At 67.7% G+C, this 57,671-nt stretch carries 46 protein-coding genes, 3 pseudogenes and 1 riboswitch (1 of these 50 running past the window's edge); of the genes and pseudogenes, 21 read left to right on the top strand and 28 right to left on the bottom strand.

Going from position 1 to position 57,671, the window contains the following annotated elements; genetic code table 11:
* Nucleotides 1-725, bottom strand: the 5' portion of a protein-coding gene (locus EO170_RS04825) for a LysR substrate-binding domain-containing protein (RefSeq protein ID WP_126942906.1). It extends 586 nt beyond the left edge of the window; only the first 725 of its 1,311 coding nucleotides appear in the window; the start codon lies at nt 723-725; its stop codon lies beyond the left edge, outside the window.
* 101 nt (nt 726-826) lie between these two features.
* Between EO170_RS04825 and EO170_RS04820 the strand changes: the two genes are divergently transcribed.
* From EO170_RS04820 to EO170_RS04810, 3 genes are all read left to right on the top strand, one after another.
* Nucleotides 827-1,498, top strand: coding sequence for a 4-carboxy-4-hydroxy-2-oxoadipate aldolase/oxaloacetate decarboxylase (locus tag EO170_RS04820; protein ID WP_126942903.1), 672 nt, complete (start codon nt 827-829; stop codon nt 1,496-1,498).
* Nucleotides 1,491-2,546: a 4-oxalomesaconate tautomerase gene (locus EO170_RS04815; protein WP_126942900.1), complete on the top strand. Its 1,056-nt coding sequence runs from the start codon at nt 1,491-1,493 to the stop codon at nt 2,544-2,546. The genes EO170_RS04820 and EO170_RS04815 overlap by 8 nt, the downstream gene beginning before the upstream one ends.
* A gap of 234 nt (nt 2,547-2,780) precedes the next feature.
* Nucleotides 2,781-3,803, top strand: a complete 1,023-nt coding sequence (locus tag EO170_RS04810; RefSeq protein WP_126942897.1) for an amidohydrolase family protein — start codon at nt 2,781-2,783, stop codon at nt 3,801-3,803.
* Between the two features lie 453 nt (nt 3,804-4,256).
* On the opposite strand, the gene rpmG is transcribed toward EO170_RS04810, so the two are convergent.
* The 9 genes from rpmG to EO170_RS04765 all read right to left on the bottom strand — a co-directional run bounded on the left by rpmG (nt 4,257) and on the right by EO170_RS04765 (nt 14,973).
* Nucleotides 4,257-4,424, bottom strand: coding sequence for a 50S ribosomal protein L33 (gene rpmG, locus EO170_RS04805; protein ID WP_002809462.1), 168 nt, complete (start codon nt 4,422-4,424; stop codon nt 4,257-4,259).
* Between the two features lie 13 nt (nt 4,425-4,437).
* A complete protein-coding gene (gene rpmB / locus EO170_RS04800; RefSeq protein WP_002809459.1) occupies nt 4,438-4,674 on the bottom strand; it encodes a 50S ribosomal protein L28 in 237 nt (78 codons plus the stop codon).
* Between the two features lie 321 nt (nt 4,675-4,995).
* On the bottom strand, nt 4,996-8,190 hold the full coding sequence (locus tag EO170_RS04795; RefSeq protein ID WP_126942894.1) for a CusA/CzcA family heavy metal efflux RND transporter: 3,195 nt from the start codon (nt 8,188-8,190) through the stop codon (nt 4,996-4,998).
* Between the two features lie 323 nt (nt 8,191-8,513).
* On the bottom strand, nt 8,514-9,776 hold the full coding sequence (locus EO170_RS04790) for an efflux RND transporter periplasmic adaptor subunit (protein WP_126942890.1): 1,263 nt from the start codon (nt 9,774-9,776) through the stop codon (nt 8,514-8,516).
* A gap of 209 nt (nt 9,777-9,985) precedes the next feature.
* The gene (locus tag EO170_RS04785) at nt 9,986-11,257 is read right to left on the bottom strand and encodes a TolC family protein (protein ID WP_126942887.1); all 1,272 of its coding nucleotides are present in this window, start codon (nt 11,255-11,257) and stop codon (nt 9,986-9,988) included.
* A gap of 55 nt (nt 11,258-11,312) precedes the next feature.
* The gene (locus EO170_RS21445) at nt 11,313-11,696 is read right to left on the bottom strand and encodes a hypothetical protein (protein ID WP_164739202.1); all 384 of its coding nucleotides are present in this window, start codon (nt 11,694-11,696) and stop codon (nt 11,313-11,315) included.
* A gap of 288 nt (nt 11,697-11,984) precedes the next feature.
* Nucleotides 11,985-13,805 (bottom strand): DUF885 family protein, encoded by a 1,821-nt coding sequence (locus EO170_RS04775; protein ID WP_126942884.1) that lies wholly within the window; start codon nt 13,803-13,805, stop codon nt 11,985-11,987.
* Between the two features lie 132 nt (nt 13,806-13,937).
* Nucleotides 13,938-14,579, bottom strand: a complete 642-nt coding sequence (rsmG, locus tag EO170_RS04770; protein WP_104585644.1) for a 16S rRNA (guanine(527)-N(7))-methyltransferase RsmG — start codon at nt 14,577-14,579, stop codon at nt 13,938-13,940.
* A gap of 112 nt (nt 14,580-14,691) precedes the next feature.
* Nucleotides 14,692-14,973: a hypothetical protein gene (locus EO170_RS04765; RefSeq protein ID WP_126942881.1), complete on the bottom strand. Its 282-nt coding sequence runs from the start codon at nt 14,971-14,973 to the stop codon at nt 14,692-14,694.
* On the opposite strand from EO170_RS04765, the gene EO170_RS04760 reads away from it, so the two are divergent.
* The gene (locus EO170_RS04760) at nt 14,972-16,600 is read left to right on the top strand and encodes an alkaline phosphatase D family protein (RefSeq protein ID WP_126942878.1); all 1,629 of its coding nucleotides are present in this window, start codon (nt 14,972-14,974) and stop codon (nt 16,598-16,600) included. The two genes, EO170_RS04765 and EO170_RS04760, sit on opposite strands and share 2 nt — an antisense overlap.
* A 264-nt stretch (nt 16,601-16,864) precedes the next feature.
* Nucleotides 16,865-18,451, top strand: coding sequence for an alkaline phosphatase D family protein (locus EO170_RS04755; protein ID WP_126942875.1), 1,587 nt, complete (start codon nt 16,865-16,867; stop codon nt 18,449-18,451).
* A 111-nt stretch (nt 18,452-18,562) separates the two neighbouring features.
* Here EO170_RS04755 and EO170_RS04750 read toward each other — a convergent pair whose 3' ends face one another.
* A complete protein-coding gene (locus tag EO170_RS04750) occupies nt 18,563-19,159 on the bottom strand; it encodes a 4'-phosphopantetheinyl transferase superfamily protein (protein ID WP_115678099.1) in 597 nt (198 codons plus the stop codon).
* 126 nt (nt 19,160-19,285) lie between these two features.
* On the opposite strand from EO170_RS04750, the gene EO170_RS04745 reads away from it, so the two are divergent.
* The gene (locus tag EO170_RS04745) at nt 19,286-19,537 is read left to right on the top strand and encodes a GlsB/YeaQ/YmgE family stress response membrane protein (RefSeq protein ID WP_016901812.1); all 252 of its coding nucleotides are present in this window, start codon (nt 19,286-19,288) and stop codon (nt 19,535-19,537) included.
* A gap of 58 nt (nt 19,538-19,595) precedes the next feature.
* On the opposite strand, the gene EO170_RS04740 is transcribed toward EO170_RS04745, so the two are convergent.
* Genes EO170_RS04740 through EO170_RS04725 form a run of 4 tightly spaced genes read right to left on the bottom strand, consistent with a single transcriptional unit; the run spans nt 19,596 to nt 24,719 of the window.
* Nucleotides 19,596-20,033: a GFA family protein gene (locus EO170_RS04740; protein ID WP_115678100.1), complete on the bottom strand. Its 438-nt coding sequence runs from the start codon at nt 20,031-20,033 to the stop codon at nt 19,596-19,598.
* On the bottom strand, nt 20,030-20,809 hold the full coding sequence (gene xth, locus EO170_RS04735; RefSeq protein WP_104649893.1) for an exodeoxyribonuclease III: 780 nt from the start codon (nt 20,807-20,809) through the stop codon (nt 20,030-20,032). The genes EO170_RS04740 and xth overlap by 4 nt, the downstream gene beginning before the upstream one ends.
* A gap of 51 nt (nt 20,810-20,860) precedes the next feature.
* Complete coding sequence (locus EO170_RS04730) at nt 20,861-22,126, bottom strand: phosphodiester glycosidase family protein (RefSeq protein WP_126942872.1); 1,266 nt, start codon at nt 22,124-22,126, stop codon at nt 20,861-20,863.
* Nucleotides 22,116-24,719 carry a TonB-dependent receptor gene (locus EO170_RS04725; protein ID WP_241239388.1) on the bottom strand — a complete coding sequence of 868 codons (2,604 nt, stop codon included), beginning with the start codon at nt 24,717-24,719 and terminating at the stop codon, nt 22,116-22,118. Before EO170_RS04725 ends, EO170_RS04730 begins: the two co-directional genes overlap by 11 nt.
* Nucleotides 24,720-24,878: 159 nt before the next feature.
* Here EO170_RS04725 and EO170_RS04720 point away from each other — a divergent pair, with 159 nt between their 5' ends.
* Complete coding sequence (locus tag EO170_RS04720) at nt 24,879-26,027, top strand: ROK family transcriptional regulator (protein ID WP_126943217.1); 1,149 nt, start codon at nt 24,879-24,881, stop codon at nt 26,025-26,027.
* A gap of 93 nt (nt 26,028-26,120) precedes the next feature.
* Here EO170_RS04720 and EO170_RS04715 read toward each other — a convergent pair whose 3' ends face one another.
* From EO170_RS04715 to EO170_RS04690, 6 genes are all read right to left on the bottom strand, one after another.
* Nucleotides 26,121-26,873 carry a hypothetical protein gene (locus EO170_RS04715; RefSeq protein ID WP_126942866.1) on the bottom strand — a complete coding sequence of 251 codons (753 nt, stop codon included), beginning with the start codon at nt 26,871-26,873 and terminating at the stop codon, nt 26,121-26,123.
* Nucleotides 26,874-26,908: 35 nt separating this feature from the next.
* Entirely contained in the window at nt 26,909-27,706 is a 798-nt protein-coding gene (locus tag EO170_RS04710; protein WP_164740908.1) for a peptidylprolyl isomerase, read from the bottom strand.
* Nucleotides 27,707-27,866: 160 nt separating this feature from the next.
* Nucleotides 27,867-28,901 carry a glycerophosphodiester phosphodiesterase family protein gene (locus EO170_RS04705; RefSeq protein ID WP_241239389.1) on the bottom strand — a complete coding sequence of 345 codons (1,035 nt, stop codon included), beginning with the start codon at nt 28,899-28,901 and terminating at the stop codon, nt 27,867-27,869.
* A 614-nt stretch (nt 28,902-29,515) separates the two neighbouring features.
* Entirely contained in the window at nt 29,516-31,243 is a 1,728-nt protein-coding gene (locus EO170_RS04700; RefSeq protein ID WP_104585622.1) for a cation acetate symporter, read from the bottom strand.
* Entirely contained in the window at nt 31,240-31,557 is a 318-nt protein-coding gene (locus EO170_RS04695; RefSeq protein ID WP_104585619.1) for a DUF485 domain-containing protein, read from the bottom strand. Before EO170_RS04695 ends, EO170_RS04700 begins: the two co-directional genes overlap by 4 nt.
* An 84-nt stretch (nt 31,558-31,641) precedes the next feature.
* Nucleotides 31,642-33,024: a DcaP family trimeric outer membrane transporter gene (locus tag EO170_RS04690; RefSeq protein WP_164739200.1), complete on the bottom strand. Its 1,383-nt coding sequence runs from the start codon at nt 33,022-33,024 to the stop codon at nt 31,642-31,644.
* Nucleotides 33,025-33,318: 294 nt separating this feature from the next.
* On the opposite strand from EO170_RS04690, the gene acs reads away from it, so the two are divergent.
* Nucleotides 33,319-35,262 (top strand): acetate--CoA ligase, encoded by a 1,944-nt coding sequence (gene acs, locus EO170_RS04685; RefSeq protein WP_126942858.1) that lies wholly within the window; start codon nt 33,319-33,321, stop codon nt 35,260-35,262.
* A 259-nt stretch (nt 35,263-35,521) separates the two neighbouring features.
* Nucleotides 35,522-36,190: a response regulator transcription factor gene (locus EO170_RS04680; protein WP_010374372.1), complete on the top strand. Its 669-nt coding sequence runs from the start codon at nt 35,522-35,524 to the stop codon at nt 36,188-36,190.
* Between the two features lie 89 nt (nt 36,191-36,279).
* Here EO170_RS04680 and EO170_RS04675 read toward each other — a convergent pair whose 3' ends face one another.
* Nucleotides 36,280-36,843 (bottom strand): hypothetical protein, encoded by a 564-nt coding sequence (locus EO170_RS04675; RefSeq protein ID WP_241236665.1) that lies wholly within the window; start codon nt 36,841-36,843, stop codon nt 36,280-36,282.
* A gap of 329 nt (nt 36,844-37,172) precedes the next feature.
* On the opposite strand from EO170_RS04675, the gene EO170_RS04670 reads away from it, so the two are divergent.
* Nucleotides 37,173-37,736, top strand: a complete 564-nt coding sequence (locus tag EO170_RS04670) for a TlpA disulfide reductase family protein (protein ID WP_180708177.1) — start codon at nt 37,173-37,175, stop codon at nt 37,734-37,736.
* 3 nt (nt 37,737-37,739) lie between these two features.
* Nucleotides 37,740-37,943 carry a hypothetical protein gene (locus EO170_RS04665; RefSeq protein WP_104649885.1) on the top strand — a complete coding sequence of 68 codons (204 nt, stop codon included), beginning with the start codon at nt 37,740-37,742 and terminating at the stop codon, nt 37,941-37,943.
* Between the two features lie 114 nt (nt 37,944-38,057).
* Here EO170_RS04665 and EO170_RS04660 read toward each other — a convergent pair.
* Nucleotides 38,058-38,378: pseudogene (locus tag EO170_RS04660) on the bottom strand (xylan 1,4-beta-xylosidase); the annotation flags it as partial.
* A 290-nt stretch (nt 38,379-38,668) separates the two neighbouring features.
* Between EO170_RS04660 and EO170_RS04650 the strand changes: the two are divergent.
* The 5 genes from EO170_RS04650 to EO170_RS04630 all read left to right on the top strand — a co-directional run bounded on the left by EO170_RS04650 (nt 38,669) and on the right by EO170_RS04630 (nt 43,863).
* Nucleotides 38,669-39,712 (top strand): aldo/keto reductase, encoded by a 1,044-nt coding sequence (locus EO170_RS04650; protein WP_343134521.1) that lies wholly within the window; start codon nt 38,669-38,671, stop codon nt 39,710-39,712.
* On the top strand, nt 39,709-40,581 hold the full coding sequence (locus EO170_RS04645) for an amidohydrolase family protein (RefSeq protein WP_126942852.1): 873 nt from the start codon (nt 39,709-39,711) through the stop codon (nt 40,579-40,581). The genes EO170_RS04650 and EO170_RS04645 overlap by 4 nt, the downstream gene beginning before the upstream one ends.
* Nucleotides 40,578-41,348 carry an SDR family oxidoreductase gene (locus EO170_RS04640; protein ID WP_104649882.1) on the top strand — a complete coding sequence of 257 codons (771 nt, stop codon included), beginning with the start codon at nt 40,578-40,580 and terminating at the stop codon, nt 41,346-41,348. Before EO170_RS04645 ends, EO170_RS04640 begins: the two co-directional genes overlap by 4 nt.
* A 151-nt stretch (nt 41,349-41,499) precedes the next feature.
* Nucleotides 41,500-42,357, top strand: coding sequence for a fumarylacetoacetate hydrolase family protein (locus EO170_RS04635; protein ID WP_126942849.1), 858 nt, complete (start codon nt 41,500-41,502; stop codon nt 42,355-42,357).
* A gap of 183 nt (nt 42,358-42,540) precedes the next feature.
* Nucleotides 42,541-43,863: an L-fuconate dehydratase gene (locus EO170_RS04630; RefSeq protein ID WP_115678112.1), complete on the top strand. Its 1,323-nt coding sequence runs from the start codon at nt 42,541-42,543 to the stop codon at nt 43,861-43,863.
* Between the two features lie 583 nt (nt 43,864-44,446).
* Here EO170_RS04630 and EO170_RS04625 read toward each other — a convergent pair.
* Both EO170_RS04625 and fucP read right to left on the bottom strand, forming a co-directional pair.
* Nucleotides 44,447-44,812, bottom strand: coding sequence for an L-fucose mutarotase (locus EO170_RS04625; RefSeq protein WP_104585593.1), 366 nt, complete (start codon nt 44,810-44,812; stop codon nt 44,447-44,449).
* Nucleotides 44,809-46,113, bottom strand: coding sequence for an L-fucose:H+ symporter permease (gene fucP, locus EO170_RS04620; RefSeq protein WP_126942846.1), 1,305 nt, complete (start codon nt 46,111-46,113; stop codon nt 44,809-44,811). Before fucP ends, EO170_RS04625 begins: the two co-directional genes overlap by 4 nt.
* 180 nt (nt 46,114-46,293) lie before the next feature.
* Here fucP and EO170_RS04615 point away from each other — a divergent pair, with 180 nt between their 5' ends.
* The 4 genes and pseudogenes from EO170_RS04615 to EO170_RS21575 all read left to right on the top strand — a co-directional run.
* On the top strand, nt 46,294-47,043 hold the full coding sequence (locus EO170_RS04615; protein WP_126942843.1) for a helix-turn-helix domain-containing protein: 750 nt from the start codon (nt 46,294-46,296) through the stop codon (nt 47,041-47,043).
* Between the two features lie 628 nt (nt 47,044-47,671).
* Nucleotides 47,672-47,799: riboswitch (yybP-ykoY riboswitch) on the top strand.
* Between the two features lie 46 nt (nt 47,800-47,845).
* On the top strand, nt 47,846-48,430 hold the full coding sequence (locus tag EO170_RS04610; protein ID WP_126942840.1) for a manganese efflux pump MntP family protein: 585 nt from the start codon (nt 47,846-47,848) through the stop codon (nt 48,428-48,430).
* Nucleotides 48,431-48,579: 149 nt separating this feature from the next.
* Nucleotides 48,580-48,696, top strand: a pseudogene (locus EO170_RS21440) (manganese efflux pump); the annotation flags it as partial.
* 149 nt (nt 48,697-48,845) lie between these two features.
* Nucleotides 48,846-48,959 (top strand): annotated as a pseudogene (locus tag EO170_RS21575) (manganese efflux pump); the annotation flags it as partial.
* 185 nt (nt 48,960-49,144) lie between these two features.
* Here the strand turns inward: EO170_RS21575 and EO170_RS04600 are convergent.
* The 3 genes from EO170_RS04600 to EO170_RS04590 form a co-directional block, all read right to left on the bottom strand.
* Nucleotides 49,145-52,594: a PAS domain-containing hybrid sensor histidine kinase/response regulator gene (locus tag EO170_RS04600; protein WP_126942834.1), complete on the bottom strand. Its 3,450-nt coding sequence runs from the start codon at nt 52,592-52,594 to the stop codon at nt 49,145-49,147.
* A 403-nt stretch (nt 52,595-52,997) separates the two neighbouring features.
* Nucleotides 52,998-55,352, bottom strand: coding sequence for an NdvB protein (locus EO170_RS04595; protein WP_164740920.1), 2,355 nt, complete (start codon nt 55,350-55,352; stop codon nt 52,998-53,000).
* A gap of 62 nt (nt 55,353-55,414) precedes the next feature.
* Entirely contained in the window at nt 55,415-56,797 is a 1,383-nt protein-coding gene (locus EO170_RS04590) for an MFS transporter (RefSeq protein ID WP_119129889.1), read from the bottom strand.
* A gap of 158 nt (nt 56,798-56,955) precedes the next feature.
* Between EO170_RS04590 and EO170_RS04585 the strand changes: the two genes are divergently transcribed.
* Nucleotides 56,956-57,540 carry a gluconokinase gene (locus tag EO170_RS04585; RefSeq protein WP_126943208.1) on the top strand — a complete coding sequence of 195 codons (585 nt, stop codon included), beginning with the start codon at nt 56,956-56,958 and terminating at the stop codon, nt 57,538-57,540.
* Nucleotides 57,541-57,671: the final 131 nt, after the last annotated feature.

The raw sequence follows: 57,671 nt of genomic DNA, 5'->3' as shown, positions 1-57,671 counted from the left end.
CCCTCGCGCAGATGCGCCAGCAATTCGGCATACGGGCCTTCGACCACGTTGACGCTGGCACCGGGATGCGCGCGCGCAAACCGCGCCAGGACCTGCGGCAGCAGGATCGCCCGCGCCAACGGCATCACCCCCAGCGCGATCCGGCCGGCATGCTGCGAGCGCAACCCGGCAACGTCGTCCAGGCCGGCGCGCAATTCGGCCAGCGCCAGGCGCACCTGCCGCAACAGCCGCGTGGCCACCGGCGTGGCTTGCACGGTCTTGCCGCGACGCACCGTCAGCGGCACCTCGACCACATCGGCCAGCGACTGCACCGCGCGGTAGATCGCCGGCTGCGAGACCCCGGCGCGCGCCGCCGCCAGCGAATAGCTCCCCGCCAGGTCCACCGCGACCAACGCCTGCAGCTGCCCCAGCGAAACCCGTCGCTCCAGGCCGGGGCGCGCCGGCAGCCGCAGCGCCCGCCGTGCCACCCGGATGCCGCGCCCCAGTTGCGCCAACGCCCGCTCGATGCGCGGCACCAGCAGCTGCGTGGCCTCGGTGGCGACCATGCCGCCCGGATGCCGCTCGAACAGGCGCGCGCCGAGCTGCTGTTCCAGCCGCGCCACCGCCTGCGTCAATGCCGGCTGCGACAGGTTCACCTGCGGCGCGGCCGCGCTGATGCTGCCCAGCCGATGCACCACGGCCAGGGCGTACAGATGGCGAAGGTTCGGCTCGGGAGTCGGCGGCATGCTCTAACTATAAGCAAAACCAATATGCATACCTCAAATGAATCTTGAGCCAGCAGGCGATCGCCGCACAGACTCGGCGCACTCCTAACGAGGATGGATGGATGAGCCAGGTCGTCACCCGGATCGAGCGCACCCCGCTGGCCATCGCCGACGGGCTTGCGCAGGCCGGCGTGGCCACCGTGCACGAGGCGCAGGGGCGCAGCGGCCTGCTGCATCATCGGCTGCGCCCGATCTACACCGGCTGCCGCATCGCCGGCACCGCCGTCACCGTATCGATCCCGCCCGGCGACAACTGGATGATGCATGTGGCCATCGAGCAGCTGCAGCCTGGCGACGTGCTGGTGGTCGCGCCAACCAGCGCCTGTTGCGACGGCTACTTCGGCGATCTGCTGGCCACCTCGGCGCAGGCGCGTGGCTGCCGCGGGCTGGTCATCGATGCCGGGGTCCGCGATGTACGCGACCTCACGGGGATGCAGTTTCCCGCCTGGAGCCGCGCGATCTGCGCGCAGGGCACCATCAAGGAGACGCTGGGTTCGGTCAACGTGCCGCTGGTCTGCGCCGACGCGCTGGTGCAACCGGGCGATGTGGTGGTGGCCGACGACGATGGCGTCTGCGTGGTGCCACGCGCCACCGCTGCCGCCGTGCTGGCCGAAGCGCAGGCGCGCGAAGCGCGCGAGCTGCTCAAACGCGAGCGCCTGGCACGCGGCGAACTGGGCCTGGACATCTACGCCATGCGCGAACGCCTGGCGGCCAAGGGCCTGCGCTATGTCTGAGCAGGTACGCGCGATGTGGATGCGCGGCGGCACCTCCAAGGGCGGCTTTTTCCTGGCCGACGAGCTGCCGGGCGAGCGCGCCGCGCGCGATGCCTTCCTGCTGCGCGCCTACGGCTCGCCGGATGTCCGCCAGATCGACGGCATGGGCGGCGCCGACCCGCTGACCTCCAAGGTGGCGGTGGTGTCGCGCTCGGCGCGCGCCGATGCCGACGTGGACTATCTGTTCCTGCAGGTGTCGGTGGAACAGGCACAGGTCAGCGACGCGCAGAACTGCGGCAACATGCTGGCCGGGGTTGCGCCGTTCGCACTGGAACGCGGCCTGTTGCCGGCACGCGATGGCGAGACCGAGGTGCGCATCTTCATGCGCAACACCGGCACGCTGGCCACCGCCAGCGTGCAGACGCCCGGCGGCCAGGTGCGCTACGACGGCGACGCCCGCATCGACGGCGTGCCCGGCACCGCCGCGCCGATTGCGCTGACCTTTGCCGGGATCGCCGGCTCCTCATGTGGCGCCTTGCTGCCCACCGGCAACCGTGTCGATCTCCTGGATGGCGTGCAGGCCACGCTGATCGACAACGGCATGCCCTGCGTGGTGCTGCGCGCCAGCGATCTCGGCATCAGCGGTTACGAAGACCGCAACACGCTCGATGCCGACGATACGCTGAAAAGCCGCCTGCAATCGCTTCGTCTACAGGCCGGCCCATTGATGCGGCTGGGCGATGTCGCCGAGGCCACCGTGCCGAAGATGATGCTGGTCGCCGCCCCGCGCCACGGCGGCGCGATCAGCGTGCGCTCGTTCATTCCGCACCGCTGCCATGCCTCGATCGGCGTCCTCGGCGCCGTCACCGTGGCCACTGCCTGCCTGCTGCCAGGCTCGCCCGCACATGCGCTGGCGCAGCTGCCTGGCGGCAGCACGCAGCAGCTGGAGGTCGAACATCCCAGCGGTGCGAGCAGCTGCGTCATCACCGTAGACGCACGCGGCGAGGTGGTGCGTGCCGCGGTGCTGCGCACCGCACGCAAACTGTTCGATGGGCAGCTGTATGGCTGAGCGGATGGATGCGCCAGCGGGCTGGATCGATGGCCATCGCCAATGCCACGCCCGCTCCCTGCGCCTGCCTTGCAGCGTGGCCGGCACCACCTGCGGCAACGACCTGCGGCTGAGCATCCATGCGCGGGCCGCAACCTACGTAGGCACCTGCAGGTTCCGCGCGCCGTGTGGGTCAGCCTCCCGCGCACGTGGTCGTTTGCTCCCTGATCCCGCTGCCCCGAGAAGACCCCTGCCATGATCATCGACTGCCACGGCCACTACACCACCGCGCCCGCGGCGCATGACACCTTCCGCAAGGCGCAGATCGCGCACTACGACGACCCGACCCTGCCCGCGCCGGTGTATCCGTCCATCTCCGACGACGCATTGCGCGAAAGCATCGAGCAGCACCAGCTGCGCCTGCTGCGCGAGCGTGGTGCGGACATGACGATTTTCTCGCCACGCGCCAGCACCATGGCGCACCACATCGGCGACGCAGCGGTCAGCCAGGTGTGGACGCGCCACTGCAACGACCTGATCGCGCGGGTGGTGCAGCTGTATCCGCACACCTTCATCGGCGTGTGCCAGCTGCCGCAGTCGCCGGGCGTGCCGATCGCCCAATCGATCGCCGAGCTGGAACGTTGCGTCTCCGAACTCGGGTTTGTCGGCTGCAACCTCAATCCCGACCCGTCCGGCGGCCACTGGAACGGCATGCCATTGACCGATCGCGCCTGGTATCCGTTCTTCGAGAAAATGGTCGAGCTCGACGTGCCGGCGATGGTGCATGTGTCGGGCAGCTGCAATGCCAACTTCCACGCCACCGGTGCGCATTATCTCAACGCCGATACCACCGCGTTCATGCAGTTTCTCGAAGGCGACCTGTTCGCCGATTTCCCGGACCTGCGCTTCATCATCCCGCACGGCGGCGGCGCGGTGCCGTATCACTGGGGCCGCTTCCGCGGCCTGGCCGACATGCTCGGCAAGCCGCCGCTGTCCACGCATGTGATGCGCAATGTGTTCTTCGATACCTGCGTGTATCACCAGCCCGGCATCGACCTGCTGTTCGAGGTCATCGACATCGACAACATCCTGTTCGGCTCGGAGATGGTGGGCGCGGTGCGCGGCATCGACCCGCAGACCGGCCAGTATTTCGACGACACCAAGCGCTATATCGATGCCTTGGCGATGTCCGACGCCGACAGGCGCAAGGTGTTCGAAGGCAATGCGCGGCGGGTGTATCCGCGGCTGGATGCGCAGTTGCGCGCGCGCGGGCTGTAGCGGTGTTCCCTTCTCCCATCGGGAAAAAAAGGTGCCCGCAGGGCGGATGAGGGGCGCCTCGGAGAGCAGTCACCGCCTGCGACGTCAAACGCGTCGCCACGCGCCGTCAGAAGTAAAACACCGACTGCTTCGCCTCGAACTGCAAACTACTAACGGTGCGTGCAATCGGAAAAACGACGTCTCGCTCCCTTCTCCCACCGGGAGAAGGTGCCCCGCAGGGGCGGATGAGGGTAGTGCAAAGCCTCTGGTACTCAAACCACTGCGAGTGGCTTCGCCCCGTCGTACCCTCACCCCAACCCCTCTCCCGGAGGGAGAGGGGTATGCACGCTGGATAAGGGACGTGTAATCGGAAAAATCATCGATACCCGTCAAGAACACCGCGATCGATTTCCACAAACGCAAACACCCGCCTTGCGGCGGGTGTTTGCTGGATGCAGATCGGTAATCGGTGGATTACTTGATCTTGCCTTCCTTGTACATCACGTGCTTACGCACGACCGGGTCGTATTTCATCATTTCCATCTTCCCCGGAGTGTTCTTCTTGTTCTTGTCCGTGGTGTAGAAGTGGCCGGTAGCGGCCGAGGAAATCATACGAATCTTGTCACGCTTGCCTTTTGCCATGACTGCTTACTCCTCAGACCTTTTCGCCGCGCGCACGCAGCTCTTTCAGAACGGCATCAATCCCGTTCTTGTCGATGGTGCGCAATGCATGCGCGGAGACACGGAGCTTCACCCAACGGTTCTCGCTGGCGACCCAGAAGCGGCGCTCATGCAGGTTGGGCAGGAAGCGACGACGGGTTCTGTTGTTTGCGTGGGAGACGTTGTTACCCGTCTGCACACGCTTGCCGGACACTTGGCATACGCGGGACATTACGCACCTCGATAAATGAATTGCCACCCATAGCCTGGGGAGCGGCGGCCCCGACAGCATCAAGCTGCCACGCAACGTTGGGAATCAAGAACTTACGCTGGGAACAAGCCGGCAACCCCATCGCGCTGGGTGCCGCCATCCGGAGCGATCCGGGCACAGCGAGCCGCGCATTATGCACGGCAATTCCTTGTGCCGCAAGCACTTAGCCTGCACCACCGTTGTGTGCCGCCTGGCGCCCGGCACCCCTTGCCTATCCACCGCTGACTGAGGCTGCGGCCATTCGGATCCCGGCAGACGCGCCTGCCGGGATCCTGTCACGTCTCAACCAACCGCCTTCGGTGCAAGCCGCCCCTGCCGCTCGCGGTGCAGCCAGCGGTACAGCACCGGCAGCACCAGCAAGGTCAGCAGGGTGGACGAGACGATGCCGCCGATCACCACCGTGGCCAGCGGGCGCTGCACCTCGGCCCCGGCGCCGACGTTGAAGGCCATCGGCACGAAGCCCAGCGCGGCCACCAGCGCGGTCATCAGCACCGGGCGCAGACGGCTCAGCGCGCCTTCGCGCAGTGCCTGCTCCAGCGACAGGCCCTCGGCCCGCAGGCTGCGCACGAAGGCAATCATCACCAGGCCGTTGAGCACCGCCACCCCCGACAGCGCGATGAAGCCGACGCCGGCGGAGATCGACAAGGCCAGGCCGCGCAGCGCCAAGGCCACCACACCGCCGGTCAGCGCCAGCGGCACGCCGCTGAACACCACCAGCGCATCGCGCAGCGAGCCGAACGACCAGTACAGCAGCGCGAAGATCAACAGCAAGGTCCCCGGCACCACCCAGGCCAGGCGCTGGCCGGCGGAGATCAGTTGCTCGAAGGTACCGCCGTAGCCGATCCAGTAGCCGGTGGGCAGCACCACCTCGGCCCGCACGCGCTGCTGCACCTCGGCGACGAATCCGCCCAGGTCGCGGTCGCGCACGTTGGCGGTGATCACGATGCGGCGCTTGCCGTCCTCGCGGTTGATCTGGTTGGGCCCGAGCACGGTGTCGACCCTGGCGACTTCGCGCAGCGGCACCGTGGTCGGCTCGCCACTGCGCCAACCGGCCGCGCGACTGGACTCGTCGGCATCGGCGCGCTCGCCATCGCCGCTCAGCGGAATCGGCAGATCGGCCAACGCCGTCGGGTCCTGCCGCAGCCCTTCCGGCAGCCGCACCACGATGTCGAACCGGCGGTCGCCTTCGAACAGCTGCCCGGCCGCCTGCCCACCCACCGCCGCCGCCACCGTGTCCTGGACCACGCCGGGATTGAGCCCGTACCCGGCCAGCGCGGCGCGATCGGGCACCACTGCCAGCATCGGCAGGCCGGTGGCCTGCTCCAGGCTCACGTCGGCCGCACCCGGCACCGTGCTGGCGACTTCCTGCACGCGTTGCCCCAGGGTGACCAGCGTGTCCAGGTCATCGCCGTAGACCTTGATCGCCACGTCCGCCCGCACGCCGGAAATCAGCTCGTTCATGCGCATCTGGATCGGCTGGGTGAACTCGTAGTTGTTGCCGGGCAGCTGCTTCACTGCCTGCTCGATCTCGGCCACCAGTTTCGCCTTGGGCTTGCGCGGATCCGGCCATCGTTCGCGCGGATGCATGATCAGGAACGTATCGGCCACCGACGGCGGCATCGGATCGGTGGCCACTTCGGCGGTGCCGAGCTTGCCGAACACATGCGCCACTTCCGGAAACTGCTTGATGCGTTTTTCCAGCGTGGATTGCATGGTGATGGCCTGTTCCAGGCTGGTGCCGGGAATGCGCAAGGCGTGCAGCGCGATATCGCCCTCGTCCAGGTTCGGGATGAACTCGCTGCCCAGGCGCGTGGCCAGGACCGCGCACAGCGCCACCGCCGCCAACGCACCGAGACCGACCCAACGGCCGTGACGCAGCGCGCGATCCAGCAACGGCGCATACACGCCGCGCGCCCAGCGCATCGCGCGGTTTTCGTGCTCGGCCACCTTGCCGCCGAGCAACAAGGCGATCGCCGCCGGCACGAAGGTCAACGACAGCAGCATCGCGCCGGTCAGCGCCAGCACCACGGTGATCGCCATCGGGTGGAACATCTTGCCTTCGATACCGGTGAGCGCGAACACCGGCAGGTACACCGCGGTGATGATGCCCAGACCGAACAGGCTGGGACGGATCACCTCGGCAGTGGCCTCGGCGGTCAGTTCGAAACGCTCATCGCGCTCGAGCACCCGCCCCAGGCGCAGCTGCGCCTGGCCGAAGCGGCGCAGGCAGTTCTCCACGATGATCACCGCGCCATCGACGATCAAGCCGAAATCCAGCGCGCCCAGGCTCATCAGGTTGCCGGACACGCCACCGCGCACCATGCCGGTGAGGGTGAACAACATCGCCAACGGAATCACCGCCGCGGTGATCAGGGCCGCGCGCACGTTGCCCAGCAACAGGAACAGCACCACGATCACCAGCAACGCGCCTTCGACCAGGTTCTTGGCGACGGTGACGATGGTGCGGTCCACCAGTGCGGTGCGATCGTAGACCGGCACCGCCTGCACGCCGGCCGGCAGACTGGCATTGGCCACTTCCAGCCGCTGCGCTGCGGCCTGCGCCACGGTGCGGCTATTGGCACCGACCAGCATAAACACCGTGCCGAGCACCACTTCGCTGCCGTCCTGGGTGGCCGCACCGGTACGCAACTCGCGGCCCTCGCCAACCTGCGCCACATCGCGCACCCGGATCGGCACACCCTCGCGTCGATCCAGCACGATCGCGCCGATCTGGGCGATGTCATCCACCTGCCCCGGCACCCGCACCAGGAACTGCTGGCCGTTGCGTTCGATATAGCCGGCGCCGATGTTGCGATTGTTCGCGTCCACCGCGCGCGCCACATCGTCCAGCGTGAAGCCCAGTGCGACCAGGCGTGCCGGATCCGGGGTGATATGGATCTGCCGCGCATAGCCGCCGATGGTGTTGACCTCGGTCACGCCGGGCACGTTGCGCAACTGTGGGCGCACCACCCAATCCTGCAGGGTGCGTAGATCGGTGGCCGTCCACGCACTGCCATCGGGTTTGCGCGCATTCGGTTTGGCTTCCACCGTGTACATGAAGATCTCGCCCAGGCCGGTGGCGATCGGCCCCAGCTGCGGCTCCAGGTCGGCCGGCAGTTGCGACTTGACCTGCTGCAGCCGCTCGGCCACCTGCTGCCGCGCAAAGTACAGATCGGTGCCATCGGCAAACACGGCGGTGACCTGCGACAAGCCGTAGCGCGACAACGAGCGCGTGGACTCCAGCCCCGGCAATCCTGCCAGCACCGTCTCCAGCGGGAACGTCACCCGCTGCTCCGACTCCAACGGCGAATACCCCGGCGCGGCCGTATTGACCTGCACCTGCACATTGGTGATGTCGGGCGTGGCATCGATCGGCAGGCGCGAAAAACTCCACGCGCCGATCGCAACCAACACCGCCGTCAACGCCAGCATCAGCCAACGCTGCGCGATCGCGAACCGGATGATGTTAGTGAGCATGACGCGCACCTCCGCGCACACTCGGCGCAACGGCGTGCGCAGCCACGCCGATCAGTGCATGCGTACGCACGCACGGCGCCTGTGCAATCGCAGCGGGTGGCCGGCGGCCGGCGGCACTGCAGCCAGGATCCCGACCTCCGCCAACATCGCGGTCGCCCCCGGCGCATCCAACCTCTGCCGCGCAGATTCTCACGCTGTTGCTGGTGTGATCGCCCGCGCCGCGACCGCGTCGATGCCGTAAAACGCGTGTCGCTGAAGCATGGAAGCGCTGTTCGCACGCCCATGCGTGCGGCCGAGGAAGAAGCAAGCCGTAAACGCAGCGATCAATGATCATGCGAGGCCCCCGACTTTTCGATGTCGGCCTTGACCAGATAGCTCTGCTCCACCACCACCGCATCCCCCAACGCCAGACCGGACACCACCTGCACCTGCTGCGCATCGCGCGCGCCCAGTGTCACCGGCCGCACCTCGTACACATCGCCAACCCGCACGAACACCACCTCCCAGTCGCGGAACTGCTGCAAGGCCCCCACCGGCACCACCATCGCCGCCGGCTGCTGCGCCACCGTCACCCGCGCCTTCACCGCCGAACCCGGCCGCCACAGGCCATCGCTGTTGCGCAGCACCGCGCGCGCCACCGTGCTCTGACTGGCCGTGGCCGTGCCCGGCAACACGCGCTCCAGCGTGGTCTGCGCCACCACGCCATCGCTGATGCGCGTCACCGTCACCGGTGCGCCGGCAGTGATGTGCCCGGCATCGGCGCCGAAGATGTGCAGATCCACCCACAGGCTCGACAGGTCGGCGATCTCGAACAGCGCCTGGCCTTCGCTGGCGTTGCTGCCCAGGCTGGCGTTGCGGGCGAGCACGGTGCCGCTGATCGGCGCGCTGACCGGATACGTGGTCAGGCTCAGATTGCTCTCCACCGTGGCCAGGACCTGGCCGGCGCGCACCTGGTCGCCGACGTTGACGCGCAGGCTGCGCACCGGCCCGGGAAAGCGCGCGGTGGCCTGCGCCTGCGCACCTTCTGCCGGCGTCAGCAGGCCCTGCACCTCGTGCTGGTCGGCGATGCTGCCGGGACCGACCGGCGCGACCCGGATGCCGGCGTCCTGCGCGATCTTCGCCGCGATGGTGGTGCGGCCTTCATAGCTGGGATAGGCCCAGCGACGCGGCTTGCCCTGCACGGTGGCGCGCACTTCCACGTCGAACGAATGCGGCTCGCCGACCGTGCTGTCGGCCAGCAGGCTGCCGTCGTCGCGCGCGCGCAATCGATGCACTTCGTGGACGCCGCCGAGCCGGGTCAAACGCACTTCGACAGTGCCGGCGCCGGGCGGCAAGGGCTTGCCGTCGTGGTACAGCCAGGCGCGATAGGTCGGCGGCGTGCCGTCTTCGGCAATCGCCAGCTCCACGCTGTCGCCGTCCTGGCGCAGCAGGCGCCCACCGTGCGCGCCTTTTTCGGCGTCTTCGCCATGTGCGTCGGCCTCGCCCTCGGCACCGGGCGTTGCATGGTCATGTGCTTCTTCGCCGTTGCGGCCGCAGCCGCCCAGCAGCAGCGCCAGCAACAGCGGCGCGATCAGAAAACGTGTCATCGAAGAACATCCTGGTGGGCACCGACGCGCTGCGCCGGGCGAACGAACGAAGAAGGGGTACGCCGAACGCTCTGGCTGCGCGGTGGGCGCGGGCATCGCCTGGCGACTGCTGGATGCCGGCGCGATTGCGAACGTCGATACCGATCCCGGCGCAGCAGATCCCGGCGCACACGGGCAGGCAGGGCGAAAACGCACAGCGGACGTCGCGCTCATGGCCGCACCTGCGCAGCGTTGTCGACCACGAATGGCTGCCCGGTCAGGCGCTGGATCTCGATCAATGCGCTCTGCGCTTCCAGCGCCGCCGCCAGCTGCTGCTGGCGTGCATCGCTGCGCTGCGCCTGCAACTGCGCCCAGTCCAGATAACTGGTGGCGCCGGCGCGGTACGCGCGCTCGGCGGCGGCATCGGCACGCGCAAGTGCGGGCAGCACATCGCTGCGCATACGCGCCACTTCCAGCTGCGCGGCGCGGTAGCGGCCATGCGCGTCGGCCAGCGTGGCGTAGAGCGTCAGTGCCTGCGATTGGCGTTCGATCTCCAGCAACGACAGCTCCGCCTCGGCGGCGCGGATCTCCGGTTGCGCACGCGCGGCGCTGCCCAGCGCTAGCGAGACGCTGCCCAGCAGTGCGGTGGCATCGTTGGCTTCGAGCCGGCGCACGCCCACCTGCCAGTCCAGATCCGGGCGCGCCTGGCTGCGTGCCAGCCGCACCCGTGCCTCGCGCACGCGCTGCTCACCGTTCAAGCGCGCCAGTTCGGGAGTGGCATCGAGCAGCTGCGCCAGCACCTCGAAGTCGGGAATCGCCGGCAGCTGCAGCGGGTCGCCGGTGACCTCGCCGAAGTCCGGCGTGCGCTGCCCCCACAACACCGCCAGCTGGCGGCGCGCGGCCAGCAGCTCCTGCTGCGCGCGATCGCGTTCCAGTTCCGCGCGCGCCTGCAGGGCCTGGGCGGTCAGCAGCACCGATTCGGGCGAGGCGCCGGCCTGCAGCCGCTGGCGCGCGGCACTGACGGTGCGCTGCCGCTGCGCCAGCGTTTCCAGCGCAACTGCCTGCCGTTGTGCGGCCATGCCGATGGCCAGATAGCGCCGCGCCACTTCGGCCAGCACATCCAGGCGCGCCAGCGCACGTTGCGGGGCCAGTGCGTCGATGCGTGCCTGGGCCAGGGTGCGGCGTGCGTCCAGCTTGCCGCCGCGTTCCAGCACGCCAGCCAGGGTGACGGTGAGTTCGGCCTGGTCCAGCGCGCGGGTCGGGCCGGTGCCGAACACGTTTTCCAGTTCGGCGCCGATGCGCAACGGCGGACGCAGCGCGTCGCGCTCGGCCTCGGCGGTGAGGACCGCGCGCTGACCATCGGCCAGGCGCAGGTCGGGGTGCTGCCGGGCGACGCGCGCGATGGCGTCGTCCAGGGTCAGCACGGGTTTGGGCGGTGCGTCCTGCGCCATGGCGCACGGCACGACCGCGAAGACGGCCAGTGCCGTCAGTCGCAACCACATGAGGGTGTCTCCGGAATCGGGATCGATGGACAGGCCGGCAGCCGCCGGCGATGCATCAGGCCGCGATCGGGGGACGCAATCCGGTCTCGCTCAGGTGCGAGCGGTAGTACGCGAACACGGCCACGGGTTGGGCCTGCGCGTGCGTGGACAGCGGCAGCCAGGCCAGCGCCGGCAATACCGCCGGATTTTGGCCATGGCAGTAGCCGCTATGCATCAGGGCGTGCATCAGGCCGGCCCCGTCGCGCTCGCCGGCATCGCCTTCGTCGGCGCCGTCATGGCCATGCGGCGCGGTGTCTTCCAGGTGCATCTGGTCGTGCGCCAGTGCATGCACATCGCCCAGCGCGCAAGCCACCGGTGCCACCAGCACGCCCATGACCAGCACCGCCAACGCCATCAGGCGCAGCAAGGGGTGCAACAGGCGGGCGCGGCGAAGCAGCATGGGCGCAGCGTATCGGGGCCGGGGCAGTTACACAATCGCATGGGCGGCCGGGCACGCACCGGCACGGCAGCGCGGTAGGAGCGGACCTGGCCGCGACGCCGTCGGGTCGGGGTCGGGGTCGGGGTCGGACCAATGGCATCACGCCGGGATGCCGGCTGCACGCACACAGCGTGTGGATGGCCGGTCGCCGGCAGCGGTCACCTGGATGTTCCAGGCCGCGGCGGTGCCAGGGTCGGGCGGGCGTCGCGGCCGGGTCCGCTCCTACGTGGAGCGGACCGTTGCGCCGGATCAGGGGGCGGCGGCGTTTGGCCTGGCGGCGGCCGGGCGTGACTTGCTCTCGGCGATGAAGGCGCGCACCTGCTGCTCCAGCACCGGCAAGGTCACCGACCCCTGCTTCAGCACCGCGTCGTGGAAGGCCTTGATGTCGAAGCGGTCGCCCAGTTGTTTCTCAGCCTCGGCACGCAGCTTGACGATGGTGATCTCGCCCAGCTTGTAGCTCAGCGCCTGGCCGGGCCAGGAGATGTAGCGGTCCACTTCGGTGGTGACCTCGTGCTCGCTCAGCGCAGTGCGGTCGCGCAGGTAGGCCAGCGCCTGCTCACGGCTCCAGCCGTCGTGGTGCACGCCGGTGTCGATCACCAGCCGGCAGGCGCGCCACATCTCGTAGGTGAGCCGGCCGAATTCCTCGTACGGGGTCTCGTAGATGCCCATTTCCTGGCCGAGCTTCTCGGTGTACAGCGCCCAGCCTTCGCCATAGGCGGAGATGTAGTTTTCGCGGCGGAACGCCGGTTGGTCGCCCTGCTCCAGCGCCAGTGAGCCCTGCAGCGAATGCCCGGGCGAGGATTCGTGCAGGGTCAGCGCCGGCAGGTTGTACAACGGCCGCGACGGCAGGTTGTAGGTGTTGACCCAGTAGGTGGTGGCGCCGCCGCGGCCGGCGGTCCAGAACGGGGCGATATCGTCCGGCACCGGCTTGATGGTGAAGCGCCCGCGCGGCAGCGTGCCGATGAACCTGCCGACCTGCCCGTCCACCCGCTTGGAGATCCACGCGGCGCGATCGAGCAGCTCCTGCGGGGTCTTGGCGTAGAACTGCGGGTCGGTGCGCAGGAAGCTCAGGAACTGCGCAAAGCTGCCCTTGAAGCCAACCTGCCGGATGATCGCGTCCATCTGCGCCTGGATGCGCGCCACCTCGTCCAGGCCGATCTGGTGGATCTGCTCCGGGGTCAGTTCCAGCGTGGTGTATTCGCGGATCTGCTGGCGATAGAACGCCTTGCCGTCGGGCAGCGCTTCGGCCGCCAGCGTGGTGCGCGCCTTGGGCATGTACTCGTTGCGGAAAAAGCCCAGCAGCTTGGCGTAGGCCGGCAGTACCGCCGTGCTGAGCGCGGCCTTGGCCTGCTCGCGCAACTGCGCCTGTTCGGCGGCGGGGATCTGCGCCGGCAGCTGCTTGAACGGGGCGTAGAAGCTGGATGCGGTGGGATCCTTGACATCGGCCACGGTGGCGATGGAAACGTCGCGGCCATCCAGCACCGCGCGCGGCACGCTGAACCCGCGTGCCAGGCCGGCGCGCATGTTGGCGGTCTGCTGGTCGAAGTAGCGCGGCACATCGTTCAGGCGCGCGATATAGGCGCGGTACTCGGCGGCAGTCTTCATCGGCCGCTGCGCCATGAAGCCCAGGTTGGACCAGAACGAGCTGTCCGAGTTGAACGGCATCTCGTACAGGCGCAGGCGCACCTCGGCGGCGAGGTTTTCCACCTGCGGGCGGTAGATGGCGTAGTTGACCTGGTTGCTGGGCGAGAGCTGTTTCGGGTCGATGCCGTCGAGCTGCTTGAGCACGTCGTCCCATACCGCCAGGCGCGCCTGCTGCGCGGCCGGGCCGACATCGGGCAGATGGGTGTTGTCGCCGGTGGTGTCGCTGTCTTCGTCGGCCTGGCCGGTCTCGGCCTGGCGCCAGCGCCACTCTTTCTCGTAGATGGCGCGGAAGCGCGCATCGGCGGGGCGCTCGGTGGTCAGCGTGGCGGGCGCCACTGGTGCCGGTGCGGCGGCCTGCGCCGAGGTGGCGGCAAAGCTTGCGCCCAGCAGGGCGAGCGAAAGTGCGGCGGCGAGAGGAGATGTCACGTGCGGGCGGCCTGCGTTCGGATCGAACGTTCGATCATGGCAGCCCGGACGGCAGCTGCCATGGGCCGGAAGTCCCAGCGCGGGGAGTGGGGAGTGGGGAGTGAAGGCGCGCGGCCGGACGGGCCGGCCGTTTCAGCCTGCCTTGCGCACCACCACCAGATGCCGCTCGCCCTCCAGGCCGGGCACCTGCAGCGGATGCACCTCGGCCAGCGTCCAGCCGGGGGGCAGCGCGGCGATCTCGTCGTGCGGATAGATGCCCTTCATCGCCAGCAGGCTGCCGCCGGGGCGCAGCAGGTGACCGCCGACCTCAATGATGCCGGCCAGCGTATCCAGCGCCCGCGCGGTGAGGTGGTCGTAGGCGGCCGGTTCGTCCAGCGCTTCGGCGCGCGACTCGGCCACGCGTGCGTTGCCCAGCGCCAGCTGGCGCAGCGCCTCGCGCATGAAGCGCGCCTTCTTGCCGTTGCTTTCCACCAGGGTGACCTGCAGCTGCGGGCGGGTGATCGCCAGCGGGATGCCGGGCAGGCCGGGGCCGGTGCCCAGGTCGGCCAAGGTGCCGCTGGCGATGTAGGGCTGCATGGCCAGCGAATCGAGCAGATGGCGGGTGACCATCTCGCGCGGGTCGCGCACGGCGGTGAGGTTGTAGGTCTTGTTCCAACGCACCAGCAGCGTCAGATAGCGCAACAACGGCGCGGCAAAGTCCGCATCCAGGGATTGGGCCTGCAGGCCATGCGCCAGGGCGGCGGCTACATCGGGGGCAAGTGCGGCATCGTTCATGCCGCGATTATCGCAGCTGGCCGGCGTGCAGGTGCACGCGTACCGCGCATGGTGGCGATGCGCGGCGCGTGGGCAGGAAGCTGGCGTACTTGAACCTGCCCAGCACACACGTTCAGGTCTGGCGATGCCGCAGGGCCTGCAGCCACGCCAGCGGCGGCTGCACCGGCGCATGCGCATCGCGGTGGGCAGGATCAACCACCGCGGTGGCACGCCCCGTGCCCGTCATCCGCCATCCGCCATCCGCCATCCGCCATCCGCCATCCGCCATCGGTCGATGGTCGATGGTCGATGGAGCACGAGCCTGCGCCGTCAGCCACGGCAGTGCCGCTGCCATCGAACGGACATCCGCCCGTCGCACCATGGTCGCGTCCGCCTGATTGCGTGTTGTGTCCATGTCCTTGATCGCCCCATCCTCCGCATCGCCCCTGCCCGGCCCCGGCGACGCCCCTGCCGCCGTGGATCACGACCGGCGCCGTCTTCTCATCGCTGGCGCCGGGCTGGCGGCCACCGGACTGCTCAGCCCGTTCGCACGTGCCGGCGGCAGCCCGGACCCGTTCACCCTGGGCGTGGCCGCCGGCGACCCTTTGGCCGACGGCTTCGTCATCTGGACGCGGCTGGCGCCGCGCCCGCTGGAGCCGGATGGACGCGGTGGATTGAGCGCCCCGGTGCAGGTGCGCTGGCAGGTGGCCAGCGACCCGGGCATGCGCCGCATCGTGCGCCAGGGGCAGACCGTCGCCAGCCCGGCCTGGGGCCATGCGGTGCATGTGGAGCTGGCCGGCCTGGCCGCCGATCGCCCGTACTGGTACTGCTTCCAGGCGCTGGGCGCGCGTAGCCCCGTCGGCAGCGCGCGCACCTTGCCGGCGCCGCACCAGTTGCCGGATGCGGCGCGACTGGGCTTTGTATCGTGTTCGCACTGGGAGCAGGGCTATTTCAGCGCCTACCGCCACCTGGCCGCCGAACAGCCGGACCTGGTGTTCTTCCTCGGCGATTACATCTACGAATACAGCAACCGCGGCGAGGCGGCGAAGAAGATCGTGCGCCCGCACGGCAGCGGCGAGTGCCTGGATCTGGCCGGCTACCGCAACCGCTACGCGCTGTACCGCACCGACCCCGACCTGCAGGCGCTGCACGCCGGCAGCGCCTGCGTGGCGACCTGGGACGACCACGAGGTGCAGAACGATTACGCCAATCGCTGGTCGCAGGACCCTTCGATTGCGGTCGACAGCTTCCTGGCCCGACGCGCGGCCGCCTACCGCGCCTTTTACGAACACTTTCCGCTGCGCGCAGCCAGCCGCCCGCATGGCGCCAACATGCGCATCTACCGGGCGCTGGACTACGGCCAGCTGGCGCGCTTCTACGTGCTCGATGGGCGCCAGTACCGCAGCGAACAACCCTGCCCGCAGGCCAACGGCTGGCGCGGCGGCCACGTGGTGGACGCCAGCTGCCGCGAACGCACCGACCCACGCCGCAGCATGCTGGGCTGGGAACAGGAGCGCTGGCTGCATGGCGCCTTCGCACGATCGCCCGCGCGCTGGAACGTGATCGCGCAGGATCTGCTGGTGGCACCGCTGAACCAGCATGGCCGCGACGGCGTATTCGGCCACTGGACCGACGGCTGGGACGGCTACCCGGCCACGCGCACCCGCATGCTCGACGCAATCGCCACCACGCGGCTGCGCAATCCGGTGTTCTGGGGCGGCGACATCCACTCGTACTGGGTGAACGACCTGAAGAAAGATCCGGCCGACCCGGACTCGGCGACGCTGGCCACCGAATTCGTCGGCACCTCGATCACGTCCGACGGCCAGAGCAACGCCGAACTGCACGCCACCATGGCGCTCAACCCGCATGTGCACTACGCCGAAGGCCAAACCCGCGGCTATGTCTCGGTGACGCTGACGCCGGGGCGGATGGAAACCCGCCTGCAAGGCATCTCCGACCGCCGCGACCGCGATGCCACGGTCTCGACGTTGAAACGCTTCGTGGTCGAAGACGGCAAGGCCGGCGCAGTGGAGGCATGAGCCTGCGGTGTGCTGCGGAGCATGGCAACGGCATGCGCCCCCCATCCGCCACGGCATCCCTGCGCCGAGCTTCCACGACAGCGGCAGCACGCGTGAACGGCCATTCCGCGCTCTTGTCACGCACCCCATCACCTGCGTGCTGCGCAACGAGGTGACGGCCTCCATCGCCGCCTGGCCTGCTGCGTCATGCAGCGCCATGGACACGCCCCGGTAAGACAGCGGCGCTATATCTGGATGCCCGCTGCCAGACGCATCGAGGATGCCATGCCCACCGCCGATCCCGCCCGCCGCCGCGTCTTGCAAGGTTTGGGTGCCGGTTTGTTGCTGCCGGCCACTGCCGCTTGGTCCACGCGCAGCCTGGCTGCGCCGTCCGGGCGGCCGCTGATCACCGATGGGGTGCAGAGCGGCGATGTCGTGGATGGCCGGGCCATGCTGTGGAGCCGCTGCGACCGGCCGGCGCGGCTACGGGTAGAATGGGATACGCGCCCGAGCCTGCGGCAGGCGCGTCGTGTGGATGGGCCGGTGGCCTTGCCGGCGCACGATTTCACTGCGCGGGTGGATCTGGGCGCGTTGCCGCGCGATCAGGACATCTTCTACCGGGTGCGTTTCGAAGATGCCGACAACGGCGCCTCGAGCGCGCCGGTGCATGGCCATCTGCGCAGTGCGCCGCAGGCACGTGGCGATGTGCGCTTTGTCTGGAGCGGCGACACCGTCGGCCAGGGCTTCGGCATCAATCCGGACATCGGCGGCATGCGCATCTACAGCGCGATGCGCGAGCGCAACCCGGACTTCTTCCTGCACAGCGGCGACACCATCTATGCCGACGGCCCCGTCCCAGCCGAGCTGGTCGTCGAAGAAGGCAGGCGCTGGCGCAACCTCACCACCGCGGCCAAGAGCAAGGTGGCCGAAACGCTGGACGAATTCCGCGGCAATTACCGCTACAACCTGCTCGATGAGCATGTGCGCCGCTTCAATGCCGAGGTCGCACAACTCTGGCAGTGGGACGATCACGAAACCACCAACAACTGGTCGCCCGGCAAGCAGCTGGACGCGCGCTATCAGGTGCGCGATATCGGGGTGCTGGCCGGTCGTGCGCGCCAGGCATTCCTGGAATACGCCCCGATGCGCGGCGTGCGTGCCGATGGCGACGGTCGCATCTACCGCAAGATCGGTTACGGCCCGCTGCTGGATGTGTTCGTGCTGGACATGCGCAGCTATCGCGGCGCCAACAGCGACAACCTGCAACCGCAGCCGGGCGCGGACGCGGCATTTCTCGGTACACAGCAACTGGCCTGGCTGCAGCGCGAACTGGCCGGTTCACGCGCGCAATGGAAGGTGATCGCCGCCGACATGCCGATCGGCCTGCAGGTCCCCGATGGGCAGGACGCAGCGGGCCGCGCGCGCTGGGAGGCGATCGCCAACGGCGATCCGGGCGTGCCGCGTGGGCGCGAACAGGAGATCGCCACGCTGCTGCGTTTCATCAGCACAGCGCGCATTCGCAACACGCTGTGGCTGACCGCCGATGTGCATTATTGCGCGGCGCATTACTACCACCCGGACCGCGCGGCGTTCCAGCAGTTCGAGCCGTTCTGGGAATTCGTGGCCGGCCCGCTCAATGCGGGCAGCTTCGGCCCGAATGCACTCGATGCCACGTTCGGGCCGACAGTGATCTTCCAGAAAGCCCCGCCGGCGCCGAACCTGTCGCCGCTGGCAGGATTTCAATTCTTTGGCGAAGTGGAGATCGATGCACGCACCGGCGTGCTGACGGTGACCTTGCGCGATCTGGACGGGGTGGCGCAGTTCCGTCAGCCGATCCTGCCGCATGCCGCGGCGTGGCCGGAACCTGCCTGAGACAGTGGTCGGGCCGCCACGGCACAGATCCACGGCCTGCACGCGCTGCAGCCCGATCAAGACAACGCGCTGGCGCTGCGGTGCAAAGATGCAGTGCGCTGATCGCCGCGCCTAGTCGGCGGGCAATGGATGGAACGCCAGTGCGGCGCGGCAGTCGGGGGCGGCCCACCACTCGTGCAACCGCCAGTGTGCGGCCTGGCCCAGCGCCGGGTCGCACCATTGCAACTGCAATGCGCCGTCGGGTGCCACCGCGTAGGCGAGCCGATGCAGGCCGAACGACAGACCATGCCCGTACGCCTTGAGCAGCGCTTCCTTGGCACACCACAGGCGGAAAAACAGCGCCTGCTGCGCGTCCGGCTCCAGCCCGGCCAGCAGTGCGATTTCGTCGGCATGGAAGAATCGCTGCGCGATCTCCAGCAGCCGCGGGCGCGCGCGGATGCGTTCCAGGTCCACGCCCAGCCGCACGCGGTTGCCCAGGCCGACCAACAGATAATCGCCACTATGGCTCCAGCCGGCGTCCCAATCGGGCAAGGCCGGTTGCAGCGAAGGGCGCCCGCGCGCGTCACGCAGCAGCGGTACCCGGGCAGGTTCCAACGCCAGCGCCTGGCCCAGCAACTCGCGCGCCTGGGGCTCGCCGCGCTCGCCATGCCGGTGCGGACGCAGCCACAGTTGCACCGGTCCGATGTGCCAGCTCGCGTACGCTGTCACGCTGCATGCACCAAGCACAACGCTCGCATCGGCGTGTGATCGCGCTCGACAGTCACTTCACGCCTGTCTGCGTTGAATGGCGCCCATGCACTACTTCCGGTGCAATCGAATGAGGAGTTCGGCAACATGGGCATCATCATCTGGTTGATCGTCGGCGGCATCGTGGGTTGGCTGGCCAGCATCATCATGCGTCGCGATGCGCAGCAAGGCATCATCCTCAATATCGTGGTCGGCATCGTCGGCGCGCTGATTGCCGGTTTCCTGTTCGGTGGCGGTATCAATCAGGCCATCACCTTGTGGACCTTCGTGTGGTCGCTGGTGGGTGCGGTAATTCTGCTGGCAATCGTCAACCTGTTTACACGTGGCCGCGTGCGTTAAACGGCGTACACGCAATGCTGCAGAACCCAACGCCCGGGCTTGCCCGGGCGTTGCCGTTTCAGCCATCGACCGCAACCCGATCGGCCGGATGGTGAACCCCGTCTTCCACCGGCACGGTGATGTTCAGCGCATACGGATTGACGCCTTCCAGGCAACCGACGTTATAGCCGTATTCGTTGGGGTTGGAGCGCCGCCGGTGATGCGTATAGATACCGCACACGCCGCAGAAATAATGCGCCGCGGTATGCGTGTTGAACTGATACAGCCGCAGCACGTCTTCGCCCTGCAACACATGCAGGCCATCGAGCGTGACCGAGGCGACGATGGCGCCGCGGCGGCGGCACATCGAACAATCGCAACGGCGCGGATCGAGCAGCCCGTGCGGCAGGTCCAGATCGATCTGCACCGCGCCGCAGTGACAGCTCAGCCGGTGCACCGCCCCGAGCGTGACCTCGCCAACCTTGTGCGTGCTACGCCGCAGATGCCGCTCGCTCATGCGCTGGCCTCGGCAAGCCGCACCCAGGCCGGCGCGTGGTCGCTGGGGCGCTCCCAGGTGCGTGGTTCGCGATCGATGCCCGCTTCCACCGCGCGGGCGCGCAACGCATCCGACACCAGGGTCAGGTCGATGCGCAGCCCCAGGTTGCGGCGGTAGGCGGCCTGGCGGTAATCCCACCAGCTGAAATGGCCGGCATCGTCGTGATGCTGGCGAAACGCATCGTGCAGGCCCAGCGCCAGCAGCTTGTTGAGGGCGCCGCGCTCGGCGGTGGAGGTGAGGATGTGGTTGTCGCTCCACACTTCCGGCGCGTAGACGTCGCGCGCATCCGGGGCGATGTTGAAGTCGCCCAGCACCACCAGCTGCCGGTGGCGTTGCAGTTCCTGCGCGATCCAGTCGTGCACCGCCTCAAGCCAGCGCAGCTTGTAGGCGTACTTGTCGGTGCCCACATCCTGGCCGTTGACCACATACAGATTGATGATGCGCACGCCATCGACGGTGGCGGCGATCACACGCTGCTGCACGTCATCGAAGCCGGGGATGCCCATCTGCACCTCCAGCGCCGGCGAGCGCGACAGGATCGCCACGCCGTTGTAGGTCTTCTGCCCGCAGAACACGCTGCGGTAGCCCAGCGCGGCCAGGGCCGCGTCCGGGAATTTGTGGTCTTCCAGCTTGGTTTCCTGGATGCCCACGACGTCCGGCGCGAAGTCCGCCAGCCACTGTTGCAGGTGCGGCAGGCGCACGTTGAGCGAGTTGACGTTCCAGGAGGCAATCTTCATGGCGCGGACCGTGGTTCAAACCGCCAATGGTACCGCGCCGCCCGCGTGCGCTCAGGGCCGTGGCGCGATGCGTACCCCGAGCTGGTTGGCGACCGGGCGTTCGCGCCCCGGGATGCCGGTGTGAATGGGGCGATTGAGTGCGCGCACGCGCCCATCCACCCGCGCGGCCAGGGTGCTGGAGCCGCCGCCGTCCAGGTTGATGGCGGACGTGGCGCCAAGCTGCTGCAGCACCGTGGTCAGCGCGTCCAGGGTGATGCCGGCGCTATAGCCCGGCTGGCGGCCGTCGGCGACCACCATCCACAGCGTCCTGCGCGCGCGATCCAGTCCCAGCGCGCTGCGCGGCTCGGGGCCGTCGTAGTACTGGGCGCGGCTGGCCTCGCGCCGCTGGCGCTTGCCGTCGCGCAGCAGCAGTGGGCCGGCCCCCACCCCCAGGCGGGTGCCCGGCGGGCAGCTGCCATGCACGATGCTGACCGCATTGCGCGCGCTCACGCACAACGCCGCATTGACGCGTGCATCGCTGGTGGCGGCGGCCGAATCAAGATGCCCCGCGTCGATCGCCAGGCCTTCGGCAGTGACGCCCTGCCCTGCCGCGGGCACGAACGCCTTGTCGAACAACTGCCCGCCCTCGAACGGCAGGAAGTAATCGGCATTGATCGCCAGCGCCAGGCCGCGGTCGCGCACGAACGCGGTGGTCGGCTTGGCCAAAAACTCGCCGCCCCCGCTGCGCTCGCCAGGGGTGCCGACCAGTTGCAGCCCGGGGGTGGCAAGATCGATCTCGGCGATATGCAGCATCACCGGTTGCGGTGCGCGCATGGCCTGCCGCCAGTAGCGCACGCCCGGCGCCAGCGTGATCGGCGCGCCAGGCGCCGGCACTGGCTGCACCAGCGGTTCGATGCTGACGCGTTCGCGTGCATGGGCCTGATCCAAGGCGGCCAGCACCGCGTCGATGCGTGCAGGTGGCGTGCGCAGCAGCAGCCGTTGGGTGGGCGCGGCCTGCAGCACCTGCGCCAGGCCGGCGCAGCGCGCGCCGCGGCAGGCACTGGCATCGATGCCGACGCGTGCCGGGCCATCGGCATCGTCTGGTACCTGCAAGGCGATGCGATTGTGTTCGGCCGGTTTGCAGTGGCTCGCCGCCGCCAGCACATCGTCCGGCCATTGGCCCCAGCAGTCGCCGCTGACGAGGGTCTCCATCGGCACGAAGGGCGTGGCTGCCGATGGAGTTGCGGCATCGTCGGCACTGGCGCTGCCGGCCAGTGTTGCCAGCACTGCCAGCACTGCCAGCAATGGCGCCGATGCGCTGCGGCGATCAGAACGCATAGTCCACTCCCAGGTAATAGGCGCGGCCGTTGTCGAGCTGCTCGCGCATCAGTTGTCGGTCGGCACCGATCACCCGCGTCAGCCGCGCGTTGGCGAGATTGCGGCCCTGCACGGTCAGGCGCAGTTGCTTGCTGAAGTTCCAGGCCAGCTGCGCGTCGTAACTGGTGATCGGGTCGTAATAGCGGTCGTTGACGCGGTTGTCGGTGGCGGCCGAAAGCAGCTGCTGGCCGGTGTAGTTGGCGCTGACGCGCGCACTGAACCGGCCGATGTCGTACAGCAGCGAGGCATTGGCGCTGCGCCTGGGCGATTCCATCAGGCCGGGCAGCGCGCGGCGCGTGCCATCGGCCATCTGCACATCGGCGGTACGCGGGTCGAGCAGGGTCGCGTTGAACATCGCGCCCAGGTTGGACCAGGCGCCGGGCAGGAAATCGAAGCGTGTGTCGATGGCGGTCAATTCGATGCCTTGCACCTGCGCAGCACCGGTGTTGATCGCCTGGGTGGTGGTGACCTGATAGCTGCCGACCAGGCCGCCGGGGTCGCGCTGGGTATCGGTGCTGGTCAGGCGCACGATTTCATCGCCGATGCGCTTGTGGAACAGCGCCAGCGACAGCTGCGAATCGCGGTCCGGGTACCATTCCAGCGACAGGTCCAGGTTGTCGGCGCGACGGGGGCTTAGCAGCGGGTTGGCGATGCTGCGAGTGATGGTCAAGCCGGTGGCATCGACCACCGGGCTGCTGTTCTGGCCGATGTCGGCGTAGGTGGGCAGACCGATGGTGCGGCTGCCGGCCACGCGCAGTTTCACTGCCGGGGTGATGTCCCAGGCCAGGTTCGCCGAAGGCAGCAGGAAGCGGCGGTCGCTGTCGGCCGATTGCTGCACGTAGTTGCTGGTGCTGTTCAAGGGCTGCGGCACCGCGCTACGTACGGCGCGCTGCAGGTATTCGTTGCGCAGGCCGACCGTGGCCAGCGTGCGCTCGCCATGCCAGGTGCCCATGACATAGGCGGCGCCACTGCGCTCGTCGATGCCGAAATCGCTGATCGCGCTGTTGCGGGCATTGGTGCTGGCCGGCACGTAGGCGCCTGGCGAGGCGGCAGCGAAGGCGGCGACCCTGGCCGGGTCGATCAACAACAGGCAGCCGACTTCGGCGTAGGGGCAGATGCGCGCATCGTCGGTGCCGATCGTCGCCAGGCTCACGCGGCCGGCCGGATTGCGGCGGACTTCATCCAGGTTGTAGCGCTGCTGCAGGTCGCGGTACTGCAGGCCACCACGAATGCCCCAGCCGCGCGCATCGGCATCGGCGTTCTGGCTGTAGTCCAGCTTGAACGTCGTCGTGTCGGTGCTGCTCTTTTCCACGCGGGTCAAGAAATACTGCTGGGTGTAGTTGGCCGCATTGCCGTAGTACCCCGGGTCGACCGGGGCGATGCGCGGGCGCGTGTCGTCGCCGAGCGCATACGCAAAGCCCAGCCGCGGGGCGGCGGCGGCGCTGAACACATCCTCGCGGGTGTCCTGCCGGTACTTGCCGGTGGCGCGGTTGAGCAATGCGTCTACATGACCTTCCGGATTGAGCCGGAAGCTGCCGCCCAGTTGCGCGTAGCGCAGCGTGCGGGTCTGGTCGAAATGGTTGGCATCCACCTGCGCGCTGCCCTGCGCGTAGCGGCCGTTGCGGGCGTCGGTGATCGTGGCATTGCCGACGCGGTTGATCCACTGCGAGCGCCGCTGCTCGTCGTTGCCGTGCTCGAAGGTGCCGGCGCTGAAGGCCAGCCTCACGTCCTGGCCGTCGTCGTATTCGAGCTTGCCGAACACGCTGCGACGCTGGCGCAGGTTGTCGTAGCTGAGCGGGCGAAAGCGGTCCGGTGCGATTGCCAGGCCGTCCGGATCCAGACCGGGCGTGAGGGTCTGTCGTACACCGTTGGCGTAATAGCTGTAGCTGTCGATGGCGGTATTCAACGACGCCGAATCGCGCCGGAAGTAATCGGCAGACAGCACCACGCCGAAGCGCTGGTCCGGCCCGAAGGTGTCGCTGAAACTGCCCTGCACCTGGCCCGATGGGGTGCTGCCCTGCAGCTGCCGGCGGTTTTCCCAGTCGGCCAGGTTGGCGCGCACGGTGGCAAAGCGGCCGTCGTGATCGAAGGCGCTGCGCGTGCGCAGCGCGGCGATGCCGCCGATGGCATTGCTGTCCATGTCGGCGTTGAAGCTCTTGTAGATGTCCACCTGCTGCGCCAGCGAGGCGGGGATCACGTCCAGCGATTGCACGCGCCGGCTGGTTTCGGTGGACGGCAGCGCCACCCCGTCGATCAGCACGTTGTTGTAGTCGGGGTTGAAGCCGCGCAGGCTCATGAACTGCGCCTCGCCGCGGCCGTTGTTGACCACCATCGACACACCCGGCACCCGCTGCAGGGCCTCGCCCAGGCCGAAGTCGGGGATCGAGCCGATATCGTCGGCGGCCACGCCGTCGGACACCACGGCGGCCTCGCGCTTGGCGCCGATCGCCTGGCGGATCGACAGGTGCTGGCCGGAGACCTGCACCGCGTCCAGCTGCACCGGGGTGATGTCGCTGGCCGGCGCAGCGGCATGGGCGCCCAGGCTGGCGTTCATGCACAGGGCCAGCAGGCCGAGGCGGGGACATGGGCGGGTACGCAAACGTGACATGGGATGACCGCAGATGGCAGAGACCGCGAATTTAATAACTTACTGTGAATTAATTATTTCAGCCGAAGCGGGTAGACTGGCGCGTCCCCCGTGCCACCGCTCGCCATGCCGTCCACTGCTGCTGTCGCATTGCCGCCGCATTCGCCGCATTTCCCCGTCCTGAGCCGCAATGAGCGCGACATGCTCGACCGCCTGCGCCTGGCCGGCGTGCTCACCCGCGCCGATCTCAGCCGCGGCACCGGGCTGACCGTGCAGACCGCGGTGCGCCTGATCGAAGGCCTGCAGGCGCGCGGCATGGTCCACATGGGCAGCGGCGTGGCACGTGCCGGGCGCGGCAAGCCGGGGGTGGCGGTGTCGTTGAATCCGGCGCACGGCCACACCCTGGGCGTGTCCATCGCCACCGATGCGCTGACCCTGGCGCTGGTGGATTTCACCGGCCAGGTGCTGGCGGTCAGCGAGCTGCCGCTGGACGCACGCAGTGCGGATGCGGTGTTGCTGCAGCTGCAGGCCGGCGATGCGGCGCTGCTGGCAGGCCTGGAGCACGCGGCTGGGCCGCGGCTGGGCATCGGGCTGGCGATGAGCGGGTTTTTCACCGGGGAGGACGGGCGCATCAATCCGCCCGAACCGCTGCGTGCGCTTGGCGAGTTCGCGTTGGCGCCCTGGCTGGCGCAGGCCTGCGCGCAGCCGGTGTGGATGGACAACGACGGCAGCGTGGCCGCCGCCGGCGAAGCGATGCTGGGCGTGGGCCGTCGCCACCGCGATTTTGCCTATCTCTATCTCAGCTACGGGTTCGGTGGTGGCCTGGTCATCGATGGCCAGGTTATGCGCGGTGCGCGCGGCAATGCCGGTGAATTCGCCGGCATGCTGCCGGCGCAGAAGCTCGAACGCGCCACGCTGGAATTGCTGCGCGAACTGCTGGCTGCCGACGGCGTGGTGTTTGCCGATGTACGCAGCCTGCTGGCCGCCTACGACCCGCGCTGGCCGGCGATCGAACGCTGGATCGCGCGCAGTGCGCCGGGGGTGTCGTTGATCGTCTCGGCGATCACTGCGGTGTGCGACCCGGAAGCGATCGTGTTCGGCGGCCGCCTGCCGGCCGACCTGGCCCGGCGCCTGATCGCCGCCGTGCAGATCGACAACCTGCCGCGCCGCGGCCAGGCCAGGCCGATGCCCGCACTGATGCCGGCCGAGGCACCGGCCGACGCCTGCGCGATCGGGGCAGCCACGCTGCCGCTGAAGGCGCGCTACTTCCGTTAGTGCGCGCGCCGGCAGCGACGCCGCCTGCCGTGCACGCCGTGCGCTTCGCCCTGTCGCTGGCGCTACGGCAGCCTGCCCGGCGCGGAGGCTGCGTCAGCGCGCGCAGCAGCTGGCATGCAGCTCCCGTGCAAGCATCACCACCTGCTGCTCGGTGGCGGCATCCATCTCCTCGAACATCTCCTCGCCGCGCAGCGGGGCGGCAGGCGGCAACGGATGTCCGAACGGCTGCTGGGCCACCAGTCGCCAGGCATCGCCGTACAGCGGCTCGGCGCTCGCCAGCAGCGGCGAGGACACGAACTGATCCAGCACCGGCATCGCCGCCCGGTTGCCCTGCATCGCCATCGTCTCCAGGTCGGCCAGCACCTGCTCGGCCTCGGCACGATCGGACCGGGAGAGCGGTTGCGGGCTGCCGTCTTCGGCGATCGCGGGTTGGCGCTCCAGCAGCAGGCCGGCGCGTCGACGCAGCAATTCCAGCTGCGCGTCGGTATTGCCGCTGGCGGCGGCCTGACGCAGCAGTTGGTCCACCTGCGCGTACTCGCCTTCGCCCACGTGCTGGCACGCCTTCAGCTGGGCAGCATGGTCGCGTGCGCGTTGCGACACCGCCGCGCGCGCGCCAGGCTCCGCCGGGTCCGCATCGCCAACGGACGGCGCCGGCGGCGCTTCGGCAAGCATGGCGCAGCGGCGATAGGCCTGCGCGCGCGCATACGACGCCGCGGCAAGCGCGCCCGGCGCGGCAGCGGCGCTGCTGCGCTCCGTTCCTGCAGCGCTGGCCTGCGGCGTCGCTTCAGCCTGGAAGTCCTGCCCCACTCCGGTACCACAGGCTGACAAGGCCAGCGCCTGCGGCATGAGGAGCAGCCATCGGAACGGCGCGCCGCTCCCGCTCATTGCCGGATCCGCGGTGCATCCGCTTCGGCGCTGCGCTGGCTCTGCTCCGAGGACGCCAGACCCGCCGCTTGCGCAGAACGGTCCCGCACCAGCTGGGCGATGGCGCGATCGCGCAGTTCTTCGCGCAGCTGCGCTTCGATCATCCCGCCCACGGTGTCGAGGGTGGCGGTGTGCTTTTCCTCCAGGCGGATCAGGTGATACCCGCCGGGGCCGCGCACGGGGCCGGACACTTCGCCCACGGCCAGCGCACGCACCGGCGCCGCGAAAGGCGTGTCCAGGTACAGGCCGAACATCGACGACAGCTGTCCCCCGTCGGCGGCAGTGGCACCATCGTCGGATTCCTCGGCGGCCAGTCGGGCGAAATCGCCTCCACGCGCGATACGACGGCGCAGCATCTGCGCACGCTCCAGGGCCTGCGCCTGACTCAATGGATGACTGCGCCGCGGCGCCGACTCCGGCTGTTCGGCGATGAAGACATGGCTGAGCCGGAATTCGTCGAAGTCGCCCGGCCGTTCGGCAAAGCGCCTTGCGATAGCGGCCTGCGACACCGTCACGCTCTGCAGCAGATGGTCGCGCTCGGCCTGCGCGAGCACGGTGTCGGCAGCCTCGCGCAGCAGGGCCGCGGTTTGCGGATCATCGGCAAGGCCTTGGCGCCTTGCGTGTTCGGCCAGGACCGCGCGTTCGATGGACGCAGCGGCGCTGTCCGCATTGTCGCGGCGTGCCTGTTCCGCTGGCGCAGCCTCTTTGCCCGCATCTGGGTCTGCCGGCGACGCAATGGCAGCCTGCGTGATCATGCAGGCAGCGAGCAGCAGCAAGACGCAGCGCCTCGCGCGTGCAGGACCCACAGAAACGTTGAATGACCTGGACATGACATCTCCCTCCGAGACAGCGGCGATTGACGCTTGCCAGCCATCCGGTGCGGCAACCTCGGCCGCACCGGATGCCGTCAAGGCGTTACGGGGCGTAATGCGAAATGCGCCGCCCGTTGATCTTCAGCGTGCGCATGGTCGACTTCGGGTCGTCGGTGGTAATCAGCCCGAACCGCTGCGACATCAGGAAATCGATGTCGCCGCGGTGGTCTGCGGTATCGGATTTGCCCTGGTACGAGGAATACAGTTGCGACAATCGGTAGCAGCACGAACCGTTGTTGCTGATGAACTCGCCGGCACCCGGGCCATCGGGAATGGCCTGGAAGATGGCAATGCGCTTGCCCTCGGCACGCGCTGCGTTCTTCTGGCCCTGCAACAGGCCATCGTCCTGCTTGACGTTGATTTCCAGCGTGTGGGCATAGCGCTGCCATTCGACGCGACTGGCCGGCACATCGATCTTCGCCAGCATGTTGGTGGTGTAGACCGGGATGGCATGCACATACCGGGAGTTGCCGACAAAGGCGGCCGGGTGCGGGAACAAGGTGGCGTTGACCTTCATCGCCACGACCTGCTCGGGATGATCGGGAAACGCCTTCAGGGCAGCGGTGTGTACCGCGCGCACGCCATCGGCCGACTTGACGTCGAAGATCAGCGGCAGCTGCATGTTGTTGCGCTTCCAGTACGCAAACAACTCGTCCAGGCTGTACATCTCCCACCCGGTGACGGTGCCACGGTCCGGCGTGAGCAGGTGCAGTCGCTTGATGTTGGCCAACGACAGGCTGCTGACCAGCGGGTTGGCGCCCTGGTTGGTTCTCGGGTTGTACTTGGCACCCCCGACGACGGTGTACACGTCGGTGGTGCGCCCAAGATTGAAGTCGTGGCTCAGCACCGGCATGCCGTCCTGGGTCACCTTGACGTCCAGCTCGACGCCGTCCATGCACTGCACGTCGGCATTGAGCACGGCGCGGCTGGAGTTTTCCGGAATCGCTGGATCGCCCGAGTATTTGCCCCACAGGCCGCGATGGGCCAGCACCAGGGTATCGGCGGTGAACTTGTCGTTGAGGATCTCCGCCATCTTGTTGGCAGTATTGCCACAGGATGCCGCAGCAAGTTGCGGCATGGCCGCCAGCACGGCCAGCGCGCCGAGCAGGCGGCAGGCACGGGCCAGGGGATGTGGAACGAGGGTGGTCGGCATGGTCTCTGTGTCCCGGTTCGTAGGTGCAGCAAGGGCAGGGATGGACGAGGGCCGACAGGTCGACGCAATCGGCGGACTCGCTTGCAGCGCACTCGCCAGCCGGTCGATACCGGGGGTGAGGCCAAGCCGTGCGTGATCAGCGTTCGGCTTGTACGCCAATTTAGTCACCCTAGATGACTTAATTTCTTCGCTGGTGTTGCGGTTGTTCGCGATCGCGCAGGCATTGCGTGCAAAACGAAGCGGACGATGCGATCGCATCGATGCCACGCGAGGACGCAGCGCTGTCGTGCATGCGCGCGCAGCGCGTCGGACGCCAGCGCACCGAGGTCTGACGGGGCGTTGCGCACGGGTCGTCACGATGCTGGATCGCTGCCGGCACCGGCGCGGTGCGCGCGGTCGACCGATAACCCCCCCCGCCCTTCGCGTCAGAAGACGATCGTAGGGACGTGGCAACACAGGCGCTGCACGCTGCCAGCCTTGGCCAAAACGCAGAACGCCGGCACTAGGCCGGCGTTCTGCGACTGCTCAGTGACTGTACGTCAGTGACCCGACGCGCCGCTGGCACCCAGGCCGGTTTCGGCACGGATCTGCTGCGCCTTGAACGCGGCACGTTCGTTGGCGGCCTGCGGGCTGTGATCCAGGATCGAGAACAGCCAGATGCCGACAAAGCCAATGGTCATCGAGAACAGCGCCGGCGAGGTGTACGGGAACGGCGCCGAGCCGGCTGCATTGCCCAGCGTGTCCACCCACACCGACGGCGACAGCACCGTCAGCACCAGCGAGGAGATCAGGCCCAGGAAGCCACCGACCACCGCACCGCGGGTGGTGCAGTTCTTCCACAACAAGGACAGGATCAGCACCGGGAAGTTGGCCGAGGCGGCGATGGCGAATGCCAGCGACACCATGAAGGCCACGTTCTGCTTCTCGAACACGATGCCCAGCAGCACCGCGATCACGCCCAGCACCAGGGTGGTGGCGCGCGAGACCTTCAGCTCCGAACCCGGCGCCGGGTTGCCCTTCTTGATCACCGTGGCATACAGGTCATGCGACACCGCCGAGGCACCGGACAGGGTCAGGCCTGCGACCACCGCCAGGATGGTGGCGAAGGCCACCGCCGAGATGAAGCCCATAAACACATTGCCGCCGACCGCGTTGCCGACCAGCACCGCCGCCATGTTGGCCGCGCCCTTGCCGCCGTGGATGGTGCCGGTGGTGACATCGGCGAACTGCGGGTTGGTCAGCACCAGGGCGATCGCACCGAAGCCGATGATGAAGATCAGGATGTAGAAGTAGCCGATCCAGGTGGTGGCCCACAGCACCGACTTGCGCGCCTGCTTGGCATCGGGAACGGTGAAGAAGCGCATCAGGATATGCGGCAGGCCGGCGGTGCCGAACATCAGCGCCATGCCGAAGGAGATCGCCGAGATCGGGTCCTTCACGAAACCGCCCGGCCCCATGATCGACAGGCCCGCCTTGGCCGCGTCCTCGGGCGATGCACCGCCGTTGGCCGCGATCGCCGTCTTCACCCGCACGCCCTCGGCAAACAGCGCCTCGAAGCTGAAGTTGAAGTGCCACATGATCGCCACGGCCATGAAGGTCACGCCGGTCAACAGCAGCACCGCCTTGATGATCTGCACCCAGGTGGTGGCGGTCATGCCGCCGAACAGCACGTAGACCATCATCAGCACGCCGACCAGGGTCACCGCCACCCAGTAGTCCAGCCCGAACAGCAGCTTGATCAACGCGCCGGCGCCGACCATCTGTGCGATCAGGTAGAACAGCACCACCACCAGCGTGCCCGACGCGGCAAAGCTGCGGATGGCAGTCGGCGCGAAGCGGTAGCCGGCCACGTCGGCGAAGGTGTACTTGCCGAGGTTGCGCAGCCGTTCGGCCATCAGGAAGGTCAGGATCGGCCAGCCGACCAGAAAGCCGATCGCATAGATCAGGCCGTCGTAGCCATTGGCCATCACCGCCGCGGTGATGCCCAGGAACGAGGCCGCCGACATGAAGTCGCCGGCGATCGCCAGACCGTTCTGGAAGCCGGTGATGCCGCCGCCGGCGGTGTAGAAGTCGGAGGCCGACTTGGTCTTGGCCGCCGCCCACTTGGTGATCCACAAGGTGCCCAGCACGAAGAAGGCGAACATGCCGATCGCCACCCAGTTGGTGGGCTGCTTGTCGACCTGGCCCATGTCGCCGCCAGCGGCAAGCGCGATGCCGGCCGGCAGCAGCCCGGCCAGGATCAGGAGAAGACGCGAATACTTGCTCATTTGCGGGCGTCCTCGAGGATCTGCGCGGTCAGCTGGTCGTAAGTGTTGTTGGCGCGGCGCACGTAGATGGCGGTGATGGCGATGGTGAACACCATCACCCCGATCGCGATCGGGATGCCGATCGAGGTCACGCCTTCACCCATCGGCTTGGCGAGGAATTCCTTGTCGAAGGCGATCAGGCCGATGTAGCCGTAATAGGCCAGCAACATCAGCACGGTGAGGGTCCAGCCCAGCGTATTGCGCTGGCGCTTGAGTGCGTGGTACTTCGGATTGGCATCGATCTTGGCGATCAGTGCGTCATTCGAGACGGTCATTGTCTGTCTCCTGGTAGAGCGCTGGTAAAACGACGGTGGCCTTGCCCGTTCCACCGCAGTGGAGCGGGCCGCCAGTGGCAAAAACTAGAAGCTGTACTTGGTGGTGAATTGCAGGCGCGAAATGTCGCCGCTGTCGCCGTTCTCGGCTTCGCGGCGGCCGTACATCAGCTCCGCACCCACATCGACCTTGGGCAGCGGCGAATAGAACACGTTGGCGCGGATGCTCTGCTGCGACTTGCTCGCGAGCGCGCCGGTGTTGGCGATGTCGTGGTCGTAGTTCACGCGCGAATACATGATGGTGCTGCGCAGCTTGGCGTTGTAGTCGTGGCGCCAGGCCACCCAGCCGGCGATCGTGCTGACGGTCTGGATGTTGCCGTCGATGTCGATCTCCACATCCGAGCCGTTGCCCAGGCCCAGGTAGCGCCCCAGGCCCTCGCCGTAGCTGAGCTGGTAACGCAGATCGTTGTTGGCGTTGATGATCCAGCGGCCGCCGCCGGCGATCGCGCCGCCGAAGTCGGTGTCGTTGGTGAGCGCGCTACGCGTGCGGTACTGGCGCGCGATCGCCGACAGGCCGAACGTGCCCCAGGTGCCCTTCCAGTTGTAGCGCGCGGTCAGGTCCGGCATCGCGCCATGGTCGGAGGCCAGGATGGTGTTGCCGCCCTGGTAGGGCGTGGTCAGTGTCTCGGGATTTTCCGCCGACACGCTGAAGGCGCCGCGGGTGTAGCGGATCTGGGTCTGGCGGCTGAACAGCGCGCCGTCGGTCGGCCCGACGATGTCGGCCGCCTCGGGCAGGATCGTGGAATCGATGAAGTTGGACCAGGTCTGGCCGGCCAGCCAGTTGTTCCAGCTCACGTAGGCGTGGCGCAGGGTGCCGCCGTACAGATTGTTGACCTGGTTGGCCAGCGCGTTGCCGAAGAAATCCAGCTCGATGAAGCCGGTGATCTTGTCGCCGTTTTCGGTGACCGTGTCCACGCCCAGGTTGAAGCGCGAGAACTTGGCGTGGAAGTCGGTGTCGGTGCTCGAGGCCTGGCCACCGACCGGCGTCTGGGTCGGGATGTACAGGTAGCGCCCCACCGCGCCTTCGGGCAATGCGCCGTCGGAGGTGCGGGTGGTCATGAAGTCGGCCTTGATGAAACCACCGTAGCGGAACGTCGTCCCCGCCGCTGCATTGGGTGTGATGCTGGTCAGCTGGATCGGCCGCTTGCCGGCCGGCACCGCCGGCGCGGCAGGTGCCTGCGCCTGTGCGGCACGCACCTCGGTCACCTGGGTCTGCGTCTGCGTGATCTGGCCCTGCTGCTGTTGTTGCGCAGACACCAGCAGCTGGACCTGACGCTCGAGCTCGGCGATGCGCGCTTCCAGCGCCTTTTCCTTGGCGGTCTGCGCGAACGCCACGCCCGGCAGGATGCTCGCCACCAACAAGGCAGCCGCCAGCGGATGGCGCACTAACGGTGCAGTACGGTGTGTCATGGACCCCTCTCCCCGATATGGCCTCGCGCTTGATGGCGATGCTGTGCGGAGCGTGAGGCAGTCCGCGCTTTGCAGCCTATTCGCCTTTGGTCGTAGCTGCAGCGCAGCATTCCACAAGGTGACCGATCGTCGCACCAGGGCCGGCAACGGATTGCGGATCACCGGCTGCGGCAGGTAAGACCAAGGTCTAAGGCCCGGTTGAACGCCGGGACAGAATGGATACGGCACACTGATTGTCTACCGAGGGCAGCCGCAACGTCCTCTTCCGACAAGTTCATCGCAAGTGAGGGTGCCATGGCTGAGGTTTATCCCGTCGATCCCGCGTTCGCCGCCAATGCGCGCATTACGCGCGAGCAGTACGCAACGCTGTATCGCGAATCGATCGAACACCCCGAGCAATTCTGGGGCAAGGCCGCACAGCGGCTGGAATGGTTCAAGCAACCCACCCAGGTGAAGGACGTCAGCTACGCGCTGGAGGATTTCCATATCCGCTGGTTCGGCGATGGCGAGCTCAATGCCAGCGTCAACTGCCTGGACCGCCAGCTGGCCACGCGCGGCGACAAGACCGCGCTGTTGTTCGAGCCCGACAGCCCGGATGCGCAGTCCTATCCGGTTACCTATCGCGAGTTGTACGAGCGCGTCTGCAAGCTCGGCAATGCGCTGCGCAACCTGGGCATCAAGAAGGGCGACCGGGTCACCATCTACCTGCCGATGATCGTCGATGCCGCCGTGGCCATGCTCGCCTGTGCACGCATCGGTGCGGTGCACTCGGTGGTGTTCGGCGGGTTTGCGGCCAATTCGATCGCCGACCGCGTGATCGATTGCCAGAGCAAGCTGATCATCACCGCCGACGAAGGCCTGCGCGGCGGCAAGAAGATTCCGCTCAAGGCCAACGTGGATGCGGCGCTGAAACTGCCCGGCACCAACACCGTGGAAACGGTGCTCGTCGTGCGTCACACCGGTGGTGCGGTCGAGATGCAGGCACCGCGCGATCGCTGGTTCCATGATGTGGTCGACGGCCAGCCGGCCGCGTGCGAACCCGAGCACATGAACGCGGAAGATCCGTTGTTCATCCTCTACACCTCCGGGTCCACCGGCAAGCCCAAGGGCGTGCTGCACACCACCGCCGGCTACCTGCTGTTTGCCAGCTACACGCACGAAGTGGTGTTCGACCTGCGCGAGGACGACATCTACTGGTGCACCGCCGACGTGGGCTGGGTCACCGGCCACAGCTACATCGTCTACGGCCCGCTCGCCAACGGCGCCACCGCGGTGATGTTCGAAGGCGTGCCGAACTATCCGACCGTGTCGCGCTTCTGGGAAGTGATCGACAAGCACAAGGTCAGCATCTTCTACACCGCGCCCACCGCGATCCGCGCGCTGATGCGCGATGGCGAGGAGCCGGTCAAGAAGACCTCGCGCAAGAGCCTGCGCCTGCTCGGCAGCGTCGGCGAGCCGATCAATCCGGAAGCCTGGCGCTGGTACTACGAGGTGGTCGGCGACAGCCGCTGCCCGATCGTGGACACCTGGTGGCAGACCGAAACCGGCGGCATCCTGATCTCGCCGCTGGCCGGCGCGGTCGATCTCAAGCCCGGCTCGGCCACCCTGCCGTTCTTCGGCGTGCAGCCGGCACTGGTGGATGCCGAAGGCAAGGTCCTGGAAGGCGCCACCGAAGGCAACCTGGTGCTGCTGGATTCGTGGCCGGGCCAGATGCGCTCGGTGTACGGCGACCACCAGCGCTTCATCGACACCTACTTCCGCACCTATCCGGGCAGCTACTTCACCGGCGACGGTTGCCGCCGCGATGCCGATGGCTATTACTGGATCACCGGCCGCGTGGACGACGTGATCAACGTGTCCGGCCACCGCATCGGCACCGCCGAAGTGGAAAGCGCGCTGGTCTCGCACCCGAAGGTCGCCGAAGCGGCGGTGGTCGGCTTCCCGCACGACGTCAAGGGCCAGGGCATCTATGCCTACGTGACCTTGATCGCCGGCGAAACCCCGAGCGAGGAACTGCACAAGGAACTGGTGACCTGGGTGCGCAAGGAAATCGGCCCGATCGCCTCGCCCGATCACCTGCAGTGGGCACCGGGCCTGCCCAAGACCCGCTCGGGCAAGATCATGCGCCGCATCCTGCGCAAGATCGCCGAAAACGCCCCCGACCAACTCGGCGACACCTCGACCCTGGCCGACCCGTCGGTGGTGGATTCGTTGGTGAACGAGCGGTTGGCGCGCTGACGCGCGTCAGGAATGGGGAATCGGGAGTGGGGAATCGTCGAAGCGGTTCCCTGAGCAGTGGGGAATAGGCGGCATGGGGATTTGTGGAAGCGGTCCCCAGGCCATGTCTGCCCACGTCGATTTGATCTCCCAACCCGTCACACTGACTTCGCCGCCTCGCTATCGCCGTCTTGTTGCTGTTGCTGTTGCTTTGCTGCCTTCGCTGTTGCCTTTGCAATTCCCGATTCCCCACTCCCGATTCCTGATTCCCGGCCCCTCAATGACCACCCTGCTGATCGCCGACGACCACCCCCTGTTCCGTGAGGCCTTGCGCGGGGCTGTGCAGCGCGTGATGCCGGGCGTGCAGTTGTTCGAGGCCGACACGGTGGATGCGCTGTACACCCTGGCCGATGCGCAACCGGATGCCGACCTGTTGTTGATGGATCTCAACATGCCGGGCGCGCAGGGATTCAGCGCGTTAGTGCACATGCGCTCGCTGCATCCGCAGCTGCCGGTGGTGGTGGTGTCGGCGCGCGAGGAGCCGACGGTGATGCGGCGTGCGATCGACCATGGCGCGTTCGGGTTCATTCCCAAGTCCGCCGATTCGGACACCATCGGCCGCGCCCTGGCCACGGTGCTCGATGGCGAGCGCTGGATCCCGGCAGAGGCACAGAACCTGCCGCCGACCGACAGCGAAGAACGCGAAGTGGGCCAGCGCCTGCGCGATCTCACCCCGCAACAGTTCCGCGTTTTGCAGATGCTCGGCGCCGGGCGCCTCAACAAGCAGATCGCCTACGATCTGGGCGTGTCCGAGGCCACCATCAAGGCGCATGTCACCGCGATCCTGCGCAAGCTCGGCGTCACCAACCGCACCCAGGCGGTGCTGATGGCCGGCAAGCTCGCCATCGATGCCGACGGCATCGTGCTGCCGCCGCCCGAAGACGACTGAGCACGCTGCAGCGACCGGCTGCGCGCACCGTCAGCGCAGACCGATCGCCGCCGCAGGAAACGCTGCCGGTGGCAGCTCCGGTGCGCTCGTCAGCGCAGTGGCTGGCCGGTGCAGACCTTCGATGCGCGTTGCGGCGAGGGCGTGTGCCACACCGCGTTGCCGTTTTCGTCCTCGCCTTCATAGATCGCGTAGCGCCCATCGTCCTGACGATGCATGGTCGGGCTGAAGGTGAGGAAATCGGTGCGGCCGTCCGGGCCAATGAACTGCATATCGCCTCCACAGGCGATATTGGAATTGGTTTCCGGCCCCAGCGCAGCGCAGGTGACCTGCGAGGTCTCCGCACGCACCACGCGCGTCACGCGCGGCCGGACCAGCCCGCGATCGGCGGCGTCGCAGAAATAATCGGCAAGCACCGTGCGCATCTCCTGCTGCGACGGCATCCAGGACGGACAGCTGCTGTACGCATCGGCCGTGCAGCTTGAGACAACCGCGGCAGGCGCGTTGCGATCGGGCGCAGCAGCGAGGCTGTCTTGCAGCGGCAGCAACAGGCAGGCGGCGACCGCCAGCAGGGGAAGATAGGAAGGCATCGAAACGTGCGGCCTGGCGTGTATGGGGCACGCGACTGTACGCCATGGGCAATCGATGCCGTGCATGTCCACGCTGCGGCATGGCATGCGTGTGGCATGTCGTGCGCCTGCCGCGCATGGTCCGGTCGCGATTACGGCGGCGATGGATGCGTCGCGCGCCGGTGCGGCGCGGTGGCATCGCTCCACCTGTAGCGTCGCAGTTGCGCAATCGCTCCGTGCCGACTGCCGCGGCACTGGCAAGCCCAAGCGCCGGGGCGTGACCGCGTCCACAGCCCCGCACCGCGCGACATCGCAGTTGTCGATATCACCATTGACCATCAGCTCATGCCTGGGCAAGGCTCGGGCTTGATGACGCTACTGGAGCTGGCATGGCGCGACGTTTTCCCTGGCTCTGGATCGGGCTGCTGGTTGCCTGTGCATTAATCGCGGTGCTTGCATGGCAGAACAAGCAGCTGCGTGCGCAGCAGCAGATGTTGCAGACCCGCATCAGCGCGCCGTATGACGGCATGTACGTGCCGCGCATCGCGGTCACCGATACCCAGGGCCAACGCCATCTGCTCGGCGTGCCGCAGGGACAGGCGCAGGTGCTGTTCTTCTTCACCACCACCTGCCCGTATTGCCAGCGTTCGGCACCCACCGTGCTGCGTGCGGCAAGGCAATTGCAGGCCAATCTGCCCGGCCGTCCGCAGTTGCTCGGCGTATGCCAGTGCGATGCGGCGCAGGCTGCGCGCTATGCGCATGTGCATGGCTTCGATTTTCCGGTGGTCACGTTGACCGATCGTCGCGCACTGATGCTGTTTCGCGCGCGCAACGTGCCACTGCTGATGGCCATCGATGGGCAGGGGCGCGTGCGCCATTCCCGTCTTGGCGTCTTCGATACCACGGAGCAGGTGCAGGACCTGGTCGCCGCGTTGCGCCGCACGGATGCGCCAGCGGCTTTGGCAACGGTGAAGGAGTAATGCATGAAGAAGCGTTGGGGTACTTTGCGGACGGCGTTGATGGCGGCCACGTTCCTGGCCAGTACCGGTTTCGGTACGTTCCAGGTCATGGCGGTGGATAACGCACAGCCGAAAACCGAATCGTGTAGTGCGTGGGCCTGCAAAGCCGAGTGTCCGGAGTTTGGCGGCGACCTGGGACAGGGCAACGTCTGCTACTGCTGCGGCTAGGAGCAGCGAGCGAAACGCCTGTGCAGCTACGTTTTGTTAGCCACGCCAGGTCTGACGGCGGGGTCCCCCCGGACCCCGCCGTTTACCCGCATCGCTGGATGCTGCAGACCGCGCTCAGCGCAGCGCGCGGTAACTGAAATCACTCAACACCACTGCGCCTTGCTGCGCAGCGTAGATGCCGAGCTGCAGGCTCAGGAAGCCGCCGAACACGTTGTGGTGAAAGCCGGACATTTCCATGCGCGTGGGGTGGCGGATCCACTGCCGGCCATCGTCGAAGCAATAGTCGAAGGTCACCACATGCGCCTCGTTGCTCAGACGCAGGCGGATGCGTCGGTGCGTATTGGGCGCGCGTGCCCACACCAGTTCTTCGGAGTATTCGTAGGTCTTGATGGTATCGGGCGTAACGCCGATGCCGACGAAGGCCTTGTGGTTGAACCGCACGTGGCTTGCGCAGCGTTGGTGCCTGTCTTGCGCCCGTCGCACGAGGCCATGCGGCAAGGATTTCGATACAGACCGGGTCCTACGTCGTGCGACGCTGGCGAGCGGGGCGGGCTGACGGCCTACCGTGGCACTGCACGGCGCACGTATCGGCCTTGGCCCTCAATGCTGCACTGCAGCGTGATCTGTTTACTCATGATTGCGATATTCATATGCGAACAGACCGGCATCGGCCGGCTGGTGGATGTCGCGATGCCCAGCTCCTGCTTCCCAGATTCCGTGTGCACCTGCCCCGCGACCGCCCTGCGCGCGGAGTGTGCGGCGTGAGCGTTGCGCGGCAGCGTCTGGGCGGCACCGATGTGCAGCTGTCGGCACTGGGGTTTGGCGCCGCGCCGATCGGCAATCTGTACACCGAGGTCGATGATGGCCAGGCGCTGGCCGCGGTGGCGGCTGCGTACCAGGCCGGCATCCGGCACTTTGACACCGCGCCGTACTACGGCTACGGGCTGAGCGAGACGCGCCTGGGCCGTGGTTTGGCCGGCGTGCCGCGCAGCGCCTACACGCTGTCGACCAAGGTCGGCCGCTGCATCCACGACGACGCGCAGGCCACCGCCGGGCGCGACGGCTTTGCGGTAGCGGGCCGGCGCGCCGAGTTCGACTACAGCGCCGACGGCGTGCGGCGCGCGTTTGCCTCCAGCCTGGAGCGCCTGGGCACCGACTACATCGACGTGCTGCTGCTGCACGACATCGGTGCGCTGACCCACGGCGACAACCACGCCAACGTGCTGCGCCAGGCCTTGGAGGAGGCCTTGCCGGCGATGGCGGAGCTGAAGGCGGCCGGTGCCTGCGGGGCGATCGGGCTGGGGGTCAACGAGCAGGAGGTGGCGCTGGAGGTGCTGCCACGCTTTCCGCTCGACTGCGTGATGCTGGCCGGCCGCTACACGCTGCTGGAACAGCACGGCGCCCGCGCGCTGCTCGGGCAGGCGCAGCAGCGCAACGTGGCGATCCTGTCGGCCGGCCCGTACAGCTCCGGCCTGCTCAGCGACGCACACGGCCCCGGCGCGACCTACAACTACGCCCCGGTCGACGCCGCCACCCTGCAGCATGCGCAGCGCCTGTATGCAGCCTGCGCGGCGTTCGGGGTGGATATCGGCGCGGCCGCATTGCAGTTCCCGCTGGCGCATCCGGCGGTGACCACCGTGGTGGCCGGCATGCGGACGGTGGCCGAGGTGCACTCGGCCGCCACGCGCCTGCAGGCATCGATTCCGCCTGCGCTGTGGCAGCGCCTGCGCGATGACGGCCTGCTCGACGCGGACCTGCCCACGCCATGAGCCGCATCGACGCGCATCTGCATTTCTGGCAGCTGGCCCGTGGCGATTACCACTGGCTGACGCCCGAACTGGCGCCGCTGTATCGCGACTTCGTCCCCGCCGATATCGGCCAGGCGCTGGACGCTGCCGATATCGATGGCGTGGTGGTGGTGCAGGCCGCCGCGACCGAGGCCGAAACGCACTACCTGTTCGAGCTGGCGCGCGTCGATGCACGCATTGCCGGCGTGGTGGGCTGGGTCGATTTCGCCACGCCCGATGCCGCCGCGCGCATCGATGCGCTGGTGCAGGCAGGCAGTGGCATGCTCAAGGGCCTGCGCCCGATGGTGCAGGACATCGCCGATGCGCAGTGGCTGGCCAGTCCCGCGCTGGATGCCGCCTTCGACGCACTGCTCGCGCACGACCTGGCCTTCGACGCCCTGATCCGCAGCGTGCATGTGCCGGCACTGCAGGCGCGCCTGAAGCGCCATCCGCAGTTGCGCGTGGTCGTCGATCACGGCGGCAAGCCACAGATCGCTGCGGGCGAATTCGTCGCCTGGGCCGCCGGCATGGCCGCGCTGGCGCAGCATCCCAACGTGCACTGCAAGCTCTCCGGCCTGCTCACCGAAGCAGCGCGCGGCGCCGGCGTGGAGGCGCTGGGGCCGTATGTCGCGCATCTGTTCGCACGCTTCGGCCCGCAGCGCATGCTGTGGGGCAGCGACTGGCCGGTGCTGACCCAGCGCGCCGAGTATGCGCAGTGGCTTGAGATCGCACAGCACCTGGTTGCCACACACGCCGACGGCCATGCCAAAGCGGTGTTCGGCGACAACGCACGCACGTTCTATCGTCTGCCACGGCCGGCGGCCCCCACCCACGGAACCTCTTCGGTATGACTGTCTCGATCCCTGCAACTCCCAACGACCGCCTGCATGGCAAGCGCTGCCTGATCACTGCCGCCGGCGCCGGCATCGGCCGCGAAAGCGCGCTGGCCTGCGCGCGTGCCGGTGCGCAGGTGATCGCCACCGATATCGACGCCGCGGCCCTACAGGCGCTGGCAGCCGAATCCGATGCCATCACCACCCAGCTACTGGATGTCACCGATGCATCGGCGGTTGCCGACCTGGTCGCCGCGCACGGCCCGTTCGATGTGTTGTTCAACTGTGCCGGCTTCGTGCACCAGGGCAGCATCCTCGATTGCGACGAGCCGGCTTGGCGCCGCTCGTTCTCGATCAACGTCGATGCGATGTACTACACCTGCAAGGCGGTGCTGCCGGGCATGCTCGAGCGCGGCCGCGGCAGCATCATCAACATGTCCTCGGTGGCCTCCAGCATCAAGGGCGTGCCGAACCGCTTCGTCTACGGCGTCACCAAGGCGGCCGTGATCGGCCTGAGCAAGGCCATTGCCGCCGATTACGTGGCCCAGGGCGTGCGCTGCAACGCAATCTGCCCCGGCACCATCAAGACGCCGTCGCTGGGCCAGCGCGTCAAGGCGCTGGGCGGCGACGAACAGGCCGTGTGGAAGAGCTTCACCGACCGCCAGCCGATGGGCCGCCTGGGCGACCCGCGCGAAATCGCGCAGCTGGTGGTGTACCTGGCCTCGGACGAATCGTCGTTCACCACCGGCCAGACCCATATCATCGATGGCGGCTGGTCGAACTGAGTACGACGATGGATCGCGGCGCCGCGCACCACTGCCAGATGCGATGCGTCCCGCTCGTCCGCCTCGGTTTGCGCCCGCCGTCCTTACCCACCCGATGCACGCGCGCCAGCGTTGCTGGCCGCTCCATTCCTCACCTGCAAAGGAAGACTGCATGAAACTCGTACGCGTTGGCGCCCCCGGCCAGGAACGTCCCGGCCTGATCGATGACCAAGGCCGCATCCGCGATCTGAGCGGCGTGATCGACGATGTGGCCGGCGAGCACATCACCAATGCCGGCCTGGACAAACTGCGTGCGCTGGATGTGGCCACGCTGCCGCTGCTCGAAGGCGAGCTGCGCTATGGCGCCGCCGTGGGGCAGATCGGCAAGTTCATCTGCGTGGGCTTGAACTACGCCGACCACGCCGCCGAATCGGGCATGGACGTGCCCAAGATGCCGATCCTGTTCATGAAGGCCACCACCGCGGTGACCGGGCCGAACGACACCGTGATCATCCCGCGCGGCTCGGTCAAGAGCGATTGGGAAGTGGAACTGGGCGTGGTGATCGGCGATGTCGCGCGCGATGTCTCGGTGGACGAGGCGCTGAACCATGTCGCCGGCTACGCGGTGATCAACGACCTGTCCGAGCGCGAATTCCAGCTCGAACACGGCGGCCAGTGGGTCAAGGGCAAGAGCGCCGACACCTTCGGCCCGATCGGCCCGTGGCTGGTCACCCGCGATGAAATCGCCGACCCGCAGAACCTGTCGATGTGGCTGGACGTCAACGGCCACCGCTACCAGAACGGCAGCACCCGCACGATGGTGTTCGGCGTGGCCGAACTGGTCAGCCACATCAGCCGCTACATGACGCTGATGCCGGGCGATGTGATCAGCACCGGCACCCCGCCGGGCGTGGGCCTGGGCCAGAAGCCGCCGGTGTACCTGAAGCCGGGCGACGTGATGGAGCTGGAGATCGAAGGGCTGGGTCGCCAGCGCCAGCCGGTGGTGGCGCATCCGCGCGATGCGGCTTGAGGCCTCTTTCCTCAGCACCTTTTTCCGCATTGGAAAGAGATAGCGGCCAAGGCAAGTCGTAATACATCCGGCACGATGCAGCCCGAAGCCCCTCTCCCGGTGGGAGAGAGGCTCTGGAGTCCTGCTTCGTTTCCGTCTTACTCCGCGCGCTTCTAATTTTCGTTTCCATCGCCCAGGACCTCCATGCGCACCATCATCGCCCTCGACACCCACGACGTCCGCTTTCCCACCTCGCGCGAGCTCGATGGGTCGGATGCGATGAATCCGGATCCGGATTACTCGGCCGCCTATGTTGTGCTGCGCACCGATGCGCCGGATGACCTGGCCGGCTACGGCCTGGTGTTCACCATCGGCCGCGGCAACGATGTGCAGACCGCCGCGGTGGCCGCACTGGCCGAGCACGTGGTCGGCCTGTCGGTGGACGAGGTCATCGCCGATCTGGGTGCGTTCGCGCGCCGGCTCACCAACGACTCGCAGCTGCGCTGGCTGGGCCCGGAAAAGGGCGTGATGCACATGGCGATCGGCGCGGTGATCAACGCCGCCTGGGACCTGGCAGCGCGCGCGGCGAAAAAACCGCTGTGGCGCTACATCGCCGAACTCACGCCCGAGCAGCTGGTCGACACCATCGACTTCCGCTACCTCACCGACGCGCTCACCCGCGACGAAGCGCTGGCGATCCTGCGCGCGGCGCAACCGCAGCGCGCGCAACGCATCGCCACGCTGATCGAACAGGGCTATCCGGCCTACACCACCTCGCCCGGCTGGCTCGGCTACTCGGACGAAAAGCTGGTGCGCCTGGCCAAGGAAGCGGTGGCCGACGGCTTCCGCACCATCAAGCTCAAGGTCGGCGCCAACGTGCAGGACGACATCCGCCGCTGCCGCCTGGCGCGCGAGGCGATCGGCCCGGACATCGCGATGGCGGTGGACGCGAACCAGCGCTGGGACGTGGGCCCGGCGATCGACTGGATGCGCCAGCTGGCCGAATTCGACATCGCCTGGATCGAGGAACCCACCAGTCCGGACGATGTGCTCGGCCACGCCGCGATCCGCCAGGGCATCACCCCGGTGCCGGTGTCCACCGGCGAGCACACTCAGAACCGGGTGGTGTTCAAGCAGCTATTGCAGGCCGGCGCGGTGGATCTGATCCAGATCGACGCCGCGCGCGTGGGCGGGGTCAACGAAAACCTCGCCATCCTGCTGCTGGCCGCCAAGTTCAATATCCGCGTGTTCCCGCACGCCGGCGGCGTCGGCCTGTGCGAACTGGTGCAACACCTGGCCATGGCCGACTTCGTCGCCATCACCGGCAAGATGGAAGACCGCGCGATCGAATTCGTCGACCACCTGCACCAGCATTTCCTCGACCCGGTGCGCATCCGGCATGGCCGCTACCTGGCCCCGGAGGCAGCGGGTTTCTCGGCGGAAATGCATGCGTCCTCGATCGCGGAGTTCAGCTATCCGGAAGGACGTTTCTGGGTCGAAGATCTGGCCGGCAACGCCAAGGACTGAGCACGCAACCCCTCATCCGCCCTGCGGGCACCTTCTCCCGCGCGCGGGAGAAGGAAGCAGTTGTCCGGCCGGGACTGCGATGCGACCGGAACGGCTTTGCCATTCAGGTGAACGTTTCCGGGTCGAAGATCTGGCCGGCAACGCCAAGGACTGAGCACGCAACCCTCATCCGCCCTGCGGGCACCTTCTCCCGCGCGCGGGAGAAGGAAGCGGTTGGCCGGCCGGGACTGCGATGCGGCCGGAACGGCTCCGCCATCCAGGTGAACGTTTCTGGGTCGAAGATCTGGCCGGCAACGCCGAGGACTGAGCACGCAACCCCTCATCCGCCCTGCGGGGACCTTCTCCTGCACCCGGGAGAGGGGCGTGATCGACGTTGACTCAGGTAGGGTAGGCGTCTGCGCCATGTCCCCACCGTCGGGCGTCTGCAGCATGCTGCCAGTCAGCCGTTCGCCAGGCCGAAGACGCAGACCCACAAGCGCCCCACCCGATACTGCCAGGCCGGCCGGACCGCAGCCCCGCCAAGCGACTGCTCCCTTCTCCCGCAAGCGGGAGAAGGTGCCCGAAGGGCGGACGAGGGGCACGGCTAGCGCTGCGCGTCGATCGCCGCACTCAATGCAAAGATCCGCCCCGCCTCGCGCCACTTCTCCCCAGGCGCGCTGCCCGGCAGCGGTTTCTGGAACCGCCACATCAGGTCTTCCCAGGCCTGGATCCGCGGATCGGCCGCATCCCGCGCGGCCTTGGCCGCCGGATCGTAGGTGTCGCCGACCTCCATCAGCATCACCAGGCGGTCGCCGCTGCGAAAGATCTCCAGCTCCAGGATGCCGGCCTGCTGCAACGAGGCCACCACTTCCGGCCAGACCTCGCTGGGCCGATGCCAACGCTCGTACTCGGCGATCAACTGCGCATCGTCGTGCAGATCCAGCACGTAGCACAGCCGCCGCGTGCTCATGCGCCTGCCCCAGCAATCACCGGCGCCGCGCGCCGTGCGCGCAACGCGAACAGCAGGATCACCGCAAAGCACCCACCCGGCACCACCATCGCCCAGTGGATACCGGCCAGGTCCGACACCGCGCCCATCACCGCGGTGAGCAGCGCACCACCGATGATCGACATCACCAGCAAGGACGAGCCCAGCTTGCGCGCATCGTCATGCATGCCGTCCAGGCCCAGCGCAAAGATGGTCGGAAACATCACCGACATGAACACGCTTGCGGCCACCAGCGCGTACAGGCCAGTCCAACCGGGGAAGGCGATCGCCACCGCACACAAGACCAGGTTGATCGTGGCAAAGCTCGCCAGCAACCTGGCCGGCGCCAGATAGCGCAATAGCGCGGTGCCGATGAAACGGCCGGCCATGAACAGCACCAGCGAGATGGTCAGATAGGTGGCCGCGCTTTTCTCCGGCGTGCCTGGCACCGCATCCTGCAGGTAACGGATCAGATAACTCCAGATGCCAACCTGCGCGCCCACGTAGAAGAACTGCGCCACCACCGAAAATACGAACAGCCGGTTGCGCAGCAATTCGCTAAAGCGTGCGCGTCTGGGCGCAGCCTCGCCCGGGCCGGCATCGCCGGTGGGAAAGCGCACCAGCGCGATCAGGATCGCCCACACCACCACCACCATGCCGATCACCAGGTACGGCGTCTGCACCGCCGCCGATTCGGTGGCAAAGAACGCCGCGCGCGCGGCCGGCGTCATCGCCGCCAGCTCGGCCGGGGTGTGTTCCACGCCGGAGAAGATGAAGTGCTGGCCGACCAGCACGCCGGTGATCGAGCCCAACGGGTTGAATGCCTGGGCCAGGTTCAATCGCCGTGCCGCGCCTTCTGCCGGGCCGAGCACGGTCACCAGCGGGTTGGCGGTGGTTTCCAGGAACGCCAGGCCGCTGGCGATCACGAACAAGGCCAGCAGGAACAGCCAGTAGGTATGCACCTGCGCGGCCGGATAGAACAGGAACGCGCCGCATGCATACAGCAGCAGGCCCAGCACCACGGCCGCCTTGTAGCTGTAGCGGCGCATGAACATCGCCGCCGGCATCGCGAACACGAAATAGCCCAGGTAGAACGCGCTCTGCACCAGGCCTGCCTGCAGGTCGGTCAGCTCGAAGGCCTTCTTGAACTGCTTGATCAGGATGTCGTTGAGGTTGTTGGCCATGCCCCATAGAAAGAACAGGCTGACGATCAACAACAGGGGAACCATGGCGGTACGCGCCAGGTTGCCGCGCGGTGACGCGGCAATGTCACTGTGATGCATGCGACCGATCCCCTCCCAAGGCTGTGGCGCTTGCGTTGCTGTGCGGCGAGCGTACTGCGCAGGCCAGCACCATGCAAATATAAAAACTTTGTTTATATTTGCACGCGAGGGCCGACCCTCACCGCTGCCCGCGATGCCTGTACCCTGGCGCGCCGCAGCCTTGCCTGGAGCCGCAGACGGATGAGCACCGAACCCGCCAAGTACCGCGCCCCCGCCCTGGACAAGGGCCTGGACATCCTCGAGCTGCTCGCCCGCCAGGCCCAGCCGATGAGCATGGGCGCGATCTCGCAGGGCATCGGCCGCTCGCGCGGGGAGATCTTCCGCATGCTGCAGGTGCTGGAGGAGCGCGGCTATCTCACCCGCGACGGCGAGGGCGACTATGTGTTGACCAATCGGCTGTTCATGCTCGGCATGCAGCAGCCGCAGGTGCAGAGCATCAGCGAGGCGGCGTTGCCGGTGATGCGGCGGCTGGCCGATGCGATCTGTCAGCCCTGCCACCTGGTGGCACCGTCCGGCGACCAGATCGTGGTGATCGCGCAGATGGACGTGCCCAGCGACCTGGGCCTGGTGGTGCGCCCGGGCCATCGCCGCCCGCTGACCCATTCCAGTTCCGGGCTGGTGCTGTTCGCGTTCCAGCAGCCGGAGGTGCAGGCGCGCTGGCTGGACATGCTCGACGCCAGCGAGGTGCCGTTCGAACGTGCGCGGTTCCTGGCGGCCGCCGCGCAGGCGCGCAACGACGGCTATGCCATGCAGCCCAGCGAAGCGGTGGTGGGCGTGGTCGACCTGACAGCACCGATCCTGCAACGCGGCAGCGCGACCTATACGCTGACCGTTCCGTTCATCGCGCGCCGCCCGGAGCTGGTCGGCCCGCACGCGGCGCTGCAGGCCTTGTGCGCGGCGACGGCGGAGATCTCCGCAGCGTTGCTGTAGCAGCGGCCCGGGCCGGGCGCTTGTTTGCGTCGGTGCTGGTGGCTCCCCGCTGCGCGCTGCCGGCGGTTGGCTCTGGCGTCTACCCGCTGTGCGGCTGAGCCTGTGCGTGTAGCGCTGGGTGATTTTTCCGGAGTGCTGCAGCTGCGAGGGCAGCCTGGCCATCGCGCTCCACGCGACCGGTGTCGCGTGCACCCGCTGCGGCGTCGCAGGCCGCGCACATCGCAGTGTTCCGGAGAGCGGCGCATCTGTGCATGTTGCTGATCGCTGCATGCCTGCATCGGCGTCCTGAAAGACAGCGGCAAGCCGGCGCCGGCGCATGTACGCACGCACGTCCAGCCACGGAGCTCCATATCGCACTGCTTGCGGCACATCCCACATCAGCGGCTTTTCCCCAACGTTTTTCGCTGCCTGCTTCATCGGCGTGGAGACCGTTCGTCAGCATAGCCAAGGCAATCGGGCACCACATCCGACCGGTGGGTGGACCTGCCGTACGGGCCCTGGCGCCTGGAAACAAGGCAAAAAATCCGCGTAAATACCCGGTCGCAATAGCCACGGCTATAAAGATCAGACCGACCTTCGCGTTCGGTGCGAATGCCCCGAACGCGGTCGTGCGTTGATACACTGCGCGCCCCTTGGGGAGTAGCCTGCTTTCGTCCATCGAAAGCGCCTGCATCAACATACTCGGCCATTGCGCCGTGGTGCAGGCAACCAATCGTGGTTTGGCGAGACCAGCGGCATGCGCGCACAACAACGGTTGGCGCGGGCGCATGTCGTTGCGATCGTGCCCAACCCGAGAATGTCGATGTCCCCGTTTTCCATTGTGTTGATCGGTTTTGCGATGTCCACCGATGCGTTTGCCGCAGCGATCGGCAAGGGCGCGGCCATGCGCAAGCCGCAGTGGCGCGATGCGCTACGCGCCGGTTTGATCTTCGGCAGCATCGAGGCGATCACCCCGGTGATCGGCTGGCTGTTGGGGCGCGCCGCGTCCAGCCACCTGCGTGCGTTCGATCACTGGATTGCCTTCGTGCTGCTCGGCGGCCTGGGCGTGCACATGATTGTGGCCGGCCTGCGCAACGAAGCCGACGAGATTGAAGATGCAGCTGCCGACACGCCAAAACGGCACGGCCTGCTCGCCCTGGCCACCACGGGTTTTGCCACCAGCATCGATGCGATGGCGGTCGGCGTGAGCCTGGCGTTTCTGGACGTGCATATCGGCGTGGTGGCGGTGGTGGTCGGGCTGTGCACCTTCAGCATGGTCACCACAGGCGTCATGCTGGGCCGTGTGCTCGGCAACCTGATCGGCAAGCGCGCCGAGATCCTCGGTGGCGTGATCCTGGTGATCGTCGGCAGCGTCATCCTCTACGAACACCTCAGCGGTGCCGCGTAGCACGCAGCGTTCTCCGGTAGGAGCGCACCCGGGCGCGACGAGGCGTTATCGATAAAGCCCCTCGCGCCCGGGTGCGCTCCTACGATGCAGGGCAGTGCGCTCCGTGCATGACCACCGCAGGCGTCAAGCTAGGCCGCGTATTAGACCGCGTGCTGGGCCGTGTGCTCGGCAACCTGATCGGCAAGCGCGCCGAGATCCTCGGCGGCGTGATCCTGGTGATCGTCGGCAGCGTCATCCTCTACGAACACCTGAGCGGTGCCGCGTAGCACGCAGCGTTCTCCGGTAGGAGCGCACCTGGGCGCGACGAGGCGTTATCGATAAAGCCCCTCGCGCCCAGGTGCGCTCCTACGATGCAGGGCAGTGCGCTCCGTGCATGACCACCGCAGGCGTCAAGCTGGGCCGCGTATTAGACCGCGTGCTGGGCCGCGTGCTCGGCAACCTGATCGGCAAGCGCGCCGAGATCCTCGGTGGCGTGATCCTGGTGATCGTCGGCAGCGTCATCCTCTACGAACACCTCAGCGGCGCCGCGCAGCACGCAGCAGTCTGCCGTAGGAGCGCACCTGGGCGCGACGAGGCGTTATCGATAAAGCCCCTCGCGCCCGGGTGCGCTCCTACGATGCATGGCAGTGCGCTCCGTGCGCGGTCGGCATCGTGGATGTTTACTCGATGCCGACTGCATCGCCGCATGCCGCGGTGATGGCAGGGATGCACCCGTCAGCGCGTTTTCGCATCGTGATGCGCACTCAGGAACGCGCGTAACGAGGCCGGCTTCACCGGTTTGGTCAGCAGGCGATAGCCACGTTCGCGCGCGAGCTGCTTGAGTTCATCGCGGCCATCGGCGGTGAGCAGGGCGCCGGCAATCGGTGCAGGGGCGGCGGCCTGCAGCGCATCCAGCGTGTCCAGGCCATCGAGCCGGTCGTGCAGGTGGTAATCCACCAGCATCAGGTCCGGTTGCTCGCGCGCGCGTTCCAGCGCCTGATCCACCGTGCTGGCGGTGATCACCTCCACCTGCCAGCGACCGAGCAAGGCGCGCATGCCGTCGAGGATTTCGCGGTCGTTGTCCACGCACAGCACGCGCAGGCCCGCCAGCGAATCGCCGCTGGGCAGCGCGCGCGCCGCTGCCACCGGCAGCACCGGTGGCAGCGGCACTGCCGCCACGCGCGGCAGCAGGATCGAGAACATGCTGCCGCGGCCGACCTGGCTGCGCGCGCTCAGGTCGTGGTCGAGCAGGCGCGAGATGCGCTGGCAGATCGACAGGCCCAGCCCCAGGCCCTGCTCGCCCCAGTCGAACGGCTGCTGATAGCGGCGGAACTCTTCGAAGATCTGCCGCATGTGGTGCTCGGGAATGCCCGGGCCGGTATCCCACACCTGCAGCTCCACCTGGTCGCCGCGGCCGCGCATGCCCAGCACGATGCGGCCCTGGCGCGTGTAGCGCAGCGCATTGGCCAGGAAGTTCTGCATCACCCGGCGCAGCAGACGGCGGTCGCTGCGCACCCACAGCGGGCGGCTGTGCACCTGCAGCTGCAGGCCGCGGCTGGACGCCACCGGCGCGTATTGCGCGGCCAGTTCATGCATCAGCGCGCTGGCATCGAAGTCCTCGACCGTGGGCCGCAGGCCGCCGGCATCCAGCCGCGAGACGTCGAGCAGGCCATCGAGCAACTCCTCGGCCGCGCGCAGCGAGGCATCCACGCGCTCGGCCAGATGGCGTTGCTCCTCGTTGCTCTGGTGGCTCTCGCGCAGCGCCGAGGCGAACAGCCGCGCGGCATTGAGCGGCTGCAACACGTCGTGGCTGATGGCAGCCAGAAAACGCGTCTTGGATTGCTGGGCCAGCTCGGCCTCGCGCGAGCGATCGGCCACGCGCTGTTCCAGGTTCTCGTTGGCGTCCAGCAGCGCACGTTCGGCACGTTTGTAGTCGGTGATGTCGTTGTAGCTGGTGACATAGCCGCCACCGGGCAGCGCCTGGCCACGCATCTCGATCACCTTGCCGTCGCTGCGGGTGCGCTCGAACACATGCGGCGAGCCGGCGCGCATATGGCGGATACGGCGATCGATCTGGTCTTCGATATCGCCCTCGCCCAGCTCGCCGCGCTCGGCGTTGTAGCGGATCAGGTCGGCCACCGGGCGGCCGACATACAGCATGCCGTCCGGATAGCCGAACAGCTGCTGGTAGCGGCGATTCCACGCGGTCAGGCGCATGTCCGGGTCGACCACGCTGACCGCAGCGCTGATGTTTTCCAGCGTGGTGGACAGGATCTCGCGGTTGAAGCGCAGCTCCTGGCCGGCTTCGTCCAGCACCGCCACCACCTCGCCCAGGTCCATGCCCGAACCGCGCAACAGGCTGGTCAACACCAGGCGTGCGGAGGCCGCGCCGATCGAGGCGGCCAGCAGGCGCTCGGTGAACTGTACCCAGGCGCGATCGGCCACCACGGTGGGCTGCAGCTCGCGCTCCAGCAGCACCGCCTGGTCGACGAAGGCGCGGTGCGCATGCCGCTCGCCCACCACGCGCTCGGCCAGGGCCTGCAGGTCGGCCACGCGCACATGCCCGGGCCAGTCGCCGGCCACCGCCGGGCGCTGCGCGTACGGGTCCAGGAATGGTGCGGCGCGCAGGCGTTCGTCCACCCCGGGGCGCCAGCGTGCGGAGACCAGCATCATCGCGCCGACATTGATCAGCAGCGACCAGAACGTGCCATGCGCCAGCGGGTCCCAGCCATGCATGCCGAACAGTTGCTGCGGCTGCAACCAGGCGATGCCGAACGGCCCGTCCACCAGCCAGTCCGGCTGCAGCCAGCCCGCGCGCGTGGCGGCCGGCAGCAGCAGCGTGTAGATCCAGGTCATGAAGCCCAGCACCATGCCGGTCTCCACGCCCTTGCGGCTGGCGCCGCGCCAGTACAGCCCACCGATCACCCCGGGTGCGAACTGCGCCACTGCCGCAAAGGCCATCAGGCCGTAGGCGGCCAAGGTGGTGTCGTTGGCCACGCTGCGGTGGTAGCCGTAGGCGATCAGCGCCAGCAGCAGGATGGCGACGCGACGAATCCACAACACCCGCGAGGCCACCGCCGCGCGCGCATCTGCGCTGCCACGGCGGCGCAGCAGCACCGGCATCACCAGGTCGTTGCTGACCATCGTGGCCAACGCGATGCTGGCCACGATCACCATGCCGGTGGCGGCGGAAAACCCGCCCACATACGCCACCAGTGCCAGCACGGTATTACCCTGGCTCAGCGGCAGCGCCAGCACCACCGCATCGTCGACCACCGTGCTGCCCTTGCCGAACAAGGCCACGCCGGCCGATGCGATCGGCACCACCATCGCCGAGATGATCACCAGGTAGGCGCCGAACAACCAGCGCGCGCGCCGGATGTCGCCCACGTCGCTGCATTCCACCACCGCCACATGGAACTGGCGCGGCAGGCAGATCACCGCCAGGAAGCTCAGCAAGGTCTGCGAAATGAAGCCCACCGACGGGGTGTGCTCGAACAAGGTGCGCGCCGAGTCGGCGATGGGCACCTGGTGATCGCTCAGCCACACCCAGGCGAACAGGCCCACCGCGACGATGGCGATCAACTTGATCACCGACTCCAGCGCGATCGCCAGCATCATGCCGCGGTGGTGTTCGGTGGCATCGACCTGGCGGGTGCCGAACAAGGTCGCAAACAAGGCCATCAACAGCGCCACGTACAGCGCCGGATCGGCAAAGATGCCGCGCCCGGCACTGCTATGCCCGGTCAGCACCTCCAGGCTCATCGCCACCGCCTTGTACTGCAGGGCCAGATACGGAACGATGCCGATCAGCGCGATCACCGCCACCAGCGCCGCCAGCCGCCGCGAACGGCCATAGCGCGACGAAATGAAATCGGCGATGGAAACGGTGTTCTCGGCGCGTGCGATCAGCGCCAGCCGCTCGATGATGCGCCAGCCGAACAGCAGCAACAGCAGCGGGCCCAGGTAGATCGGCAGATAGCCGATGCCGTTGCGCACCGCCGAGCCGACCGCGCCGTAGAAGGTCCACGACGAGCAGTACACCGCCAGCGCCAGGCTGTAGACCGCTGGCCGCAGCCACGGCCGCTCCGGGTACAGCGGACGACGGTCGCCCCACCACGCCACGCCGAACAGCAGCGCGGCATAGCCGACGGAAACCAGCAGCAGGATCCAGCTTGAGACCAAGGGGCGTTCCTAGGCGGCGCGAGGCGAGCCTGGGAGTTTACGCAGTGGGGAATCGGGATTGGGGGTTGAGGGTTCGTGCCGGACTGGTTGGCGGAGAGTTAAGCGTCAGACGCCCCTCATCCGCCCTGCGGGCACCTTCTCCCGCACGCGGGAGAAGGGAGTGATCCGCGTTGGCTCAGGCGTGGTGTGTCCGCCTGGACCACGTCTCCCTGCTGGGCGTCTGCAGTGCGCTACCGGTCAGCCGTTTGTTGTTCCGCCAAGCCGATTCCGCCACGCCGAAGCTTCAGATCCAAAAAAAGCGCCACATGAGTGGCTGAGCCGTTCCGGCCAGATCGCAGTCCGGCCGGCAAATGCCCCCCTCTCCGCCTGCGGGAGAGGGTGCCCGAAGGGCGGGGGAGGGCCGTCAGCCCGGCAGGCGCACCTGCACCCGATACGTACGGCCGGCGACGATGCCGTGCACACGCTGGTCTGGGCAAGCGGCTCCATCCACGTCAACGTCTACCTGCGTGCGTCCCGGCTCCCGTGTCAGCGTCACCTCGAACTGCGCGCCGCGGAACTGGCGCGTCACCTGCGCGTGCGGCCAGTGCGTGGGTAGCTGCGGGCGGATCGCCAATGCATCGCCCTCGCCGACCAGGCCGAACAGACCTTCGAGCACGCAGCGATACACCCAGGCCACCGTGCCGGTGTTGAACAGCTGGCTGGACCGCCCGGCCGTGCGCGGATATTGATGCCAGGCGCCGCGATAGTAATTGGGCAACGACACCGGCAGATGGCCGCGCTGCAGCACGTCCTCGCGGGTGGGGCCGGGCAGCATTGCGCGCAGGATCTCCCAGGCGCGGTCGGCTTCGCCAATCTGGTACAGGCTGTACAGGTAGAACGCCACCGCATGGTTGTAGACCGCGCCATTTTCCGCGGCGCCCGGCCACTTCTGCGTCAACCGGCCCACGTCATCGCGCATATGCGTGTACGCCGGGGCCAGCATCACCGGCCCGTACGGCGTATGCAGCTGGTCGCGCACCGCCTCCAGCAAGGCGTCGCGCTGCGCGGCATCGGCGGTGCCGGCCAGCAGCGCAAAGCTCTGCGGGTTGAGATAGATGCGTCCTTCCACATCGTCGGCGATGCCGAAGCGCACGCCGTCGTCGGTGATGCCGCGCGCATACCAGTTGCCGTCCCACAATTCCCGATTGGCATCGGCATTGACCGTCTGCACGGCCTGCGCAAACGTTTCTGCCTGCGCGCTTCGCCCATGCGCTGCACAGATGCCCGACCAAAGCCGCAGTGCATACGCGGTGGCCACGGTGAGCCAGCCGGACACACCCTTGCCGCGCCAGCCGACCATGTTCATCGGGTCGTTCCAGTCACCCTGGGCGATGAAACTCAGGCCGCGGGCGTCGCGTGCGTCCAGCAACCATTGCATGGCCGCATCCAGGCGCTCGGCCACGCTCAGCGCCTGCCCGTCCTGCGTGCGGACCACCGCGTCGAGCACGCTGGCATCGCCGGTTTCGGCCAGATAGGCGCTCAGGAAGATCGGCAACCACACGCAGTGGTCGGTATGCGGCACCTGGTTGATGTATTTCAGCTCGGCGCCTTCCACCAGCAGGATGCCGTCCGGCATCGCACCGCTGGATTCCTGCTGCGAGAGCGCGTGCAGCAACGCCGCGCGTGCGGTGGCCGGCTGCAGGTAGGCCATGCCCATGTGGTCCTGCAGATAGTTGCGCGTCTGCGGATCGGTGGTCAGGCGATTGACGTCGCCGTGATAGAACACCTGCCGCGGCAACCAATGATTGACCAGGTTGTCCAGGGCCGGATCGGGCGTGGCGATCTGCACGCAGCCCTGCCCGCCCTGCAGATACTGCGCGTAGTCGCGCGCGGCGGCAGCAAAGCCGGCTTCGGACAGATAACGCGCACGCAGCGCGGCGATCTCCGCATCGTCCTTGGCCGGCCCGAACGCGAAGCGATACACGCTGGCCGCATCGGCTTCCAGCGTCAGCCGGTACTGCAACGCGGCTGCCGGATTCTCGTAGTGCGCCTGGCTATTGCCCAGCTGCTCGGCCTGGATGGCCGAGGGCGCATGCAGGCCACCCTCGCCTTCGAAGGCTATCTGCTGCGCGTCCCAGGCCACCGGCGGCTGCTCGTGCAACAGGAAGGTGCAGTCCTTGAAGTCACGCTGGCGGAAATAATCCTGCACCTTCTGGTACGGCGTCACGCTACGGCAGACGATGCCGCCCAGCGCCGGCTCGTAGGCACCGCCCTGATGCATCCACGACATGTAGCCGATGGGGAAATACGGATACAGGCTGAGCCGGCGCGTGCGGCCGGACAGGTTATGCACGCGGCACTCCCACAGCTCCACCGCATCGTCGGTGGGCAACGCCACACACAGCTCCACCACGATGCCGTCATGGCGCACCCGCCAGCGCACATCGTGCTTGCCGGCGGAAAACACGAACTGCTCCGGCGGCGCGCGCACCGGTTCGTGCGGCACCGAATACAACGCGCCGCTGTCTTCGTCCTTGAGATAGAAGAAACGCCCGGGATGATGCGCGTAGTAGGGCTGCTCGGGCATCATGAAGTTGCGCGCCTCCAGCAGTGGCGCATGGGCGTACTTGGCCGGCTCCGGCTGCATGAACTGCCCGGTGGCGTAACCACGGCAGGTGAGCTGCAGCATCATGCGGCGGTTCCACAGGAATGCGCCCGCGTTCGGCATCGCGGTGGGGCTGTAGAGCGCATACCGCGTGCCGTCGGCGCTGGGCGCCAGCAACGCGGACAGATCGTCGTTGGACGTGGTGCTGGAATCAGCCTGGGAAAGTGCGGACACGGTCAGCGGTGCTCCTGTTCGTCGCGCTTGCGCGCGGCCAGTTCGTGTTGGATGCGGCGCAACAAGCCGTCATCGAGTGGATAGAAACGCATGGTCCAGGCCGCCAGCAGCGCCACCGCGCCCGGGATCACCGTCAGCAGCAGCACGATGCCAGTCAACGACCCGGCCGACTGCGCGCTGTTGGCCACATAGCCCATGCCCGCCAGCACCCAGGCGATGCCGGCCGACGCCAGCGCGCCACCGAGCTTTTGCGAGAAGGTCGCGGCGGCAAAGGTCATCGCGGTGGCGCGCCGGCCGGTGCGCCACTCGGTGTAGTCGGCGCTGTCGGCATACATCGAAAAGGCCAGCGGCGACTTCGGCCCCAGCGCCAGCCCGATCAACATGTTCAACGCGAAGATCGCCCACACCGCATCGGCAGGAATGAAAAACATCAGGCAGCTCAACACGCCCACCATCGCCATCAGCGCGGTCATCAACTGGCGCTTGTCCCAATGCCGTGTCAGCAGCGGCGTGATCGCCGCGCCCACCGCCAAGGACACCGAATAGCCGCCCAGGAACAGCCCGGTCAGCTCCGGCCGCTGCACGTAGTACTTGAGGTAATACACGCCCGCACCGCCGCGCATGACGATGGTGATCATGATGATCAACGACAGCACGAACAGCACGCACCAGGGTTTGTTCTGCAGCAGGTCGGCGATGTCCCGGCGGACCGGCGTGCGCTGTTGCGGCGGTGGCTGCACGCGCTCGCGCGTGGTCAGCGCCACGGTCACGAACAGCGCCACCGCCACCGCGCCGTACAGCATCATCGTACGCTGCCAGCCCAGCGCATCGTTGCCGGCACCGAGCCACGCCACCAGGTCCAGGGTGCAGTAATTGACCAGCGTGGTGCCGGCGAACGCGGCGATGAAGCGCAGGCTGATCAAGCTGGTGCGCTGGCTGCTGTCGGCGGTGATCACGCCCGACAATGCCGAGTACGGAATGCTCACCACGGTGTAGGCCAGCATCATCACCAGGAAGCTGATCGTGGCCCACCACATGCGCCCGTTCTGGTCCAGCGCAGGCGTGGTGTAGGCCAGCACACCGGTCACCGCCATCGGCACCGCGCCCCACAGCAGGTACGGGCGGAACTTGCCCCATCGGCTGCGCGTGCGATCGGCCAATGCCCCCATCGCCGGATCGGCGATCGCATCGGCGATCTTGGTCAACAGGATCATCGTGCCCACCGCCGCTGCCGGCAGATGCATGGTGTCGGTGTAGAAGATCAGCAAGAACGCGGAGATGTTGGCCCAGTACAGATTCAGGCCCAGATCGCCGGCGCCGTAGCCCAGCTTTTCGCGCCAGCGCAGGCGCGCCGATGCAGGAGACGGTGCAGGCGATGACGGCATCGGCAGACCCTGGAGTGCGTTGAACCCGGCCGAGCGCGCCGTTACGCTGGGCGGCCCGCTCACCTGGCGAGGAGCGCCGACGCTACACCACGCATCGGCTGCCGCCAACGTGAAATCCGGCAAAATGCCGAATCGCTCCGGAGATATAACCTGACGTGATGGACACCGCAGCCCCCGCTACACCCGCGTCCGCTTCGCCCCTGGCCATCGTGGTGATGGGCGTTTCCGGCAGCGGCAAGACCACCATCGCGCAGGCCCTGGCAGCGCATTACGGCTACCGTTTTCTGGACGCCGACGATTACCACAGCGTGGCCGCACGCGCGCAGATGGCCGCAGGCCAACCGCTCACCGATGCGATGCGCTTGCCCTGGGTGGAGTTGCTGGCGGCCACCTTGCGTGACTGCGTCCAGGCCGGCGAGTCGGTGGTGCTCGCGTTCTCGGGCTTGCGCGGCACGCATCGTCAATTGCTGCGCCGCAGCGGCATTCCGCTGCGCTTCGTGTTCCTGCACGCGGCCCCGAACGTGATCGCCGCACGCCTGAGCGCGCGCGCCGGCCATTTCATGCCGGCCAGCCTGCTCGACAGCCAGTTGCAGACACTGGAATTGCCGCTGGACGAAGCCGACGTGGTATCGGTGGATGTGGACGCCACGGTGGCGGAGGTGGTGCAGGATGCCATCGCGCAGTTGGCGCTGATCGCGCCCAATACGGCGCACAGCGTCGCGCCCTCGCCTCAAAGCGCCTGACGTAAAAGATAACGCAGCCCTGCATGGCTGTTCCCTTCTCCCTCCGGGAGAAGGTGACCCGAAGGGGCGGATGAGGGTAGCTGCGAAGCCACGCAATCCAGTCTCTCGTGTGGCATCGCCCCGTACCCCTC

Source organism: Xanthomonas sp. BRIP62409, assembly GCF_003992965.1.
Taxonomy (GTDB): domain Bacteria; phylum Pseudomonadota; class Gammaproteobacteria; order Xanthomonadales; family Xanthomonadaceae; genus Xanthomonas; species Xanthomonas euroxanthea.
This window is presented reverse-complemented; position numbering and strand designations above follow the sequence as displayed.

Coding starts and splice junctions, on each gene's coding strand:
- EO170_RS04820 (WP_126942903.1), top strand. CDS start 827: ATGAGCCAGGTCGTCACCCGGATCGAGCGCACCCCGCTGGCCATCGCC.
- EO170_RS04815 (WP_126942900.1), top strand. CDS start 1,491: ATGTCTGAGCAGGTACGCGCGATGTGGATGCGCGGCGGCACCTCCAAG.
- EO170_RS04810 (WP_126942897.1), top strand. CDS start 2,781: ATGATCATCGACTGCCACGGCCACTACACCACCGCGCCCGCGGCGCAT.
- rpmG (WP_002809462.1), bottom strand. CDS start 4,424: ATGGCAAAAGGCAAGCGTGACAAGATTCGTATGATTTCCTCGGCCGCT.
- rpmB (WP_002809459.1), bottom strand. CDS start 4,674: ATGTCCCGCGTATGCCAAGTGTCCGGCAAGCGTGTGCAGACGGGTAAC.
- EO170_RS04795 (WP_126942894.1), bottom strand. CDS start 8,190: ATGCTCACTAACATCATCCGGTTCGCGATCGCGCAGCGTTGGCTGATG.
- EO170_RS04790 (WP_126942890.1), bottom strand. CDS start 9,776: ATGACACGTTTTCTGATCGCGCCGCTGTTGCTGGCGCTGCTGCTGGGC.
- EO170_RS04785 (WP_126942887.1), bottom strand. CDS start 11,257: ATGTGGTTGCGACTGACGGCACTGGCCGTCTTCGCGGTCGTGCCGTGC.
- EO170_RS21445 (WP_164739202.1), bottom strand. CDS start 11,696: ATGCTGCTTCGCCGCGCCCGCCTGTTGCACCCCTTGCTGCGCCTGATG.
- rsmG (WP_104585644.1), bottom strand. CDS start 14,579: ATGAACGATGCCGCACTTGCCCCCGATGTAGCCGCCGCCCTGGCGCAT.
- EO170_RS04760 (WP_126942878.1), top strand. CDS start 14,972: ATGTCCTTGATCGCCCCATCCTCCGCATCGCCCCTGCCCGGCCCCGGC.
- EO170_RS04765 (WP_126942881.1), bottom strand. CDS start 14,973: ATGGACACAACACGCAATCAGGCGGACGCGACCATGGTGCGACGGGCG.
- EO170_RS04755 (WP_126942875.1), top strand. CDS start 16,865: ATGCCCACCGCCGATCCCGCCCGCCGCCGCGTCTTGCAAGGTTTGGGT.
- EO170_RS04745 (WP_016901812.1), top strand. CDS start 19,286: ATGGGCATCATCATCTGGTTGATCGTCGGCGGCATCGTGGGTTGGCTG.
- EO170_RS04740 (WP_115678100.1), bottom strand. CDS start 20,033: ATGAGCGAGCGGCATCTGCGGCGTAGCACGCACAAGGTTGGCGAGGTC.
- xth (WP_104649893.1), bottom strand. CDS start 20,809: ATGAAGATTGCCTCCTGGAACGTCAACTCGCTCAACGTGCGCCTGCCG.
- EO170_RS04730 (WP_126942872.1), bottom strand. CDS start 22,126: ATGCGTTCTGATCGCCGCAGCGCATCGGCGCCATTGCTGGCAGTGCTG.
- EO170_RS04725 (WP_241239388.1), bottom strand. CDS start 24,719: ATGAACGCCAGCCTGGGCGCCCATGCCGCTGCGCCGGCCAGCGACATC.
- EO170_RS04720 (WP_126943217.1), top strand. CDS start 24,879: ATGCCGTCCACTGCTGCTGTCGCATTGCCGCCGCATTCGCCGCATTTC.
- EO170_RS04715 (WP_126942866.1), bottom strand. CDS start 26,873: ATGCCGCAGGCGCTGGCCTTGTCAGCCTGTGGTACCGGAGTGGGGCAG.
- EO170_RS04710 (WP_164740908.1), bottom strand. CDS start 27,706: ATGATCACGCAGGCTGCCATTGCGTCGCCGGCAGACCCAGATGCGGGC.
- EO170_RS04705 (WP_241239389.1), bottom strand. CDS start 28,901: ATGCCGCAACTTGCTGCGGCATCCTGTGGCAATACTGCCAACAAGATG.
- EO170_RS04700 (WP_104585622.1), bottom strand. CDS start 31,243: ATGAGCAAGTATTCGCGTCTTCTCCTGATCCTGGCCGGGCTGCTGCCG.
- EO170_RS04695 (WP_104585619.1), bottom strand. CDS start 31,557: ATGACCGTCTCGAATGACGCACTGATCGCCAAGATCGATGCCAATCCG.
- EO170_RS04690 (WP_164739200.1), bottom strand. CDS start 33,024: ATGACACACCGTACTGCACCGTTAGTGCGCCATCCGCTGGCGGCTGCC.
- acs (WP_126942858.1), top strand. CDS start 33,319: ATGGCTGAGGTTTATCCCGTCGATCCCGCGTTCGCCGCCAATGCGCGC.
- EO170_RS04680 (WP_010374372.1), top strand. CDS start 35,522: ATGACCACCCTGCTGATCGCCGACGACCACCCCCTGTTCCGTGAGGCC.
- EO170_RS04675 (WP_241236665.1), bottom strand. CDS start 36,843: ATGCACGGCATCGATTGCCCATGGCGTACAGTCGCGTGCCCCATACAC.
- EO170_RS04665 (WP_104649885.1), top strand. CDS start 37,740: ATGAAGAAGCGTTGGGGTACTTTGCGGACGGCGTTGATGGCGGCCACG.
- EO170_RS04645 (WP_126942852.1), top strand. CDS start 39,709: ATGAGCCGCATCGACGCGCATCTGCATTTCTGGCAGCTGGCCCGTGGC.
- EO170_RS04640 (WP_104649882.1), top strand. CDS start 40,578: ATGACTGTCTCGATCCCTGCAACTCCCAACGACCGCCTGCATGGCAAG.
- EO170_RS04635 (WP_126942849.1), top strand. CDS start 41,500: ATGAAACTCGTACGCGTTGGCGCCCCCGGCCAGGAACGTCCCGGCCTG.
- EO170_RS04630 (WP_115678112.1), top strand. CDS start 42,541: ATGCGCACCATCATCGCCCTCGACACCCACGACGTCCGCTTTCCCACC.
- EO170_RS04625 (WP_104585593.1), bottom strand. CDS start 44,812: ATGAGCACGCGGCGGCTGTGCTACGTGCTGGATCTGCACGACGATGCG.
- fucP (WP_126942846.1), bottom strand. CDS start 46,113: ATGCATCACAGTGACATTGCCGCGTCACCGCGCGGCAACCTGGCGCGT.
- EO170_RS04615 (WP_126942843.1), top strand. CDS start 46,294: ATGAGCACCGAACCCGCCAAGTACCGCGCCCCCGCCCTGGACAAGGGC.
- EO170_RS04610 (WP_126942840.1), top strand. CDS start 47,846: ATGTCCCCGTTTTCCATTGTGTTGATCGGTTTTGCGATGTCCACCGAT.
- EO170_RS04590 (WP_119129889.1), bottom strand. CDS start 56,797: ATGCCGTCATCGCCTGCACCGTCTCCTGCATCGGCGCGCCTGCGCTGG.
- EO170_RS04585 (WP_126943208.1), top strand. CDS start 56,956: ATGGACACCGCAGCCCCCGCTACACCCGCGTCCGCTTCGCCCCTGGCC.